Source organism: Phyllobacterium sp. 0TCS1.6A (assembly GCF_026420825.1).
Lineage (GTDB): Bacteria > Pseudomonadota > Alphaproteobacteria > Rhizobiales > Rhizobiaceae > Phyllobacterium.
Window position 1 is genome coordinate 512592 of the sequence record NZ_JAPMAB010000001.1, and the last position, 57671, is coordinate 570262.

The following is a 57671-nucleotide window of genomic DNA, read 5'->3' on the forward strand; positions in this document are numbered from 1 at the left end:
CATGCCCTTGCCCTTCTTTGTAGCGGCTGCGAGCAGAAGATCGCCCAGTTCGCGCAGCTCGGCTCCGAATTTCTTGTGAAGTATGGCCGATTTGGCGTGGCGGTAATGAAAGTGGTTATCGTCGACATTGCCGATGCTCTGGCCGTAGAGCCGGTCCATTTCGTCCAGTTTCGCATGATCCACGAGCACATTGGCAACAGCCGATATGAATTCATAACCGGCGGTTCCCTGAACCGGCCAGTGGGGTGTGTGTTCCTCGCCGGCCAGAAGAATCTTGTCGGTGACGATATAGGCTGAATCGCCGGCAAGACGCCGCAGCTCTTCCAGATAGTTGTCCGGATTGCCCAGGCCATCGATCTGGTTCACCCGAAAACCCGAAACGGCACTGTTCTCCAGAAGGTCGATGGCGACGCGATGGAAATCCGAAAATGCTGCCGGTTCACCCATGTCGATGCCGACGGATATGGCGGAATCATAGGAGTGGCGGTAGTTCAACGCCGCTGGAATGTCGGATTCGGCGATCAGTTTCCAATGTTGCTGAGCGAGCAGGTCGTCGCGGGCGGCGCGATCCTGCAGCATGCCGTTCAAATGGCCGGCAAGCCGGAGGCGGGATGCTATCGGGGCATCATGGTAGGCCTTGCCGAGACCAAGACGAAAGTCCTCGGCTGCTTCCGGCTTGGCAGCCGCTGCCAGATCGCGAAATGCACCCGCCAGCGCGTCGCTCAGATCGCCCAGCGCCGTTGCGTAGGAGCCCGGCGCCAATGGGGCGAAACCTTCGGGATAGGTCAATCCGATCGTATTCGTTGCGGAATCGAATTTGATCGTGATGTTGCCCGCCTCGATCTCCTCGATCAGCGGACGCTCAAGCGCCGGAATGGCAAGCGTCTTGCGCCAATCGATGTCGAAGTAGCTGGCGAAAGGGCTCTTCGGTCCCCATTCCAGGACGGAAAACCACCATTTATTGCTATGTTTTGCGGGCGTCTGGTTCGGATTGATGTCGATGATGAGCGGAATACCCGCTGCGCGAAGCGAATTGTCCAGCAAGGCGAATCCCGGTTCGCCGCCCGCCTGTTCGTCCAGCCGCGTCGGGTCGAAGGAGCGCCGGCCGCTGCCGGCATCGGCCGTATCGAATGCCGAAGAAATACTCAGGCTGTCTATGCCGAGGTCCGTGAGATAAGGAACTGCCTTCGCCACGTCACGGAACGTTATTCCGTTCCTCAGGAGCAATCGGTAGGCTGAGGTCGGCATATGCTGGGTAGGGGCCATGCTGTTACTTCGTCTCCATTGGCTTAGACGTTGGGATGGGCTTCGGCGGGCGCCAGCCTCCCGGACGATTGCGCCTGTTGCTCGGCATGGCCGAGCAAGGCGTTCAGATATTTCCGCTGCCACCACTGCGCATCATGGTCGGTCACCCGTCGCAAGAGTTTGCGGTGGCGCAGCTGGCGTTCTTCCAGGGGCATGGTCGCCGCCTTGTGGATGGCTTCCGCGACTTCCTGTATGTTGTAGGGATTGACCAGAATGGCTTCCCGCAGTTCCTCGGCAGCACCGGCGAACTTCGAAAGGATGAGAATTCCCGGGTCGCTGTCGTCCTGCGCCGCGACATATTCCTTGGCGACGAGGTTCATGCCGTCGCGCAGCGGCGTGATCAGGCCAATCAGGCTCGATTTGAACAATGGAGCGAGCTTCGTGCGGGGTATGCTGCGGTTGATATACTGGATCGGAGCCCAATTGAAATCGGCGAACTTGCCGTTCACCGCCCCGGCAAGCTGTTCGAGTTCGGCTCTGATATCGCCATAGGCCGATACGTCCTCGCGGGACGGCGAGGCTATCTGGAGATATTCCGCATGGCCCTGATATTCAGGGTATAGATCAAGAAACTTGCGGAATGCCTTGATTCGATGCGGTAATCCCTTGGAGTAATCAAGCCGGTCGGCCGAGATAAGCTGAAAGCGGCGCAGGACCTTGCGGCGCATTCGTTCCAGTTCCACAGCATCGTCCGGCTTGCTCGACGTCTGGGCGAATTGCTTGACGTCGATGCCGATAGGATAATGCCCGATATGCACCGTGCGCTCCCTTACGCGCACCAGCTCCGGCGAAATGATGTCGGCGTCCGAATGTTCTTCCAGGTAGCGATGGAAATTATGCACGTCATTCAGCGTCTGGAAGCCGACCAGATCGTATTGCAGCAGGCAGTATCGCAACCAGGGATGCCGCGGTACGGCCGAAAACACATCCACCGGCGGGAAGGGGATGTGCAGGAAGAAACCGATGCGGTTGTCGATCCCGAGCTTGCGCAGCTCGGCCGCCATCGGCATCAGATGATAGTCGTGGATCCAGATGACGTCGTCGTTCTCGAGCTGCGGGGCGAGTAGTTTGGCGAAACGTTCATTGACTGCGGAATATCGATCGACGAATTCCGTCCGGTAATCCATGAGGTCCAGCCGGTTATGGAATGCCGGCCACAGGACCTTGTTGGAGAAGCCCAGATAATATTGTTCATGCTCGGCATTGGTCAGCGGCGTGGTCAATATCGAGATGTTGCCATGCTCCGAGCGGCGCAGGTCTCCGACCGCGTCCTGGACGTTGCCGTCCCAGCCCATCCACAATCCGCCCTGAGAGCGGAGCGCATCGATTATTCCTACTGTTAATCCGCCTGGCTGATTTTTCTTCGCAAGATTTGCTGTCCGGTTTGAAACAACAACAAGCCGTCCCATATAATTGTCCCTTACGTCCTAGGAGTAAAATTGAACCCCTCGCAGCGCGTATGGTTCCATATTTTTGGCAGGAATCGGGGAAAAAATAAGAACTTGCCGAACAAAATGCCCTATCTGTGAGTTCTTCCCTCAGACAAACAGCAGCAGCGAAACGATTTGATGACCCTAGAAACTGTCCACCCGCTTCCCCTCGACCTCAGGGAATGGGCGCTCTTCATCGATATCGATGGGACACTCATAGACCTTGCCCCGACGCCCTCCGCCATCATCATCCCGAAGGAGCTGCCGCATCAGCTTGCCGTCGTCCAGCGCCGGGCCGGTGGTGCCATGGCGCTCGTCACGGGACGGGCCATCAGCGCCGTCGACGAGATGTTCCACCCGAACAGGCTGCCGGTCGCTGGAATGCACGGCGCTGAAATGCGCGACGGAGCAGGGACCGTCACATACAAGTCCGTGGAACCTGCGGATCTCGATCCCGCCCGCCTCGAACTCGATCTTCTTGCCAAGCGCTGGCCCGGCGTGATCCTGGAAGACAAGGGCCGGGCCCTTGCCATCCACTACAGGCAGGCGCCGGAGGCAGAGCCGACCATCCACAACGCACTCGGCGGTATCCTGAAGGGGCTCGGCGACAGCTGGAAGTGCCAGGAGGGCAAGATGGTGGTGGAGGTCCACCCGGCCGCGGCCAACAAGGGCGATGCGGTTTCGACTTTCATGCAGAGCCCGCCCTATCTTGGCCGCAAACCCTTCGTCATCGGCGACGATCTGACGGATGAAACCATGTTCCGCATCGCCAATGACGCCGGGGGGCGCTCGGTCGGCGTCGGCAACCCGCCTTTCGACAGCATTGCGCAATACCGCATCGGATCGGCGGATGAGGTGCGGGACTGGATCGGCCGCCTTGCCGCCTGAAGCCTAAGGCCGGGCCGTGACCCGCCAGACCTTGTTGCCGGCGTCGTCTGCGACCAGGAGAGCGCCGTCCCTTGCGATCGCAACGCCGACGGGACGGCCGAATGCCTTGCCGCTGCCTTCATCGACAAATCCGGTAAGCACATCCTTCGGCCTGCCTGATGGCAGGCCGTTCTCGAACGGCACATAGATGACCTTGTAACCGCTGCGCGGCTTGCGGTTCCATGAACCATGCTGGCCGACAAACGCGCCATTGGCATAGTCCGGGCCGAGCGCCATACCTTTGTTGAATGCCAGTCCGAGTGATGCGGTATGGGCGCCGAGTGCATAATCCGGCTTTATGGCCCTGGCCACGAGGTCCGGATTCTGCGGCTTGACGCGAACGTCGACAGTCTGCCCGTAATAGCTGTAGGGCCAACCGTAAAAGCCGCCATCCTTCACCGAAGTCATATAGTCCGGCACGAGGTCGCTGCCGATTTCATCGCGCTCGTTCACGGCGACCCACAGGGCTCCATTGTCCGGGTTCCACGACAGCCCGTTGGGATTGCGCAATCCCGACGCAAATACGCGTTGCGCGCCGGTCTCCAGGTCGATCTCGAGCACGTTCGCGCGGTTCTTTTCGGCGGCCATGCCGTTTTCGCCGACATTGCTGTTCGAACCGACGGTCGCGTAGAGCTTCTTTCCGTCGGGCGATGCGATAACGTCCTTCGTCCAGTGATGGTTGATCGGCCCTCCGGGCAGATCGGAAACATGTTGCGGCGAGGCGCTCGCTTCAAGATCGCCGTCGGCATAGGGCACGGCGACGATCGCATCGGTATTGGCGATGAACAGCCGCCCATTGGAGAGCGTCATACCAAAGGGCGAGTTCAATCCTTCGAGGAATGTGTGGCGTATTTCGGCGACGCCGTCATTGTCGGCATCGCGCAGCAATGTGATGCGGTCGGCGCTTCCGGAGCGGGCGCCGGCGCGGCGCATGAGGAGCTGCGCCACCCATTCGCGAATGCTGAACTTGCCGCTTTCCTCCTTGGCAGGCGCATCGGACTCGGCGACCAGAACGTCTCCGTTCGGCAGCACGTGCAGCCAGCGCGGATGCTGCAGGTCACCGGCAAGGGCATTGACATGCAATCCCGGTGCGGGTTCCGGGGTGGCGCCCTCGGCCCAGCCGGCGATGCGGGCGATGTTGACCGTTGGTATCGGCTTCGGGTTTGGAGCCGGCAGAACGGGATCGGGGCCATAACCATCCTCGACTGCCACCTTGGCGGATTCCTGCGAGTAGAAATAAACGCCGGCGGCGCCAAGAACGATCAATATGAGAAGGATCAGTATGCCTAGCGCCAACAGCTTCATTTGCTCATCCTTTTCATTATCCTGCGACGATCATTGCGGAATTTGCCTGCGATGAAAAGCGGCGAGGGGATTGATCATTGATTGAATGCTGCGCCAGCCATGTTTGTTCCCGGCGAGCGGACGAATGCCAGAGCCGTGCAACTTTCGTTATATTTGGCCGGATATAACACTGGCCAAAATGACAAGGATCGATATATTCGTGCGGATATCACGATTTTCAGGGAAGAGTGCCATGCGCATGATCGGATTGAAGAAGCTTGGCGGCGTCATGGCCGTGATCTGCCTGATGTTCTCGTCCGCTGCTGCACCCGTCCGGGCCGAGGAGGCGGTGACCGTTTTTGCGGCTGCCAGCCTGAAGAACGCCATGGACGACGTAGTGGCGGCCTGGATGAAGGAAAGCGGCAAGCAGGCCGTGGCTTCCTATGCGTCGAGCTCGGCCCTGGCCAAGCAGATCGAGGCGGGAGCACCCGCGGACATATTCATCTCCGCCGATCTGGAATGGATGGACTATCTCGCGAACAAGAACCTCATCAAGCCGGCGAGCAGGAGCAATCTTCTCGGCAATCGCCTCGTGCTTGTCGCCCCCGAGGGGCAGGCAGAGCCGATCGAGATGAAGCAAGGGCTCGATCTCGCGCGCTTGCTCGATGGCGGGCGTCTGGCAATGGGGGAAATCAATACCGTTCCGGCCGGTAAATACGGCAAGGAGGCGCTGCAATCTCTCGGGATCTGGCCTTCGGTGGCGAACAGCATCGCCGGCGCGGAGAATGTGCGCGCGGCGCTGCTTCTGGTGGCGCGCGGGGAAGCTCCCTACGGTATCGTCTATGAGACCGATGCAGCCGCCGACAGCAAGGTCGAGATCGTCGCTACTTTCCCGGAAGCAAGCCACAAGCCGATTGTCTATCCCGTCGCACTGCTGGCGGAAAGTGACGACCGCGAGGCGGAATCGCTGCTGGCCTTCATGAAATCGGAGCGCGCCGCACCGTTCTTCCGCAAGCACGGTTTCACCGTGCTTACCCCGGCCACGTAGTTGCGGCGAACGGAATCGGAGCCGATGTGAGCTGGTTTGCACTGACGGACAGCGAATGGGTAGCGTTGCTGCTGAGCCTGCGCATAGCCTCGGTCGCGACCCTGTGCAGCCTGCCGCTGGCCATCATCACCGCCATGGCGCTGGCGCGGGGCAGGTTTCCCGGCAAATCGCTTTTGAACGGCATCGTGCATCTGCCGCTGGTTCTTCCGCCCGTGGTCACCGGCTTCGTGCTTCTGGTTCTGTTCGGTCGGCGCGGCCCGATCGGCGCATTCCTTGCGGATCATTTCGGTCTCATATTCTCGTTCCGCTGGACGGGCGCGGCCCTGGCCTGTGGCGTCATGGGGTTCCCGCTGATGGTCAGGAGCATCCGCCTGTCAATCGAGGCCATCGACCGAGGGCTGGAAGACGCGGCCGCCACGCTCGGCGCCAATCCTGCCTGGGTGTTCGTCACCGTCACCTTACCCCTGATGCTGCCGGGGGTCATCGCCGGAGCCATACTCGGCTTCGCCAAGGCGGTTGGCGAGTTCGGCGCGACCATTACCTTCGTGTCCAACATTCCGGGCGAAACGCAGACGCTTTCCGCGGCGATCTATACGCTGACCCAGGTTCCGGGCGGCGATGCCGGCGCGTTTCGCCTGACGATCATCGCCGTAGTCGTTTCGATGGTCGCTCTGCTCGCATCCGAATTCGCCGCGCACAGCATCAACCGACGGATGCGCGCCGCATGACCCTTTCCTTCCAGGCAAAGCAGAGGCTGGGCGTCTTCGAACTCGATGCCGAGTTCACCGCCGGTCCGGGAGTAACCGCTCTCTTCGGCCGTTCGGGATCGGGCAAGACATCCATCATCCGCTTGCTGGCGGGGCTTTCCCGACCCGCCAAAGGCCATATCCTGTTCGATGGCGATGTCCTTCTCGACACTGAAAAGGGTGTTTTCGTGCCGAAGCATCGGCGAGGATTCGGCTATGTCTTCCAGGATGGCAGGCTGTTTCCGCATCTGACGGTCGAGAAGAATCTGCGATATGGGATGTGGTTCGCCGCCAGCCAGCGCAAGAGCACACAATTCAGCCAGATCGTGGACCTGCTCGGCATCGATGGCCTGCTGCAGCGGCGGCCTGCCAATCTCTCCGGAGGCGAAAAGCAGCGCGTTGCGATCGGGCGGGCGCTGCTCGCCGCGCCACGCCTCCTGCTGCTGGACGAACCGCTTTCCGCGCTCGACGACCCGCGAAAGGCGGAAATATTGCCCTATCTGCAAGCACTTCGTGACGAGATGCGCATTCCGATCATCTATGTCACGCATGCCATGGCCGAAATCGCGCGGCTGGCAGATCGCGTGATCGTCCTCAGGGATGGAAAAGTCGGCATGAGCGGCGATGTCGACATGCTGCTCAACCATCCGGAGACGGTGGTGGAGATGGACGAGGGACGGGATGCGGGCGCCTTCGTCGAAGGCATGATCGCCGATCATGACGATCGATATGGCCTCACGACGGTCATGCTCGGCTCCCAGCGGCTTTTCGTGGCCGGCACATTCCCGGCGGAGACGCGGATGGCGCGCTTCCACATCAGCGCCAGGGATGTCATGCTGGCGACGCGCCACCCGGAGGAAATCAGCGCGCTCAACATTCTGGAGGGGCGCGTGGAGGGTTTGCGGCCCACAGTGCCCGGCGTCGTGGATGTCCAGGTCAATTGTGGCGGCGTGCTGATCATATCGCGGCTGACACAGCTTTCCTGCGAGAATCTGGCGCTTTCGCCCGGCAAGGACGTATTCGCCATCATCAAATCCGTCAGTTTCGCCCCACTTTGATCCTGCCGCTTGCCAAAGCAGCCTCTGCCTAAATTCAGTGCAACTTGCCACTGTACTTTGCACCGCTGTTCACCGGATGGGACCGGCCGTTGACTTTCGCCAGGGTGAACGGTGAGCCGAGTAAGGGTTTTTGACCGGAGAATCCGGCTCGTCAGAAAATTATTTAGGGGCGATGCTCAAGTTGGCACGGAACCTGCACTGTTGTGGACGACCGTATCGTCCCCGTCGGAATTCGCTGTCCGACGCAGCATTACAGGAAGGTTGAAATGACAAAATACAAGCTCGAGTACATTTGGTTGGACGGATACACGCCCGTGCCGAACCTGCGTGGCAAGACGCAGATCAAGGAGTTCAGCAGCTTTCCGACGCTTGAGCAATTGCCGCTTTGGGGCTTTGACGGCAGCTCCACCATGCAGGCGGAAGGACGTAGCTCCGATTGCGTGCTGAAGCCGGTGGCGCTCTATCCGGATAGCGAGCGCAAGAATGGCGTGCTCGTCCTCTGCGAAGTGATGATGCCCGATGGTGTCACGCCGCATCCTTCGAATACCCGCGCTTCGATCCTTGACGACGAAAATGCCTGGTTCGGTTTCGAGCAGGAATATTTCTTCTACAAGAACGGCCGTCCGCTCGGCTTCCCCGAGACGGGTTACCCGGCGCCGCAGGGCCCGTATTACACCGGCGTCGGCTACAGCAATGTCGGTGATGTCGCGCGCCAGATCGTCGAGGAACACCTCGATATCTGCCTTGCGGCCGGCATCAATCATGAAGGCATCAATGCCGAAGTTGCCAAGGGACAGTGGGAATTCCAGGTGTTCGGCAAGGGCTCACGCCGCGCCGCCGATGAGATCTGGATGGCGCGCTATCTGCTGCAGCGCCTCACCGAGAAATACGGCATCGATGTCGAATATCATTGCAAGCCGCTCGGCGCCACCGATTGGAACGGTTCGGGCATGCACGCCAATTTCTCGACCGCCTATATGCGCGAAGTTGGCGGCAAGGACTATTTCGAGGCGCTCATGGCAGCCTTCGACGAGGCCCGCGCCGACCATATCGCCGTCTACGGCCCGGACAATCACATGCGCCTGACCGGCCAGCACGAGACGCAGTCGATCGACACGTTCAGCTATGGTGTTGCCGACCGTGGCGCTTCGATCCGCGTCCCGCACAGCTTCGTCAACAACGGCTACAGGGGCTACCTCGAAGATCGCCGTCCGAACTCGCAGGGTGATCCGTACCAGATCGCATCGCAGATCCTGCGGACGATCGCTACCGTACCGACCGAGACCGAGATATCGGCAGCCGCCTGATCGGCCCGGTGTGAAACTGAAAATGGCGGGGGCCTCGGCTCCCGCCATTTTCACGCCTGCCCATGGCGGGCGATCGAGAAAAACGGCTAGGCCGGGTCGGATCCCATCACTAGACCTTCGATATCGTGCTTCTGGGTCACGGGGACGAGTTCATCCACGACGCGGCACACGAGATGCTGCTTCACACTATCGGGCAAGCTGTCGAAATAGGCTTGCGTTACCATCATGTCGTGCAATTCGGCATGTCCGGCTCCCGGCGCATCGACGCCGAGCACCATCACTGGCCGGGAGATGGGGGAGGCGTGGGCGGTGCCGCGATGGACGGTGAGTGCCGAGCGGCAGGATATATCGCCGAGTTGGGGAAACTTGCGCACCGCGCGGCTCTGGAAGGTCGGCCAGATTTCCTTTGGCGGAAACATTTCGTGCTTCCATTCGCGGCCATCGTCATATTGCGTTCCGGGCGCTACTTCGAAGGGGCCCATATCCTCGGTGACATCGACACCGGTGAGATTGAAGGCCAGCGATGTGATCCGGCGATCTTCGTAGGTGTCCCTCGGTGACGGAAAATCCCTGTGCCACGGCTGGAACTTGGCGCCCTGGAACGGCACGTCGAACCCGATCTCGACGATCTGATAGTCTTTGCCCAGCGCATTCTCGCACATGGCGACGACCCAGGGATGGGTGACAAGATCGACAAATCCCGAAAATTCTTCCGGGTGGATTTCCACATACCAGCGGCGAGGACCACGACCGACGGCGCCGCCCTGTCTCTGGATCGATGTCCAGAAGGCGGTCATCATGTCCTCCCTCATGTTTTCAGCCCATTCCCTTGAAAACGCGGATTTTTTCCCGACGATGCCGTCGGTGCGAAGCGTCTCGATATCGCGCTGGATCTCTTCTGCCCCGACTGACTGATGCTGACTGTCCATAATCTCCTCCCAGATATCAACATGGCTTATTTATATTTATAAGTCGAAACAGCCGGCCTTGCCAAGCCTTGATAATCGTAAAGGCTCGAACGAGATGCGGCCGCAGACGTTCCACGTCGGCAGGCAATAACGAGCAATCGGAAGCAGAGAATGGGTTCGAAGGCTGCGCTTCGACGCGGCTATCGAAAAAATCAGGCGGGCAAAGGAGATTTCGCCCGCCTTGAGATGAAAATTGCTAGAATTTGTAGCTGATGCCCAGCTTCAGAGCATGCGTCTTCAAATCCACATTGTAGTCGGCGCCTGCGAAGTCGAAGTCCTGATCGCCGAAATCGGTATAGCGATATTCACCGCGCATGATCCAGTTGTCCGTGATGGCATATTCGATGCCCGCACCGACTGTCCAGCCGACATAAGTGTCGTCGTCGGAGAAACTGTCCACGCCATCGGTGATGCTGTGCTCATAATTGCCGAAGGCCACGCCACCGGTGATATAAGGCAGCACGCGGTCCATGGCATAGCCGAGACGTGCCCGCACCGAACCTTGCCATTGAAGTTCGCTGTCTCCCGAAATGATACCGACCTCGTCGTCGCCATTCATGTCGCTGTAGTCGATATCGGCCTCGATGCCGAGAACGACATTGTTGCTGAACTGGTAATTATACCCGGCATATACACCGCCCAGAAATCCATCCGGGTCGAAGGACATGCTGCCGAAGTCGGAATCGAGATCCGACTTGCCCCAGCCATAGCCGGCCGCGGCACCGATATAGGGTCCTGTCCAGGTGAATTGCGGTACCTCTTCGACGGCCGGCGCTGGCGGTTCCAGGACCACGTCAGCGGCGAGGGCGGGAGTCGATACCAGAAGGCATGCGGTCAGAAATAACCATCTTTGCTTGATCATGGACTGTCCTCCACTTCGAACGTTAGAGAAACGGACATACTACGCTCGTTTCAGACAAAAAGTGTCACTTATCGATCACAGAAGGCACTTAAATGGGCCATTTTGCGACAAAACTTGCCCGTCGGGCGGCTGAAAACCTTCATTGCCGCCGCTCTGGGGAGCCGCCGACCACCGATCGAACAGCGCTGCGCCCACAGCCTCGCTTGACAGTTCTTCATTAATCGATATATCTGGATATATGGAAAAATATGCGACTATCGAAGCTCTTGCTGCTCTCGCGCAACCGTCGCGCATGGACGCATTCAAGCTCATCGTGATGCACGAGCCGGAAGGCATCGCTGCAGGCGAGATCGCCCGCCAACTGGACATTCCTCAAAACACCATGTCGTCGCATCTGGCGATCCTGTCCCGGGCGGGCCTGATCGTATCGGAGCGGCAAAGCCGGTCCATCATATACAAAGCGAGCTTCGGCAATCTTCGCGCCGCCATCAATTATCTTCTCAAGGATTGCTGCCGGGGACACCCGGAGATCTGCGCCCCTCTCATCGCTGACATCGTTCCCTGCTGCGCGCCAGGGGAGAAGGTGGATGGATGACGCGCTCTGTTTCGCTCCAAGTCTGTTTCGCTCCAAGTCTGTTTCGCTCCAAGGAAGTACGATGTCGGTCTTTGAACGTTATCTAACCCTCTGGGTGGCGCTTTGCATCGTGGCGGGTATCGCCCTCGGGCACTTCTTTCCCGGACTCTTCCAGGCGATCGGGGCGGCCGAATATGCCCGGGTCAATCTGCCGATGGCGGGCCTGATCTGGCTGATGATCATCCCGATGCTGTTGCGGATCGACTTCGCCTCGCTTCGCAGCGTCGGAGCGCATTGGCGCGGCATCGGCGTCACGCTGTTCGTCAATTGGGCAATCAAGCCGTTTTCCATGGCTTTGCTGGGCTGGCTGTTCGTCGGCTGGCTGTTCCGGCCCTATCTGCCGGCTATCCAGATCGATTCCTATATTGCAGGGCTGATCATTCTTGCCGCCGCGCCTTGCACCGCAATGGTGTTTGTCTGGTCCAACCTTACCAAGGGCGAGCCGCATTTCACGCTGTCGCAGGTGGCGCTCAATGATGCGATCATGGTCGTCGCCTTTGCGCCTATCGTCGGGCTGCTGCTTGGTCTCTCGGCGATCACCGTTCCCTGGAACACGCTCATTCTCTCGGTTGTCCTCTATATCGTCGTCCCTGTCGTGATTGCCCAGTTCATCCGCCGGCAATTGCTGGAAAGTGGCGGCGAAGCTGGCCTTGAAAGGCTGCTGGCCATCCTCCAGCCATTGTCGCTGCTGGCATTGCTTGCGACCCTCGTCATGCTTTTCGGCTTCCAGGGAGAACAGATCATCGCCCAGCCACTGGTGATCGCGCTGCTGGCCGTGCCTATCCTTATCCAGGTCTATTTCAATTCCGGCCTGGCTTATATTCTCAACCGGATCAGCGGCGAAGAACATTGCGTTGCCGGACCGTCGGCCTTGATCGGAGCCAGCAACTTCTTCGAACTCGCCGTCGCAGCTGCCATCAGCCTGTTCGGCTTCAATTCGGGGGCCGCGCTCGCGACCGTCGTCGGCGTGCTCATCGAAGTGCCGGTGATGCTTTCGGTCGTTTGGATCGTCAACAGAAGCAAGGACTGGTATGAGCGAGGTGCAGCGGTCCAAAATCTTCAAAAAGCGGAAAGGACCGTCTGATGACAGTCACCATCTATCACAATCCATCCTGCGGCACGTCACGCAACGTGCTGGCCCTGATCCGCAATGCCGGAATCGAACCGACGATCATCGAATATCTGAAGACGCCGCCGGCAAGGCAGGAATTGAAGGATCTGATCAGCAAGGCCGGGTTGACGGTGCGCCAGGCGCTTCGGGAGAAGGGAACGCCATTCGCGGAGCTTGGGCTCAGCGACCCTTCACTGGACGACGAGCAATTGCTGGACGCCATCGAGGCCCACCCGATCCTGCTTAACCGCCCTTTCGTCGTTACGGAAAAGGGCGCAAGACTTGCGCGGCCATCCGAGACGGTGCTGGATATTCTGCCGGGCCCGCAGAAGGGGGCCTTCTCCAAGGAAGATGGCGAGATGGTCATCGACGATGAAGGAAAGCGCATTGTCTGATCTGCCCAATACTCTGTCTGGCGCCCTGGATATTCCCGACGTCGAAAAGCTGGTCGCTCGACCGTCGAACCATCGTCCGCGTATCCTCCTGCTTTACGGTTCGCTTCGGAAAGTCTCGTACAGCCGGCTGCTGACGCAGGAAGCTGCCCGGTTGCTGGAGCATTTCGGCGCGGAAACGCGTACCTACGATCCTGCGGGCCTGCCATTGCCCGACGATGCGCCTGTCGATCATCCAAAGGTGCAGGAACTGCGCGACCTGTCGCTATGGTCGGAGGGTCAGGTCTGGACCAGCCCCGAGCGGCACGGTGCAATGACCGGGGTTATGAAGTCGCAGATTGACTGGATACCGCTGGCGATGGGAGCGATAAGGCCAACGCAGGGGCGCACGCTGGCCGTCATGCAGGTCTCGGGAGGCTCGCAATCATTCAATGCGGTCAACCAGATGCGCGTGCTTGGGCGTTGGATGCGCATGATCACGATCCCCAACCAGTCCTCCGTCGCCAAGGCCTATCAGGAATTCGACGAGCACGGGCGCATGAAGCCCTCCGCCTATTATGATCGCGTCGTCGATGTGATGGAGGAACTGGTGAAGTTCACGCTGCTGACCCGCGACGTAACCTCCTATCTGACCGACCGCTACAGCGAACGGAAGGAGAATGCGGCAGCGCTGGAGCAGCGCACGAACCTGAAGGCGGCAATCTGAGTTCAGACATGCGATCCGGGGCGGCCTGGCTAGGCCGCGTCGGCATGCGTCAACTGCTCGAAGATCGGCATCATCAATGCGAAAAGCTCGGCCTGGGACGACAGATTGCACTTGCGATAGAGCTGTTTGCGAAAGACTTTCACCGTTTGCGGACTGATGTCCAGGTTCAGGCCGATCGACGGCGATGAATGTCCGCGCAGGATGAGAAGAGCCACCTCGGCCTGCCTGTGGCTGAGATTGACGGCAAAGCGCGTACGCATGGCATTGATCAGGCTTTCCGTCAGCGACAGCTCGGGTTTCGTGCGTACGGAGGCCTCCACCGAAGGGGTAAGGTGAGCTTTCAGCAGCGCCATGATCACCGGCTGGTGCTTTCGCAGGACGGCATCGGCCTTGCTGGAGAACATGTCTCCTGACGAGCCGTCCTTTCCCATGGAAATGGTCGCCGTCATGTTCCTGCCGATGGTCATGACGATGGAAATCTCGTCGGTGATACCTATGCGGCCATAATACCATTCGTAATAACGACTGCGCTTGAACTGATCGGGAGCGACATCCAACAGCCGGTAGATACCGGATTTTCCGCGTTCCAGATGGAAATGATAGATCGGGTCGAGGACGTAGGCCCCGGTGAGGTAATCGCTTTCGATATACTGGAAGACGTCGGGTCCATAGATGCGCCGGAACCTGACGGATGGCGTCTGGGTGCCATCGAAAATGATCACGACAATATTGTCGAAATCCATACATTGGCGCAGGTAGACTTCCAGTTTCTCGTAAAAGTCGGCTTTGCCGACGGAATCTATGGCTCTCGCCAGGCTGTCCAGCTCATTTGCCGCCATGGAATACCCCTTTGGGGGTATATACCCCTGCATGTGGAATTTGTGACTGTATAGCTAAGAATTAAGGGGTATCTGGTCGCAGATCAATGGTCTGGGATTCGCCGGATAATAGCGGACAACCGCTAAGGCAGAGTTGAGATGAAGAAGCGCGTCAATCATAACGCCATGCCGTTCATCGGTTACACGACGCCCTGGAGCACGGGATCGGGCAGACCCGTGGCCTTGCATCTGTCCTGTGCGGTGAAGCCGGATGCCATCGAAATCAGGCGGCTGGACGACGGTTCGCCGCAGCCTATGCCGTGGCGCATCACGCCGCTGGACGATGGTCCCGTCCACCGCGACTTCGAGCAAGGCTCCTACCTTGCGGTCAGAAGGGATGAGCTCGAGAAGATCGAACGGGTCACGGCCGTCGGCTTCGAGCTGTTGCTGACCAGCAACCCCGACCCGCGTACCGTTCTCGACCTTGGCAATACGGTGCTACGACTGGTGGACGACCGGTTCGAGCTGGAGCAGGGCGGCCAACGACATCCGCTCGATGCCGCCATTCCTCAGCGGCGCTGGTTCAACGTTGTCCTCCGCGACGATCGCGGTCTCCTGAGCATCGAGTTGAGTGGCGCGGACCCGCTTGCACCGTTTCACTTCAAGGAGACGGTCGCCGGGATGCGTTGGGACGCCGTGGTCGGCGATCTCCTGTTCGGCACAGACAGGCACTTCGACCGGCCGACCCTCAATGCGCGGTTTTCGTCGATCGCATTGGAAACCGTGTCGTCCAGCCATGCCTGGCAGTTTCCGACGCTTTTGCCCGATGGGCCGCTGCTCTCGAAGGGCAATGGAGCGGCTCTCGCGCTGGAACTGGTCAATCTGCCGACGTGCTGCGTGACCTCTGCGCGCTGGGACGGATCGGCATTGGACCCGCGCCTGGTGCCGGATCACTATGATGCCGTGCATTGCCATGATGATGACATGGCCTCGCTCGGATGGCCTGCATCCTATCGGGTGGACGTGCCGGAAACGGCCGACTGCGGGGTCTACGCCTTCGAGATCCGGGGCGCCGGGGCAAAGGAACAGATCGTGTTCTTCGTTTCTTCCGACGTCGCGCGCAATCCGCTGCTGTTCGTCGTTCCGACCGCGACCTATCTCGCCTATGCCGACGAAATTCTGCCGGAACATCTCTATGAATGGCAATGCGACGATCGCGGCCACCGGCTGGCCGTGGATAATAATTTCAGGTCGCTCTACGACTATCATGGCGACCTGAGCGGGGTTTCGATCTGTTCCTATCAGAAGCCCAAGGCCACGCTCCGGGCAGATTATCGCTATCCGCTCGGCGATTGCCCGCACAACCTCCCTGTCGATCTTCATTTTCTGCGGTTCTGCCACAATAACGGGATCGCTTTCGACCTGATTACCGATCACGAGCTTCATCTTCGCGGCGCGGCAGGCCTTCGCGGCTATTCGGCAATCGTGACCGGAAGCCACCCCGAATATCTCTCCATCGAGATGGAAAGCGCCTACAGGGAATTCGCGGCCAGCGGCGGCAATATCGCCTATATGGGCGGCAATGGCTTTGCGGGCGTCGTCGCGTTCAAGGACGATCTGATGGAACTGCGACGTTCGCCGCTCGAGGCCGGACGGACCTGGGATGGACCGATAGCCGAGCAGAATCTCGCCATCACCAATGAGCCCGGCGGACATCTGCGATCCCGCGGCAAGGGCGAGTTTTCGCTGGTCGGCGGCGCGATCTCCCTGATGGGGTTCGATGCAGCCCGGCCATTCACCAGAACGCCCGATAGCTATGATGCCAGGCACCAATGGCTGTTCGACGGCGTCACCGCCGCGACATTCGGCGAGGACGGCATCGTGCTCGGCGGTGCGGCGGGCTACGAAGTCGACGCCACCGACATGCGTCTTGGAACATCGCCCGATACCATCGTGGTTGCCAGAGCCGACGGCTTCCCGGACAGCTTCTTCCATGATCCGTCGCGCTGGTACGAAGGCGGCGATGGCCAACGCGACGGACGGCGCTGCGGCGAGATGACCGTCAGGTACCTGCCGGCCGGCGGGATCATTTTCTCCGCAAGTTCCGTAGCCTGGCTCGGAGCGCTGCCATCCGGCAACGAAATGAACGATGTTGGGGAAATGAACGATGTCGGGCGGATAACGCTGAATGTCCTGCGTCAAATGGCATTACAATCCGGCGAAGAAAACATAATAGATCAATCGGATCCAATCGACAGAGGAGAATAACATGATCAGGAAACTGGCATTGGCGCTGGCAGTGATGACTGCCACGCTGACCGCCGTACAGGCGGAAACGATCAAGCTCGGGCTGCAGCCCTGGCTCGGATATGGGCCGTTGTGGGTGGCGGAGGAGAAAGGCTTCTTCAAGAAGCACGAGATCGACGTGGCGCTGACCACGTTCAACTGGGATCAGGACATGACCGCGGCGCTTGCCAGCGGCAATCTGAACGTCATCGCCAGCGCCACCAACGGCATGATCACCAATTTCAACCAGAAGGTCGATCAGAAGGGTTTCCTGATCATGGACCTGTCGTTCGAGGCGGATGCCATCATAGCCGGCAAGGACATCGCCTCCATCAAGGATCTGAAGGGCAAGAAGGTCGCCTTCGAAGCCGGTGCGACCAGCGATCTGCTCATCAATTATGCACTGAAGCAGAACGGCATGACGATCGCCGATGTGGAGCACGTTCCGATGGGCGCTTCGGAAGCGGGGCTCGCCTTGATTGCCGGCCGCGTCGATGCTTCGGTCACCTATGAGCCCTATATCTCGACGGCCCTGGCCCAGGGCGGCGACAACAAGGTCATCTACACGGCCGCCGAAAAGCCGGGCCTGATCGGCGACATGCTGACGGCTTCGTCGGAGTGGATCAACGCCAACCCCAAGGATGTCCAGGGTCTGATCCGGGCCTGGGACGACGCGATCAACTTCATCCGCTCCAACCCGGAAGAGGGCAAGGCCATCATCGCCAAGGCCGTGGGCAGCCCGATGGCCGAGTTCGAGCCTGCATTCAAGGGCGTGCGGCTCTATAATGTCAAAGAGAATGTCGAGGCACTGAAAGGGGAATTCCAGGGTTCGCTCCAGACCGTCGGCGAAATCCTGCACGCGACCAATCCCGACAATATCAAGACTGTTCCTGCCCCGGCCGACCTCCTGTCGCTCGATTCATTGAACGCTGTAGCGGCAAAACAATAACGGCAAGTCCGGCGCTCGATGCGAGCGCCGGCCAGTCCTTCAGGCGAGGAAAGCACCATGACACAACAGGCGACAGGCAGCGGCAAGCCGGCAAGGAAGCGCAAGGGCCTGCTGAAGCTGCGGCAGGACATACCCGACAGCATCTTTTCCGCCGCCGGTTTCGTGATACCCGTGGTGCTGTTCCTGCTGTGGTGGGCGGTGACGGCCATGGGGCTGGTGCGCCCCTTGTTCCTGCCGAGCCCATGGAGCGTCATAGGCGAGGGCTGGCGCCAATTGATGGAAGGCATTCTCTTCGCCGATGCTTCGGTCAGCATCTACCGCATCCTGATCGGCTGGCTGGCGGCTACTGTCATTGCCGTGCCGGTCGGGATATTGATGGGCAATTACAAGCTCATCGAGGGATTGCTGGAGCCGTTGATTTCGACGGTGAGATACATGCCCGTTGTCGCGCTCATTCCGCTTTCGATCCTGTGGGCCGGCATCGGCGACGGGCAGAAGATACTCATTCTCTTTCTCGGAACGTTTTTCCAGCAGGCGCTGATGATCATGGACAATGTGAAGAACATTGATCTCAATCTGATCCGCGCAGGGCAGACGCTGGGCTTCAGCAACAATGAAATTCTGCGCCGCATCATCCTGCCCGCGGCGCTCCCGGGCATCTGGGATACGTTCCGCATCACGATCGGCTGGACCTGGACATATCTCGTCGTGGCTGAACTCGTCGCCGCGAATGCGGGCCTTGGACGCCGCATCATGGATGCCCAGCGCTACCTGTCGACCGATACGATCCTCTTCGGGACGCTTTTTATCGGGCTGCTCGGCCTTCTGACCGACTATCTGTTCAAGCGCGGCGGCAGGTCATTCTTCAAATGGAGCAGCCAGACCCGATGAGCAATTTATCCACTCAGGCGGCAGTCGCTGCGAAAGTATCGATCGTCGGCGTCGGCAAGACCTTCAATGTCTCGGGCCGCGATCTGGTCGCGATAGAAAAGATCGACCTCGACATCGGCAGGAATGAATTCGTGTCGATTGTCGGCACGTCCGGCTGCGGCAAGTCCACCTTGCTCAACATGGTTGGAGGACTGGACGAACCAACCTCCGGCGAAATCCTGATCGACGGCAAGCCGGTCAACGGACCGGGCAGGGATCGCGGCTTCGTGTTCCAGACCTACAGCCTGTTCGAATGGATGACCGTGGAAGGAAACATCCGTTTCGCCCTGGAAAAAAGCACCTTCTCCAAGGCCGAGAAGAGCGAACTGGTGGCGCATTTCGTCCACGCGGTCGGACTGTCGGGCTTTGAGAAGGCATTTCCGAAACAGCTGTCGGGCGGCATGCGCCAGCGCGTCGCCATCGCCCGTGCGCTCGTCTACAAGCCCTCGATCCTGCTGATGGACGAGCCCTTTGGCGCGCTGGATGCACAGACGCGGGGGATGATGCAGGAATTGCTGCTGCAGATATGGGACGATCACAAGGTGACGGTGCTTTTTGTCACCCATGATGTCGATGAGGCCATTTTCCTCGCCGACAGGGTGGTCGTTCTTGCCAGCCGGCCCGGGAGGATCAAGAAGGTGCTGCCGATAGAGCTGGAAAGGCCACGATCGTTCGAAGTGCTGACCGATCCGACCTTCGCCGCCTACAAGCGGAAAATCCTCGCCGACATTCGCGAAGAGACCCTGAAACTGATGGCCATGGACCATTCCTGACAGAAACATGCCGCCTGCCAATCGGCCAGATCGAGTTCGAAGAAGACACCACATGACCCACGCAATAGCGCTCCATGATCTTGCTGCCCTCACTGCGGAAGAGCGCAACGCGCTCCTGCTTCGCGCCGAGGACGACCTGTCCTATTTCCTCGAGCGGGTGCCGCCCATCATCGAGGCGGTGCGACGCGAAGGCGACGAGGCACTGGTGCGGTTTGCCCGCGAGTTCGATGGCGTGACGCTCGACCCCGGCAGGCTGGCCGTCGAGGAGAGCGAATTCGACGAGGCATTCAAGGCCCTCGATGCGGAGATGATCGAGACGCTCGAATATTCGGCCGACAACATACGGCGCTTCCATGCAGCGCAATTGCCCGGCGACATGTGGATGAAGGAGATCCGCCCCGGCGTGCTGGTCGGCGAGCGATATACGCCGATCGACAGCGCCGCGCTGTATTCGCCGAGGGGGAAGGGCTCGTTTCCCTCCGTAACGCTGATGACCGCCATCCCCGCCATTGTTGCCGGCGTGAAGCTTCCCATCATCCTGACGCCGCCCGGACCGGACGGCAAGGTCGATGCGGCGACGCTCGTCGCGGCGCGCATCGCGGGCGTCGAGAAAGTGTTCCGGGTGGGCGGGGCGCAGGCGGTGGCTGCGGCGGCATTCGGTACTGCCAGCATACCGAGGTGCCACAAGATCGAGGGTCCGGGAAGCCCGTGGTTCCTGGCCGGCAAACGGCTGCTGCAAGGCAAGATCGCCTCGCGCCTGCCTGCCGGGCCGAGTGAAATCATCATATTGGCCGACGAGACGACCGACCCCCGGATGGCTGCCTTGGACCTGCTGATCGAATCCGAGCACGGCCCCGACAGTTCCGCCTTTCTGGTGACGTGGGATCGTGATTTTGCCGAGAAGGTGCGACAGGCCATACCGGCCTATTGGGAGAAGATGAGCAGCAAGCGCGCCGGGTTCTCGGCGACCGTGCTGGGCGGGTCGAGCGGCGGCATCGTCATTGCTTCGTCGCGGCAGGAGGCCTACGACTTCGTCAATGATTATGCGCCGGAGCACCTGCAAATTCTGTCGAAGCAGCCGTTCGATCACCTGTCCGAAATCCGCAATGCCTCCGAAATCCTGCTCGGGGAATATGCGCCGGGATCGATTGCAAACTACATGATGGGGCCGAATTGCGTTCTGCCGACATCGGGTGCGGCGCATGTCCACTCGCCATTGGGCGTGCATGACTTCATGAAGAGTGCATCCATCGGCCACATGACGGCAAAGGGATATGCCGAGATGGCGCCGCATACCCACAGGTTCGCAACCTATGAAGGCTTCGACGCCCACGCAAATGCGGTGTCCGGGCTGCGAAATTTCAATCATCGCTGATACTTGGCTCCGCCGAAGCTGGTGCAGCTTCGATCAGATTCGTTGCCCCTGGGCCTGACAAGATCCCTGTCGGGCCCTTGGCATATCTGCGCCTGATATGGCCGGATTGCGTCGGCACGACAGCGCCCTGTCATCAATGTTTCAACAAACCAAGTTACTGAGAAACTGGCATTAGTTTTAAAGAACAGCGCCCGAACATTCATATGCTCTCTGAACGGGTGGCCTCCGGCCTCCCTGCAACTTTACGATGTTTATGACTACGAGGCGTCGATAATGGAATGTTTCTTGCTGCGCGGCCGTTTGCAACTGGCCGCGGTCTGCTCCGGTCTTGAAGCGGGTCTATTTGGAGCGGGTCTGTTGATGATCGGCCTGCTTCTGGGCTCGAGCGCCCGGGCAGAGCCGATCCGGGGCGCGGGCTCGACATTTGCAGCGCCGATCATAGCAAAATGGGCCGAGAACTACCGGGCGTCGCGCGTCGACGGTGGCGATTTCGCCTCGCCCGACTGGACGGTGGACTACGAACTCGTCGGCTCACTGGCGGGGGTGATGCGGCTTGATCAGCCGGAGCTCGATTTTGCCGCGACGGACGTTCCGATATCGCATGAAGAACTGGTGAAGCATGGGCGCCAGCAGTTTCCGATCGTGCTGGGCAGCGTGGCCGTAGCGGTCAATCTCGAGGGCATTGCAGCCGGCGGCCTGAAACTGTCCGGTCCGGTCCTGGCGGATATCTACCTCGGCAAGATACAGTCCTGGGCTGATCCGGCCATCAAGGAGATCAATCCCGACCTGCAGCTTCCAGACGTCAAGATCCTGCCGATGTATCGCAAGGACGGATCCGGCACGACCCATATGTTCACGCAATATCTGTCGTCCGCCAGCGCTGAATGGAAGGCCGGATATGGCGCCGACACGTTGATTGCCTGGCCGGTCGGCACGGGCGTCGAGGGGACGCAGGATCTTGTTCTTGCGGTGAAGGCGACGCGAGGTGCAATCGCCTATGCGGAATATGGCCAAGCCGAGCGGGCCAATCTGGCATTCGCCGCCATCCTGAACCGGGCGGGCAAGTTCGTCAGCCCTGGTCCGGAAGGCGTCAGGGCGGCGCAGGACGCTGTCGATTGGTCGAAGGCCCAGGATTTTGCCGTCTCTCTGACGGACCAGCCGGGCGAGGCGACATATCCGATCTGCGGGGCGACCTATGCGGTCGTGCCGATCGAGGGGCAATCGCCGGGGCGCTATCGCCGCGTCCACGATTATTTCCGCCTGGCATTCGACACTGGAGCCAGGGATGCCGAGGCGCTTCGGTATGTGCCGCTATCGGAGCCGCTGGTGAGTGAGATCAAGCAATATTGGCTGAGACAACCCGCGGCTGGACATTGAACGCAATGGCAGCCCGGAGCAGGCCCGCGCCCAGATGCGGGAAAATACGGATCGCGCCTCGGCGCTGTGGGGATAGGACAAAATGGATATAGATATTTTCAAGGATATTCTCGTGCCTGTCATTGGCGGGCTCGGAATATTCATGCTCGGCCTGGAGTTCATGTCGAACGGCATTCAGGCGCTCTCGGTCAACAAGATGCGCGCATTCCTGGCCAAGGCAGCCGGCACGCCGATCAAGGGTGTCGTTGCCGGGACGCTGATCACCGGCGTGATCCAATCTTCGACGGCGATGACTGTCATGGTCGTCGGCCTCGTCAATGCCGGCGTCGTCGGCCTCAGACCGGCCATCAGCGTCATCATGGGGGCCAATATCGGCACCACGCTCGGCAATGGCCTGATCGCCCTGCCGCTGGGACCGTTGGGGCTGATCTTTGCCGGCCTGTTCTCCCTGGTCTATTGCTTCTCCAAGAACGAAAAGCTGCGAAACATCGCGCTCGCCTGCATGGGCTTTGCGCTGATCTTCTACGGACTGAACCTGATGACCGGCGGTCTGCGCCCGCTGCGCAATATTCCCGAGGTCATGTCGGTTCTCTCGACGCTGCAGGCGGATTCATACTTCAACCTGATCAAATGCGTGCTTATCGCAGCCGGCGTCACCGCGATGATCCATTCCTCATCGGCGACGATCGGCATCGTGATGGGTCTCGGCGCTGCGGGCGTGCTCGACTGGACGACCGCCGTCGCGTTTTCGCTCGGCGCCGACCTTGGAACGACCATCACTTCGTGGATCGCGTCGCTGAACCTGTCCAGGAATGCAAAACGCGCCGCCTATGCGCATATGTCGTTCAATATCATCGGCGTCTGCATAACCGTGCCACTGTTCTTCATCTCGATCGACGTCCTGGCCTGGGCAATGCAGTGGTTCGGTGGTGACCCGGGCGTGCCCGTGGTGGTGGAAGGCAAGCAGACATTCCCGCTTGTTCCCGTTGCGGTCGGTCTCTATTCCACCTTCTTCAACGTCTTCAACACGGCACTGCTCTTCCCGTTTGTCGGCGTGTTCGAACATGTTCTGGCCCGGATCGGCCGTACCGATGCCGAGGATGCGGAAGATTATTCGACCCCGAAATTCCTCGACCGGAAACTTGCAGGCGATTTCGCCAAGGCAATCCCGGCTGTCCAGCAGGAGACTGCGCGTCACCTGCAAGCCGGGGCCATGTTCCTCGATATCGCCCGCTCGTCGAAATCGGCTCCGTCCGATCCAGGCGAGCACTATCTCGCTACGGACATCCTCAGCCGCGACATACGCGAATATACGGCTTCGCTCATGAAGGAAGACCTGCCTTACGAGCAGCTCGATCTGGTGGCGAGCCTGATCGAGGAGGCGGATTTCACGGCGGCCCTGACCGAGTCGCTGCATCAGGTAGCCCGGCGTGTGCGGCGCGAGGTATTCGGTTCGGAAGCGCGTGCAATCGTCGATGTTGCGCTCAACAAGCTCGACGCCTCGCTGCAGGAAATCCTGCCGGACTACGGCGTCGCCAATCCGCCGATGCCGGCAGGCCATGTCAGTATCCCCGACGTCGAGGAACTGCGCGCGCGAACCCTGGCGCTTGGTCCGAATGCCGGTGCTGCGGAGCGCGGCACCATACTCGCGCTGCTCGGCTCCATCGAGCGGGCGGAAATCCTCATCCATCGTATCGATGCGGAGCGGAAATCGGTCAATCGGCAGGGTATCCTGTCGCGGGCAGCGCGCAGAGCCGAAAAGGCGCAGCCGGTCAATGATCCCGAACTGAGCCCGATGCCGGCATGATTGCCGTCCAATAGAAAAGACGGCACGGCGTATCAACTCGCCGCAAAGAATGACCCGCAATGAATGAAAGCAGAAAGCGGCCTGGTTTTACAGGCCGCTTTTTTCATTGTCCGGCAACATTTGCCGATGTCGCAATCATTACCCATCCGCCCCGTCGGCGATGCGCAGACGATATGTCGAGATGGCGATGGAACAGATTGCAAGTTTTCCGTGAAATCAAAGCCTTCCGCGGCGTTATCAAATCGAGTAGGCAACACCCGGCAGGGCGCAAAAGAAACGGCCCGCTACGCTGGCGGGCCGTTTCTTTATTCAACTATGGGCGTTGTCCGCCAATCAGCTGCAGCCGCTGGTGGCGCCGCATGTATCGCACTTCAGGCAGGTGCCGTTGCGCACCATCGTGAAGTTCGAGCATTCCGAGCAGCTGTCGCCGGTATAACCCTGCATCATCGACTTGATGCGGCGGTCGGAAATCACCTTCTTGGCCGCTGCCTTCGCCTCTTCGGCGGCGGCTTCTGCATCTTCATTCTCGAAGAGTGCGGCCGAAGGGCTGAGTTCAGTCTCCGGACGCTCCTCATAATCGCGCTTGAAGGCAGAGGATTCCTGGCTGACGGCTGCCACGACAGGCTTGGTGGCCAAGGCGGTCGCGGACCTGTTCAGCGCCGTGACGTTTGAAGACACGGCCAGCTTCGAGGCGTTGGACGGAGCGGCCGCTCCCTTCGGGTCCGCCTTGGCCGGTGCAACGACCGTCAGGCTCGCACCGCGGGTCAGGCCCTTGGATACAGGCTCGGCCTTGCCTTCGAATATACCGCGTCCAAGCGAGGTATTGGAAAAATCCGACTGGTCCACATGGGCGAGATCATGGCGATCGAGATAGGAGACGGCCAGTTCGCGGAACACATAGTCCAGGATGGACGTGGCATTCTTGATCGCATCATTACCCTGAACCATGCCGGCCGGCTCGAATTTGGTGAAGGTGAAGGCCTCCACATATTCTTCCAGCGGCACGCCATATTGCAGGCCCAGCGAGATCGCGATGGCGAAATTGTTCATCATCGCCCGGAAGGCAGCGCCTTCCTTGTGCATGTCGATGAAGATCTCGCCAAGGCGGCCATCGTCGAATTCGCCGGTGCGCAGATAGACCTTGTGGCCACCGACCACGGCCTTTTGCGTATAGCCCTTGCGGCGGTTCGGCAGCTTCTCGCGATCATGGACATATTTCTCCACGATGCGCTCGACGATCTTCTCGGTGACCTGCACGGCGCGGGCTGCCGCAGGTGCATCGATCAGCGCCTCGACCGCATCATCCTCGTCCTCCTCGTCATCGGCGAGAAGGGAGGAGTTCAGCGGCTGCGACAGCTTGGAACCATCGCGATAAAGCGCGTTCGCCTTGAGTGCCAGCTTCCACGACAGCATGTAGGCCGACTTGCAATCGTCCACGGTCGCTTCGTTCGGCATGTTGATCGTCTTGGAGATCGCGCCGGAAATGAAGGGCTGGGCAGCTGCCATCATGCGGATATGGCTCTCCACCGAAAGATAGCGCTTGCCGATCTTGCCGCACGGATTGGCGCAATCGAACACCGGATAGTGCTCTTCCTTCAGGAAAGGCGCGCCTTCAAGCGTCATCGCGCCGCAGACATGGACGTTGGCAGCCTCGATCTCCTTGCGGGTGAAGCCCAGCGCCGGCAGCATCTCGAACGAGAAATCGTTGAGCTGCTCATCGGTGAAGCCGAGGACATCCTTGGCAAAAGCTTCGCCGACCGTCCATTTGTTGAATGCAAACTTGATATCGAAGGCGGATTTCAGCGCCGTATTCAGGTTGGCGATGATTTCATCCGTGAAGCCCTTGGCCTTCAGCGAGCCGGGATTGATCGCCGGCGCCTGATTGAGATTGCCATGGCCGACGGCATAGGCTTCGATCTCGGCGATCTGGCTTTCGGAATAGCCGAGCGTGCGCAGCGCTTCGGGTACTGCGCGATTGATGATCTTGAAGTAGCCGCCGCCGGCGAGCTTCTTGAACTTCACCAGGGCGAAATCCGGTTCGATGCCGGTCGTATCGCAATCCATGACGAGGCCAATGGTCCCGGTGGGGGCGATGACCGTCGCCTGGGCATTGCGGTAGCCATGCTTCTCGCCGAGCTCAAGCGCCTTGTCCCAGGCGGAGCGCGCATGGGTAATGAGCGCCTGTTCCGGGCAATGATCGGCGACAATGCCAACCGGATTGACGGCCAGACCCTCATAGCCCTGGCTTTCGCCATAGGCGGCACGGCGATGATTGCGGATGACGCGCAGCATATTGGCAGCGTTCGGCGCGTAGTTCGGGAATGCCCCGAGTTCCTTGGCCATTTCCGCCGATGTGGCATAGGAAATGCCCGTCATGATGGAGGTGAGCGCACCGCAGATGGCACGGCCTTCATCGCTGTCATAGGGAATGCCGGAAGTCATGAGCAGGCCGCCAATATTGGCATAGCCGAGGCCCAGCGTGCGGTATTCATAGGAGAGGCGGGCAATTTCCTTCGAGGGGAACTGCGCCATCATCACCGATATTTCCAGAACGATGGTCCAGAGCCGCGCGGTGTGCTCATAGCCGGCAATATCGAATTTGCCATCCTTGCCGCGATAGGTGAGGAGGTTGATCGACGCCAGATTGCAGGCCGTGTCGTCCAGGAACATATATTCCGAGCACGGATTGGAGGCGCGGATCGGACCAGCCGCCGGGCAAGTGTGCCAATCGTTCATCGTCGTGTTGAAATGCAGGCCCGGATCCGCCGAAGCCCAGGCGGCGTAACCGATCTTTTCCCAAAGATCGCGTGCCTTGAGGCTCTTCATCACACGCCCGTCCTTGCGGGCCGTCAGGTTCCATGAACCATCATTCTCCACGGCGCGCAGGAACTCGTCCTTGAGCGAAACCGAATTGTTGGAGTTCTGGCCGGCTACCGTCAGATAGGCTTCCGAGTCCCAGTCGGTATCATAGGTCTTGAAGTCGATATCCGTGTAACCCTGCCGCGCGAACTGAATGACGCGCTGGATGTAGTTTTCAGGAACCTGGTTCTTCTTCGCGGCCTTGATCTCGCGCTTCAATGCGGGGTTCTTGAGCGGATCGTAGCAATCGCCATTGTCCGCCTCGCAATTGACGCAGGCCTTCATGATGGCTGCAAGGTGCTGCTTGACGATCTTCGAGCCGGTGACGAGAGCCGCCACCTTCTGCTCTTCCTTGACCTTCCAGTCGATATATTCCTCGATATCGGGGTGATCGACATCGACGACGACCATCTTGGCCGCGCGGCGGGTGGTGCCGCCGGACTTGATTGCGCCGGCAGCACGGTCGCCGATCTTGAGGAAGGACATGAGGCCGGAGGAGCGGCCGCCGCCCGAAAGCTTTTCGCCTTCGCCGCGCAGATGCGAGAAGTTGGAGCCGGTGCCCGATCCGTATTTGAACAGACGCGCTTCGCGCACCCACAGGTCCATGATGCCGCCTTCATTGACCAGATCGTCGGCGACGGACTGGATGAAGCAGGCATGCGGCTGCGGGTGTTCATAGGCGGATTTGGATTTCGTCAGCTTGCCGGTATCCGGATCGACGTAATAGTGACCCTGGCCCGGACCATCGATGCCATAGGCCCAATGCAAGCCGGTGTTGAACCATTGCGGCGAATTCGGCGCCACGCGCTGCGTCGCCAGCATATAGGCAAGCTCGTCGCGGAAGGCGAGGGCGTCGGCCTCGCTGTCGAAATACTTGCCCTTCCAGCCCCAATAGGTCCAGGTGCCGGCAAGGCGATCGAACACCTGGCGCGCATCCATTTCGGAACCGTAGCGCTGATCGGCCGGCAGCTCCGCCAGAGCCTCTTCATCGGCGACCGAACGCCAGAGCCAGGAAGGAACGGCGTTCTCCTCGACCTTCTTCAGGCGCGCAGGCACGCCTGCCTTGCGGAAATATTTCTGGGCAAGGATATCTGCCGCAACCTGGCTGAACTGAGCCGGGACGTCGATATTTTCCAGGCGGAACACAACGGATCCATCCGGATTCTTGATCTCGCTGGTCGCTACGCGAAATTCGATTTCCGCATAGGCCGACTGGTTCTCTTTCGTGAAGCGCCGTTCGATCCGCATTTCTTCGTCCTCGTCTCTATATATAGTGTCCAATCGGCGCCGTGTGAAGACTTGGCGCCTCAGACACAATTCCTCTGATCCCGCCTTCGAATCCGAAAGCCGGCTGCTTCGCCCTGGTTTTCCCAACCGCCTGTTATCTCGGCGTGGTCTCTTCCGGGCGGTTCATATTCCCGATGCGTCGTCTTTGATTCCTGCCTTGAAGGCATTCAACACTATCTGGTGGTTATGATGGCTGCAAACACTAAATATAGTGTTAACAGCTAAATTTGTCCACCTCGATCCTGCTTTGGGAAACCTCCATTTTCGCACATGTATCGCTGCTCGCGGACCCGTGTGGAAACCGCGTTAAAACGTTGTTCTAACTGGAAAATGAAGACCGGCTACAAACTCCGGCCACGCCACCAACGCAACGGATTACATAAAAAATGACTCGGGTCACAGCGTCAAGAATTAGTTTCTGACGAATTTATGACGCAACATCTTGTGTGTCACATATGTGGATAACGGGGAGAACGAAATTATTTTCGGACAATGTTGCGACGGGATGCGTCGGCGTCGCTACGAAAGACCGATGGACGCCGCCGGCGCATCCAAGGACAATGAAAAATATCAGCCCGCCACGACCGCATTCGGATCGAAGCTGCGCAAGAGTTCTTTCAGGCCCGGCTCCTCGACGCGCTGCGCGGCTTCCTCGCGGCTGAACCAGTCGAGGCGACGTTCGCCGCGCTCCGGCCATTTCTTTTCCTGGCGCTCGAAAAGGAGAGGGAAGACATCGACGGTGAAGTCGCCATTCTCGCCCTCGCACACATCGTGCTTCTCATAGGTGTAGGTGCCGACGGGCACAGGGTAGGTCTCGCCGCGAACGCCGGCTTCCTCATAGGCTTCCGCTTCGGCCGATTGAACGAACGTCTTGCCCACCTGCGGCCAGCCTTTGGGCAGCACCCAGCGCCCGGTGCCGCGGCTCGTGATCAGCAACACCTCCGGTACCTGTTTCTTCAACCTGTAGACGAGGGCGGCAACCTGGCGGACCCTTCCATTCGGGGTCTCGATCCGCTTGGCGGTTACGAGCTCGTCTTGATACATAATATTCAAGGCTTCACTCATTTCGTTGTCTTGCTGCGTGATTTTGGACCGATTCGCGCGATTAGCAATTGTTGATGACCCAAACGGGCGTCACTAACCGGCAGTTGTGGCCATTCTTTGAACAGCAGTGCAAAAATACCACAACGACGGACCCTGGACATGGTTCCTGATAAATTTTCAAGATTCCAAAATGACTAGCACGCCAGTGTGACACCCGAATGAAGGATCATCCGGACGACTTGTTCCGATATCATGGCCAATGCGTGCCGGCGGTCGCAAATGCGACCGAATATGGTCCGCTTGAGAAGTTGGACGCGGCTTGGGCGGTGAGGGATCTCGGCTGGCTGACCGGCAATGTCCCGGTCGTCAGCCCTTGTGGCCCTTGGTGATCGGTTCCTGATAGACCAGTCCCATGTCCCAGGGAAAATAGATCCAGGTGTCCTGCGAGACTTCGGTGACGAAAGTATCGATCAGCGGACGCCCCTTCGGCTTGGCGTAGACGGTGGCAAAATGTGCGCGGGGCATCATGGCGCGCACGACCGCCGCCGTTTTGCCCGTATCGGTCAGGTCGTCGATGACGAGGACGCCGTCACCTTCGTTCTCGAGCAGGCGGGCATCGACATCCTTCAATACCTTGAGTTCGCCCTGCTCGTCATAATCATGATAGGAGGCGATGCAGACCGTCTCGATCATGCGGATGCCCAGTTCCCGGCAGATGATGGCCGCCGGCACAAGTCCGCCGCGGGTGATGGCCACCATGGCCCGCCACTCGCGCTGCATGCCGGCCACGCGCCACGCCAGAGCGCGCGCATCGCGGTGAAACTGGTCCCAGGAGACCGGAAAGGCTTTGTCAGGCAGTGACATGGCGCGAACTCCATCGATTGATCGCCGAGCGACTTGCGCTCACATCGGCCCGCAATAACGGGAAAACGGCGTGGAAGGCAAGCGGCTTGCGCCGATCCTGCGCTGCCATGCCAGTCGCCTGTGGATTATGCGCCATCGCCACCGGGCGAAACCGGGCCTAGCGCGACATCAACGTCAGACATGGCATGTCCGTCATGATCGACGTGGTGACGCCGCCAAACACCCATTCCTTCAAGCGCGACTGGCTGAATGCACCCATGACGAAGAGCGAGGCGTCATTCTCTTCGATCCGCTTCCTGAGGATCTTGTCCGTGGCCTCGCCATTGGATTCGATGGTGCTCGGCTTCACGTTCACCCCGTGGCGGCGCAGCGCATCGGAAAGCGGTGTCCCGGGGATTTCCATGTTGGGATCCGTGGTCTTCTTCGGATCGATCCATACGATCTCGACGCTCTCGGCATCGACGATCAAAGGCAGCGAATCGAAAGCCGCGCGGGAAGCCTCCCGCTTGCCGTTGAAGGCGACGACGACACGCTCGATCTTTTCGGGCAGGGAAGATTTGTAGGGTACGAACAGCACCGGGCGGCCGCTCTCCATAACCAGCGGGTCGGTCACGTCATTGACGGTATCGGGATCGTTGGGGTCCGGTTGGCCGGCGACGATGATGTCGGCGCGCAGCGCGCTCTGGGTCACGCCGGCAGAGGGGCTGCTGCTCTCGGCGCGAACGATGCGGAACTCGTGCGAGCCGCCGCTCGTCGCCATTTCGGCGTTGAACAGCGCCATGATGGCTTCGGCATTCTCCTTGTGCCGCTGCTCGTGGGCTTCAAACAGCGTGGTATCGGCAAAGCCCGTGGGGTCGGCATAGACGACGGGTGAGGGTATCGTATAGAGCCCGATAATGTGCGACTGGCCGCTGGAAGGCGCAATCAGCCGCGCAGCACCCATTACGCGGCGTGCCTCGCGTTCGCTCCGGATGAATGCGATGATCGTGCGAAATGCCATTTTGGCCTCCATGCGTTGCGTCACTCGAAATCAGACATTTGCATTATACGCCTGATGGGGCAGACCTGTTAGCGTTGTTCTGGTGCAATGATGCAATCATAGATTGCACGGCCGTTTCCGCCGCGACAAGCACATCGAGATCGCGCGCACGGACGACCAGTTCGGTCCAGAAGGTTCCGTCCTGGTATTTCGGATAGGAGCCGATGATCGCCTGCGGATATTGCTTCTGGATCTCGGTCAGCGGCTCGGCGATCGTGCCTTCGCCGAAGGGGCAATCTATGGTGCGGGACAAAAGCTGCTTGCCAACCTTCAGCGTCGGGACGACATTGTCGAGCATCGCCTGGAAGATGGAAGGCACCCCGGCCATGACATGGACATTGCCGATGCGGAAACCAGGCGCGGTGGAAACGGGATTGTCGATATGTTCGGCGCCGCGCGGCATGCGCGCCATGCGCTTGCGTGCCTCGGTGAATTCGATGCCGCGCGCGGCATAGCTTGCGCCAAGCAGTTCCAGCGCCTTGGAATCATGTTCGCAGGGTACGCCGAAGGCCTTGGCGATGGCATCGGCGGTGATGTCGTCATGGGTAGGGCCGATGCCGCCCGACGTGAACACATAATCATAGCGCTGGCGCAGCGCGTTCAGGGCCTCGACGATGCGATCCTCGTCGTCGGGGACGATCCTCACTTCTTCGAGATCGATGCCGACGGCGGTCAGGATATCTGCGAGATGGCCGATATTCTTGTCCTTGGTCCGGCCTGAAAGCAGTTCATCGCCGATCGCGAGCATTGCCGCGGTGATCACGTCATTCGTCATTCAAGTTCTCCTTGCGGGGAACATGAACCTAAATGCCGGCTCGGGCGCGGGCAAGTGCATGTCCATCGTAATCGGGCGACATGGCTGTGGATGAACGAGCCATGCAGGAGCCGGGCGCGATGCCGGCTCCTGCAGAGCTTGGTGCGGACGGCGGGACTTGAACCCGCACGGCCTGGGGCCGACAGATTTTAAGTCTGTTGTGTCTACCGGTTTCACCACGTCCGCGCGACTATGCTTTTCCTTGGTTCCGGCGCATCCGTCAACGACGTTTTTCACACTTTCGCGCTGAAACCGCCGGTTGCGGATCGCAATGCTCCGGCAATGGATATCGTCGCTTATTGGGTAGATTCGGTCCGCGAACTAGACTAGAACACAACCCGCAACACCAATAAGATGAAATGACGCCCATTCCTGAACAAACAGCGCGCAACAATTTCTGGCTCGAAAACTGGCCAATATTGTTCATTCTGCTCTATTTTGCCTTTCAGATTTTCTATCTGACGAGCATTTCCAATGGCGCAGGCCTGGATGATGCGGAGCAACTCGCCTATATCGGCGCGCTTCAGGCCGGATATGGCGGGTCGCAGGCGCCGCTCTATACCTGGATCAACAGCATGGCGGCCGGCATTTTTGGCATCAGCCTTGCGACGCTCTATCTCGTCAAGTTCAGCATGCTCGCCAGCCTGTTTCTCAGTGTCTATTTCGGCGCGCGGCTGCTCGGCCTGCCGAAGGCGGTGGCGGCGGCCGGCATGCTCGGCGTGTTCATGCTGCCGCAGATCGCCTGGGAGTCGCAGCGTACGCTGACCCATTCGGTGGCGGGAACGACCGGTTGCGCCTGGGCCTTCCTCGCCTTTGCCTGGCACATGAAATCGCGCTCGTGGCTCTCCGCCGCCCTGCTGGGGCTCGGGCTGGCGGCCGGGCTTCTCGGCAAGTTCAACGCCGCCTTCTTCATGGTCGCCATCGTGATCGCCGGCCTGTCCATACCGGCCTACCGGGCCGTGCTCCTGTCGCGGCGCAGCCTGGTGACGCTGGTGGTATTCCTCGTCGCCATCGGCCCGACTGCCTTGTGGAGCCTGGAGCATACGGAGAATGCCCTGGCACGGGCGGACAAGTTCCAGATCAATGATGGCGGCAATTTCATCCTGAGCCGGCTGCACGGCGCCTGGGAGCTCGTGCTCAACGGCATTCTCTTCGCCGGCGTCGCGCTGGCGATATTCGGTATCGAGGCGCTGCGCGGCCGCAACAACAAGGTCGTGCCCGACCGGCCGATGCATGATGGCGAGGAACTGGTCAAGCGCATATTGATCCTTGCGCTGTCGATCGTGCTTGTCGGCGTGCTGATCAGCGGCGCGGCGCAGGTCAAGGACCGCTGGCTGCAGCCGGTGCTGTTCCTTTCGCCGCTGTTCTTCGCGATCGTCATCCACCGCAATATTGCCGGCCTTGCGGCGCTCAAGCGCTACTGCTTCGTCGGCGTGGCCTGTGCCTTGCTCGTCGTTCCCGTGCTGGCGGTCAACCTGCTTTATGCGCGGGACGGCAACAAGCCGTCGATCGGCCAGCTCGACTATGCCGGGCTGTTCGCGCAGACGCGCCAGTCCGGGGACTATCGCAGCGTCATGTCGGATGGTCCGCAATTGCCCGGCAATCTGCGCCTTTCGGATACGAAGCTGCAGCCGATCCATTTCGAGATGCCCAACGCGTTGGAGCAGATCCAGTTTCCGATGCTGGTCGTGTGGTTCGGCCATGATCCGAACCCGCGGGTCGTCGCGTTGCTGGAGAGCGCCGGGCTGAAGCCGCCGGCGGCTACCGAAATGAAGCACGTCACGCTGCCCTACAAATATTACCCTTCGAGCAGCGAAGAAGTGAGCTACTTCATCCTTTCCAGGCCTTAGGCCTCCTCGACGAAGACCTCGTCGCGCTTCTTGCGGATGCTCGGCAGCAGCACGATGATGAGCACTGCGACGGCGATAAGCAGCAGCGTCAGGCTGATCGGCCGGGTGACGAAGGTCGAAGGATCGCCGCGCGACATGATCATTGCCCGGCGCAGATGCTCCTCCAGCAATGGGCCAAGCACGAAGCCGAGCAGCAGCGGCGCCGGCTCGCAGCGCAGTTTCGAAAGGCCGTAGCCGATCAGGCCGAAGAACGCGACGGCATAGAGGTCGAAGACGTTGGAATTGACGCTGTAGACGCCGATCGAGCAGAAGGCGATGATCGCCGGGAACAGCATGTAATAGGGGATCGTCAGGAGTTTTACCCAGAGCCCGATCAATGGCAGGTTGAGCAGGATCAGCATGAGATTGCCGATCCACATCGAGGCGATGATGCCCCAGAACAATGCCGGCTGTTCGGTCGCGACATTCGGGCCGGGCACGATGCCCTGGATGATCATCGCGCCGATCATCAGCGCCATGACCGGATTGGCCGGGATGCCCAGCGTCAGCATCGGGATGAACGACGTCTGCGCGCCGGCATTATTGGCCGATTCAGGCCCGGCGACACCGGCAATGGCGCCCTTGCCGAATTCGGACGGCCGGTCCGACATGCGCTTTTCCACCGTGTAGGAGGCAAAGGAGGCGAGAATGGCGCCGCCGCCGGGCAGGATGCCGAGCGCGGAACCGATAGCCGTACCGCGCAGGATCGGCGCGACCATGCCTTTCCAGTCTTCCCGCGTCGGCCACAGATTGGTGATCTTCTTGATGACGACGTCGCGGTCGGTCTCGTTTTCGAGATTGCGCAGGATCTCGGCGATGCCGAAGACGCCGACGGCGACGGCGACGAAATTCAGCCCGTCGGACAGTTCGAGTATGCCGAGATTGAAGCGCGGCGTGCCGGTATAGATGTCCGTGCCGACAAGCCCCAGCAGCAGGCCGAGAACGACCATCGCCAGCGCCTTGACCACCGATCCATGGGCGAGGGCGATGGACGAGACCAGGCCGACGATCATGAGCGAGAAATATTCCGCCGAGCCGAATTGCAGCGCGATGGAGGTGAGGGGCGGGGCGAAGACGGCGACCAGCACCGTCGATACGGTACCGGCAAAGAACGAGCCTATCGCCGCTATGGCGAGCGCTGCGCCGGCGCGTCCCTTGCGCGCCATCTGGTAGCCGTCGATCGCGGTCACGGCCGAGGAGGATTCGCCCGGCATGTTGATCAGGATCGCGGTGGTGGAACCGCCATATTGCGCGCCGTAATAGATGCCGGCGAGCATGATCAGGGACGAGACCGGCTCGAGCTGAAAGGTGATCGGCAGCAGCATGGCGATCGTCGCCGTCGCGCCGATGCCGGGCAGGACGCCGATCAGCGTGCCGAGGATGACGCCGATGAAGCAGAAGAACAGGTTCCAGGGATGGCCGGCGGTGGCGAAGCCGAGGACGAGGTTGTTGATGAGATCCATGGCCCGCTCCTATTGGCCGAGCCAGGGGCCGAAACGCCGGAACGGCAGGCCGAGCGCATAGCTGAAGACGATGACGGAGAACAACGTCAAGCCGCCGACGAGAAGCAGCGCCGTGCCCGGGCGCATGCGCTGGCTGGCGAATGCCGCCACCATTGCCGTCAGGAACAGCGAGGGAACGAAGCCGAGGCCGCGTATGGTGAGGCCGAAAATGATCGGTGCCGGCAGGATGAACAGGATGCCGCGCCAGGCGATCGGGCCCATCGGCTCATGTTCGACCTGCGTCGATTGAACGATGACGATCACGCCGAGCAGCACGAGAATGCCGGAAAGGACGAGCGGGAAATAGCCGGGTCCCATGCGGAACGCCGTGCCTATCTCCAGTCCGAATGCCTGCGCGCCGAACACCAGCCCGACGAGAATGAAAACGATCCCGCACACAAGGTCGCGCGCGCTGAAACTCAAGGATTTCATTCGTCCCCCAATTGCCGTTTCCCGGCTTTCTTATGACATCAGGGGGCCGGAGCCTGAGGGGCTCCAGCCCCGAACTCCCGCTAGTCGGCGTATTGGCCGGCCGCTTCGATGATCGGCTTCCACCGCGTCACTTCGCTCTCGAGCTTGGACTTGAGGCCGTCCGGCGTTGCTTCGGCATCGGTAACGGGCACGGTGCCCAATTCGGCGAAACGGGCGACGACATTCGGGTCCTTCAGCGCCTTCTGCAACGAGGCGGAGAGCTTCTGGGTGACGTCCGAAGGCGTGCCCTTCGGCGCATAGACGCCGTGCCAGATGCCGACTTCCATGCCCGGCAGGCCGCCTTCGGCTACGGTTGGCAGGTCCGGCAGCGCGTCCAGCCGCTTGGCCGAGGTGACCGCATAGGCCTTGATCGTGCCGCCCTTGATCTGCTTGGTCGTATTGGTGGTCTGGTCGCACATGAGGTCGACCTGCCCGCCGAGGAGGTCCGTCATCGCCGGGCCCGTCCCCTTGTAGGGCACGGTGACGAGCGGGACCTTGATCTCGTTCATGAACAGCATGCCGCACAGATGCGACGCCGCGCCGATACCGGCATTGGCAAGGCTGATCTTGTCGCCATTGGCCTTCACATATTCGACCAGGCCCTTGAGATCGGTCGGCTCGAAATCCTTCTTGGCGACGATCGTCATCGGAACGTCGGTGACAAGGCCGACATATTCGAACGCATTGAGCGTATCATAGGGTAGCTTGCGATAGAGCGTGGCACTGGTCGCCATGCCGATATGATGCAAGAGCAGGGTATAGCCGTCAGGCTCGGCCTTGGCCACCTGCGAGGCACCGAGGGTGCCGCCGGCGCCGCCGACATTCTCGACGATGATCTGCTGTCCGAGATCCTTGGACATCGCTTCCGCCACGAGGCGCGTCACCGTATCGGTCGGACCGCCAGCCGAGAATGGCACGACCATGGTGATGCTGCGCTCGGGATAGGCCTGCGCGAAAGCGCTGCCGGCGAATAGTGCAAGGGCGGCCGTTGCCGCGAGTGTCATACCAAATTTGTGCATCCGAACTCCTCCCAGTGATGCAGTCCCATTCTTTTTGCGCCTTTTTACGTCCGGCAAGGCCGTTCCTCCTTGACCCGCCAGAATCCAGTCCGCGCACAATAGTCTATCGGAAGCGAGCAACCGGGGTATGTCAAGCGTTTCATGGGCTTCGGCTAATAATTTCGACAAAACAATCGGCAAGTGCATTGCGCGAAGTTTTTTGGTGTAGCATGTGATTTGAAACCGAAATTCAGCGAGGTGAAACTGTGGCGAAACGATCGAACGCGGCCAATCGGCCAGCCGACTGGACCCACTCCGCCCCTCTGCTCGTCGATGTGGCCATGGGGCGGCAGCCGGCCGATCTCGTGGTGCGCAATGGCAGGCTCGTCAGCGTCTATTCCGGCGAGATCATCGCCGGCGTGGACATCGCGGTCGTCGCCGGGCGCTTTGCCTTCGTCGGGGCGGGCGCGCAGCATTGCATCGGGCCGACGACCAAGGTGATCGATGCGGCCGGGCGCTATCTGGTGCCGGGTCTCTGCGATGCGCATATGCATGTCGAAAGCGGCATGGTCACCGTCACCGAGTTCACGCGGGCGGTCGTTCCGCATGGCACGACTTCCATGTTCATCGATCCGCATGAAATCGCCAATGTCCTCGGCATCGAGGGCGTAAGGCTGATGCACGACGAAGCGCTGGCCATGCCCATCAATGTGCATGTGCAGATGCCGAGTTGCGTTCCGTCCGCGCCCGGCCTCGAAAATGCGGGGGCGGCGATCAGCCCGCAGGACATAGAAGAAGCCATGACCTGGCCCAACATCGTCGGCCTCGGCGAAGTCATGAATTTCCCCGGCGTCGCCGCCAATGACGCCACCATGCGCGGCGGCATCGATGCGACGGTGCGGGCAGGCAAGACGGTCGGCGGGCATTATGCGGCGCCGGAGCTCGGAAGGGCGTTCCATGGCTACGTGGCAGGCGGTCCCGAGGACGACCACGAGGGCACGCGCATGGAAGACGCGATCGCCCGCGTGCGCCAGGGCATGCGGGCCATGCTGCGGCTCGGATCGGCATGGTATGACGTTGCCAGCCAGATCAAGGCGGTCACCGAACAGGGGCTCGATCCGCGCAATTTCATTCTCTGCACCGATGACAGCCATTCCGGCACGCTGGTCAATGAGGGCCACATGGACAGGGTGGTGCGGCACGCCATCGCCCAGGGCCTCAAGCCCGTCACGGCCATCCAGATGGCAACGCTCAACACGGCGCAGCATTTCCGGCTGGAGCGCGAGATCGGTTCGATAACGCCGGGGCGTCTCGCCGATTTCCTCATCGTCTCCGACCTTGCCAATCTCACCATCGACCGGGTCTATGCAAGGGGCGTCCTGGTGGCGGAGCGCGGCAAGCTGCTCATCGACATACCCGCCTATGATTATCCTTCCTATGCACGGAACACGATCAAGCTCGGCAAGACCCTGCGCGCCAGGGATTTCGACATCGCGGCGCCGAAACCCGGCAAGACCGCAACGGCGCGCGTCATCGGCGTCATCGAAAACCAGGCTCCGACGCGGGCGCTCGAAGCCGAACTCGCAATTTCCGACGGCGTGGTGCAGATGGACCGCCGCAACGACATTTGCCAGATCGCCCTCGTCGAGAGGCATCGCGGCACGGGAAAGGTCGTCAACGGCTTCGTTTCGGGCTTCGGCTATACGCTCGACTGCGCCATCGCCTCGACTGTCGCCCACGACAGCCATCACATGATCGTCGTCGGCACCAACAAGGAGGACATGGCCAAGGCCGCCAATCGTCTCGGCGAAGTCGGTGGCGGCGTCGTCATCTACTCGAAGGGACGGGAACTGGCGCTGGTTGAAATGCCGATCGCCGGCCTGATGTCGGATGAAAGAGCCGAAGTGGTTGCCGCCAAGGCGGACAAGCTCGTCGCTGCCATGCGCGCCATGGGCTGCAGCCTGAACAATGCCTACATGCAGCATTCGCTGCTGGCGCTCGTGGTCATTCCGGAATTGCGTATTTCCGATTTGGGGATTATCGACGTCAGAACTTTCAAGAAGGTTGAACTGTTTCTATGACTGCCTTTACCGATCATGTGCAGCGCGCCGCCGACAAGATGCGCACGCTGTTTCCCGAGACACCCCTGCAACTCAATCATTATCTGTCGCAGAAATATGGTGCGCATATATGGTTGAAGCGCGAGGATCTTTCGCCGGTCCGCTCCTACAAGATACGCGGCGCGTTCAATTTCATATCGCAATATCTCGCCGCCCATAGGGATGGCGACGCCTCGTTCGTCTGCGCCTCCGCCGGCAACCATGCCCAGGGCTTTGCCTTTATCTGCCGGCACTTCAACAGGAAGGGCGTGGTTTTCATGCCCGTCACCACGCCGCAGCAGAAAATCGACAAGACGCGCAGTTTTGGCGGCGAATTCATCGAAATCAGGCTGGTCGGCGATATTTTCGACCAATGCTACGCCGCTGCGCGCGATTATTCCGAGCAGACCGGCGCAATCATGGTGCCGCCCTTCGACCATGCGGACATCATCACCGGCCAGGCCACCGTCGCCTACGAGATCTCGCGCGAGCTGCCGGAGAAGAGCCGCCCGGATCTGATGATCCTGCCCGTCGGCGGCGGCGGGCTCTCCGGCGGCGTTACCCGCTACCTCGCGGATATCGGCTGGAAGACGCAGTTCCGCTTCGTCGAACCGGCGGGCGCCCCCAGCCTGAAGCGCAGCCTCGAAGCCGGCAAGCGCGTGCGCCTCGATGCGGTGGACAATTTCGTCGATGGCGCGGCGGTCGGTGAGATCGGCAAGGAAAACTTCAAGCTTCTCAAGCACTTCCGGCCGGAAGATGTGACATTGATTCCGGAAAATCGATTGAGTTCGACCATTCTCGAAATGCTCAACATCGAGGGCATCGTCGTCGAACCCGCCGGGGCGCTCGCCATCGACGCCTTGAAGGATTTCAAGAAGAGCGATCTTCGCGGCAAGCATGTGGTTCTGGTCATATCCGGCAGCAATTTCGATTTCGAGCGCTTGCCGGAACTGAAGGAGCGGTCGCAGCGCTACGAGGGGCTGAAGAAATATTTCATCTTCCGCTTTCCGCAGCGGCCCGGCGCATTGCGCTCCTTCCTCGACCTGCTCGGCCCGGAAGACGATGTCGCGCGGTTCGAATATCTGAAGAAGTCCGCCCGCAATTTCGGTTCCGTCCTCATCGGCATCGAAACCAGGCACAGGAGCAATTTCGACGCGCTGTTCAAGCGCTTCGACGAAGCGGGCTGGGCCTATCAGGACATCACGGAAAACGATGCGATTGCAGGATTGATCATATAGGCCGAAATTGATGAGCCGGGCGCAGAAGACATGGATCGTGCTATTCCGCGGCGTCGGCGGCGATACGCTCCTGCCGGTCAAGCCGTTGCGCGAGGCACTGACGGCAGCGGGGTTCGACAATGTCCGCACCTTTATCAATACGGGCAATGTCGTCCTGACGTCCGGCGATCGGCCGGAAAAGATCATCGCGCGCATCGCGCCGGTGGTGCTCCGGGAATTTCAGTTCGCCAAGGCCATCCTTGTCGCGGATCTCGCCGAATGGCAGCGATTGATCGACGAAAATCCGTTTCCCGCCGACGTGCCGCAATATCTGCATGCGTTTCTGTTGGAGCGCGAGCCGGCGGCGGAAGCCGTGGAGGCCCTGCGGGCAAAGGTGAGGGGAACCGAACAATTCAGCATCAAGGGCCGCGTGCTCTATTATTACACGCCGGACGGTTTCTCGAATTCCAGGCTGCACACCAAGATCGAGCACACGCTCGGCCTGTCGGTGACGGCCCGCAACTGGAACAGCGTCCTCAAGCTGCACGCACTTGCTTCTGGTCTGCAATCGCCTCGCGCAGGGTCGTGAAAATATTCGGGTCCGCGCATTGCGCAACATTGAAGCGCATGAACGACTGGGCCGTCTGCGAGGCGCTGAACACGTTGCCCGGAGCGAAGACCACATCGCGGGCAAGGCCGAAACGGGCAATTTCGGCGGCATCCACGCCGTCTGGCAGCCGGCACCACAGGAAAATGCCGCCGCGCGGCTCGATCCAGGGTTCGATCCCCATGGTATGAAGGCGCGCACGCGTCTCGTTCATGGCGCGGGCGAGGCGGGCGCGCAATTGCTCCATGTGCTTGCGATAGGTGCCGTCCTTGAGCATCAGCAAGACGAGCTCGGAAGCCAGCGTCCCGCCGCCGAAGGATGTGGCGATGCGCAGGTCGACAAGCGGTTCGATCCAGTCGCGGCGCGCCGCGATGAAGCCGCAGCGGAACGACGCCGACAGCGATTTCGAGAAACTGCCGATGTGGATCACCCGCTCCAGCCCGTCGAAGGCGGCAAGGCGGGGCGCGGGCTCCTGTTCGAAATCGGCGAAGATATCGTCTTCGATGATGGTCAGACCGTGCTGCTCGGCCAATTTCAGCAGCCGATGCGCGACGACCGGCGACAGCGTCGCCCCGGTCGGATTGTGAATGGCTGAATTGGTGATGTAGAGGCGCGGCCTGTGCTCCGCCAGCGCCTGGCTGAACTTGTCGAGGTCAGGCCCGGCAGGGGTATAGGGCACGCCGACGATGGTTGCGCGGTGCGCCTTCAGCAGGGCGCGGAAGTTGAAATAGCAGGGATCGTCGACAATCACCGCGTCGCCGGGTTCGATCAGCAGCCGGCAGAGCAGGTCGATCGCCTGCGTGCCGGATTCCGTCAGCAATATCTGGCCGGGCATGGCCTCGACGCCGCGCTCGGCCAGCCGCCGCACCAGAAGCTGGCGCAGCGGCTGCAAGCCCTGCGGCGTCGAATAGTCGGTGAGGCTGGCGCTCTGCGCCTTGGCCAGCGAGCGCATGGCGCGGCGGATGGCCTGTTCTGGCATCAGCCCGGATGGCAGCCAGCCGCAGCCCGGCATGGAGGCGCCGCCATCGGCTTCGAGCGAACTGCGCGAAACCCACAGCGGATCGATCGCGCGATCGAGCTTCGGCTCCATCTCGGTCAATGTGAGCGGCTGCAGGCGGCCCGAGACATAGAAGCCGGAACCGGGGCGGGGCTGGATGCTGCCCTCGGCGGCAAGGCGGTCATAGGCCTCGACCACCGTCGATTTCGACACGGCCATGCTGGCGGCAAGGCTGCGGATGGAGGGCAGCCGCGAGCCCGGCGTCAGCGTGCGCGCCGTGATGCGGCGGAGGATTTCGCGCATCACCTTTTCGACGAGCGTTGCACTTTCGTCCATGGCCGGGGAGGTGGTGTCATCCATCTGTACTGGCTCTTGCTCCATGACAGTTTGGTTGAATTGTACTGTATCGTCTCTGGCGAATCCAGCCCTTGCCGCGCTAACGGAAGGGAAAACGGATGGAAAGACATGACATCGCAAGACATCACATCGAAAGACATGGCATCGGACAAGGTCACCAGCGGCTGGATCAATGGCTTCATCGGCGTGCTCGTCTTCAGCGGTTCGCTGCCGGCGACACGCGTTGCGGTGGCGGATTTCGATCCGATCTTCCTGACGGCGGCACGCGCCTCGATCGCCGCGCTGTGCGGCCTGGCGCTGCTGCTGGTGTTTCGCGAGAAGCGGCCGACGCGGCAGGATCTCGGCTCGCTGCTGGTCACGGCGCTCGGTGTCGTCGTCGGCTTCCCGCTGCTGACGGCGCTGGCGCTGCAGCATATAGACGCGGCGCACTCGATCGTGTTCATCGGCCTGCTGCCGCTGGCGACGGCGATATTCGGCGTGCTGCGCGGCGGGGAGCGCATGCGGCCGATGTTCTGGCTGTTCTCCTGCCTCGGCAGCCTGCTCGTCGCCGGTTTCGCCCTGACGCAGAATTCCGGCGCCTCGATGACGGGCGACCTGCTGATGTTCGCGGCGGTTCTCGTTTGCGGCCTCGGTTATGCGGATGGCGCGCGGCTGTCGCGCCGGCTCGGCGGCTGGCAGGTCATTTCCTGGGCGCTCGCGCTGTCGCTGCCGCTGATGCTGCCTTTGTCGCTGGCGCTGCTGCCATCGGACTGGGCCGGCATCGGCGCTCCGGCCTGGTTCGGCCTGTTCTACGTCTCGATGTTCTCGATGCTCATCGGCTTCATCTTCTGGTATCGCGGCCTGGTGCAGGGAGGCATAGCCGCGGTCGGCCAATTGCAGCTGTTGCAGCCGTTTTTCGGGCTGCTCCTCGCGGCGACCCTGTTGCGTGAGCCGGTGGGCTGGCAGATGGTGCTCGTCACCCTCGCGGTCATCCTCTGCGTCGCCGGGGCCAAGCGGTTCGCCAGGGCCTAGCGTTTTTTGGGCCTAGCGTTTTTCGGGGCCTAAACGGCGGCGCAGGGTGCGCCGCACAATAAATCATTTGCATTTTCGCGCGGATGAGCCCATATGCGGTCCAGGCGCTTGAACCGGCACAGGCTGGTTTTCCTTTTATGGACTTCGTGGCGTCTTAGTCTCAATCGCGCGATGCGATGGGCACGGCTGCGCAAGTCGCATGGAATTTTCATTCCCGCGTCTCGTCGTTTATCAAATATTACGCACACAGGTTGCGCCCTGTCTGACACATTGACGGTCATGCACAATCATGCCCGCTGAAAGAAGAATTGAATTGGAAACTACAGAAAAAACCGGCTTTGCCGCCATGGGTCTCAACCCCGTCCTCCTGAAGGCGCTTGAAGCAGCCGGGATGGACCAGCCGAAGCCGATCCAGGAACAGGCGATACCGGCGCAGCTGGCCGGCAAGGACGTTCTCGGCATCGCCCAGACCGGCTCCGGCAAGACCGCGGCCTTCAGCCTGCCGATCCTGCAGAAGATCATCACCATCGGCGACAAGCGCAAGGGCAAGACCTGCCGCGCGCTCGTCCTCGCGCCGACGCGCGAGCTTGCCGTGCAGATCGAAGAGACCGTGCGCAAGCTGTCGAAGGGCGCCCATATCTCCACCGCTCTCGTCCTTGGCGGCGTTTCGCGCGGCGCGCAGATCAACAGGATGCAGGGCGGCGTCGATGTTCTCATCGCCACGCCCGGCCGCCTGACCGACCTCGTGCGCGACAATCGCGTCGATCTGTCGGAAACGCGCTGGCTGGTGCTCGACGAGGCCGATCGCATGCTCGACATGGGCTTCATCAATGATGTGAAGCGCATCGCCAAGGGCACGCATCGCGACAGGCAGACGGCGCTGTTCTCCGCCACCATGCCGAAGGAAATCACCGCGCTGGCCGAAAGCCTGCTGCGCGATCCGATCCGCGTCGAGGTTGCCCCGCAGGGCACCACCGCCGCCGAGATCAAGCAGGTCGTCCACATGGTGCCGACCCGGCAGAAGAAGCAGATGCTTTCGGCGCTCTTGAAGGATGAGAGCCTCTCCTCCGTCATCGTCTTCACCCGCACCAAGCACGGCGCCGATGCCGTGACCCGCGTCCTCGACAAGGATGGCTACAGCGTTGCCGCGATCCATGGCAACAAGTCGCAGAATGCGCGCCAGCGGGCGCTGAACGGCTTCAAGGACGGTTCGGTCCGCATTCTCGTCGCCACCGATATCGCCGCGCGCGGCATCGATGTCGTCGGCATCAGCCATGTGATCAATCTCGACCTGCCGGACGAGCCGGAAAGCTATGTGCACCGCATCGGCCGCACCGGCCGCAACGGCGCTTCGGGCAATGCGATCACGCTTTACGATCCGGCCGAGGAAGGCTCCAAGTTCAAGGCGGTCGAGCGCGTGACGCGCCTGCGCCTCCCGGTCGTCGATTCGCCGGTCGATCTTGCGAGCCTGCCGGCGCGCGCCGCCAATAATGACCAGCGCCCGGCCCGGCGCGATGCCCCGAAGCCCGCATCGGCCAAGAAGCCGCATCGCGGCCAGGGCAATGGTAGCGGCAAGCCGCGCCAGGAAAGCGGCGAGAAGATCTGGAGCAATGATGGTGCTCCGGCGCAGAAGCGGCCTTTCCGCCGCAACCGCAAGTCGTTCGGCAACAAGGCGGCCTGATCCCCCGCCATTTTATCCAGCGCATTCTATCCAACGCCATTCTATCCAACGCCGTCCCCGGACCATCCGGGGGCGGCGTTTTCCATGATCCGGCGGTTATTTCTTTGCTTGAACGGATCGTCACGGGCACATAGGTTCAAGTCTCGCATTTGAAGGATTTGCCCATGTTTGATTCTGTGATCGATGCCATCGGAAACACGCCGCTCATTCGCCTGAGGAAAGCTTCCGAACTCACGGGCTGCGAAATCCATGGCAAGGCCGAGTTTCTCAATCCCGGCCAGTCCGTCAAGGATCGCGCCGCGCTCTACATCATTCGCGATGCGGAACGGCGCGGCCTGTTGAAGCCCGGCGGCGTCATCGTCGAGGGCACGGCCGGCAATACCGGCATCGGGCTCAGCATGGTCGCCAAGGCGCTCGGCTACCGCACCGTCATCGTCATCCCCGAGACGCAGAGCCAGGAGAAGAAGGACGCGCTGCGCCTGCTCGGCGCCGAGCTCGTCGAGGTGCCCGCCGTGCCCTACAAGAATCCCGACAATTACGTGAAGGTCTCCGGCCGCCTCGCCGAACAGATGGCGAAATCCGAGCCGAACGGCGCGATCTGGGCCAACCAGTTCGACAATGTCGCCAACCGGCAGGCGCATGTGGAAACCACGGCGCCGGAAATCTGGCGCGACACCGGCGGCAGGATCGATGGCTTCGTTTCCGCCGTCGGCTCCGGCGGCACGCTCGCCGGCGTTGCCGAGGGGCTGCGCGCCCAGCGGCCGGATATCAAGATCGCGCTGGCCGATCCCTTCGGCGCGGCGCTGTTCTCCTATTATACGACCGGCGAATTCCAGTCCGAGGGCGGCTCGATCACCGAGGGCATCGGCCAGGGCCGGGTGACGGCCAATCTCGAAGGCTTCAAGCCGGACTATTCCTACCGGATCCCCGATGCCGAAGCGCTGGAGATCGTCTTCGATCTCGTGCAGGAGGAGGGGCTGTGCCTCGGCGGGTCGACGGGCATCAATATTGCCGGCGCCATCCGCCTTGCGCGCGATCTCGGCCCCGGCCACAGCATCGTGACGATCCTTTGCGATTATGGCAATCGCTACCAGTCGAAGATGTTCAATCCGGAATTCCTGCGCTCCAAGGAGCTTCCCGTTCCAGCCTGGATGGAAGCGACGAGCGAGATTTCCGTCCCGTTCGAGAACAGATGATGGCTTTCGATTCAGGCATATTGTTCCGCGACGATTCCTACCTGCAGGAGACGCCGGCGCGCGTCATTGCCGTCAATGAGCGCGGCGGCATCATCACCGACCGCACGAACTTCTACGCCACGTCCGGCGGGCAGCCCGGCGATAGCGGGCTGATGCTCCGCGGCGACGGTTCCGAAATCCGCATCGCGACGACGGTGACCGGCGAGACGAAGGAGGAGATCATCCACATCGCCGATGCCGGCCAGCCGCTGCCTGCCGTCGGCGAGGATCTCGTGCTGCGTATCGACTGGGAGCGCCGCTACAGGCTCATGCGCATGCACTCGGCCTGCCATCTTCTCAGCGTCGTCTGCCCGTTCCCGATCACCGGCGCCGCGGTCGGCGAGGATGACAGCCGGGTCGATTTCGACCTGCCGGATGCGGGTTTCACCAAGGAAAGCGTCACCGAACGGCTGATGGAACTGGTGCGCGCCGACCAGCCGATCTTCACCCGCTGGATAACGGACGAGGAACTGGCGGCCAATCCCGGGCTGATAAAATCCAAGAATGTGCGCCCGCCTGTCGGGACGGGCCGGATCCGGCTTGTCTGCATCGGCGAAAACGGCATCATCGACTCGCAGCCCTGCGGCGGCACCCATGTCGCCTCGACGGGCGAGGTCGGCGAAATCCATATCGGCAAGATCGAAAAGAAGGGCAAGGAAAACCGGCGGTTCCGCATCCGCTTCGGCGCCTTGCCGGAAGGAGCATAGAGTGAGCGAGAAAAGTCCCTTCGTGGTTTCGGCCGACTGGCTGCAGGAGCGGCTGCAACAGCCCGGCCTGACGGTCCTCGACGCATCCTGGTATTTCCCCTTCCAGAACCGCGACGCCAAGGCCGAATATGACGCCGCCCATATTCCCGGCGCGATATTCTTCGACCATGAGAAAACGTCCGATCCGGCTTCCTCCCTGCCGCATACGCTGCCGAAGCCGGAGGCCTTTGCCGCCGCCGCCAGCAGCATGGGCATTGCCAATGACGATACGATCGTCATCTATGACGGGCCGGGCATGTACACCTCGCCGCGCGTCTGGTGGATGTTCCGCATCATGGGCGCGCGCAATGTCCATGTGCTCGATGGCGGCTTCGACAATTGGAAAAAGGCGGGCAGGCCGGTGACGGCCGAGGCGACGCGCATCGCGCCGACGGCTTTCGTGGCGGATTTCGACGCCGCGCGCGTCGCCAGCTTCGAGCAGATGCTGCAGATCGTGCAGACCGGCAGCCGGCAGGTCGCCGATGCCCGTTCGGCCGGGCGGTTCAAGGGCGTCGATCCGGAGCCGCGCCAGGGGCTTCGCTCGGGGCACATGCCGGGCGCGCGCAACGTTCCGTCTTCGACGCTGGCCGATAATGGCTATCTGAAGGATCTCGACGGGTTGCGCCGGGTTCTGGGCGAGGCGGGGGTCGATCTCGACCGGCCGATCGCCACCACATGCGGCTCCGGCATCACTGCCGCGGTCATCACGCTGGCGCTGGAATCGCTCGGCCACGGCGACAATGTGCTCTATGACGGTTCCTGGACGGAATGGGGCGGCAGCAAGGAGACGCCCGTGGCGACGGGCGACGCCTGACATGGCCAGGCGCATCCTGAAAACGCGGGTGACGCATCTGGAAATGACCGAGCGGCTGGTGCACGCGGTGCCGATGCCCGTCAGCTACAAGCTCGCTTTGATGCGCGCGTCGAAGATTTCGCTGCCCTTCTACCGTTTTCTCTATGAGCAGGTCGGCAAATCGCACCATTGGGCCATGCGCCGCGATGTCGACGACGCGACGCTGGCGGCGATGATCCACCGCGACAATGTCGAGATCCACGTGCTCTATGTCGATGGCTCGCCGGGCGGCTTCTTCGAAATCGTCACCGACGAGGAGACGCGGATCGCCGAGATCCTCTATTTCGGCCTCGTCCCGGAATTTCAGGGGCTGGGCCTCGCGCGGTTTTTCCTCAACGAGGCCATATTGACCGCCTGGATGGGCGACCCGGAAAAGATCAGGATCGAAACCAATACGCTCGACAGCCCGCGCGCGCTGCAGCTCTACCAGCGCATGGGCTTCCGGCCGGTGAGCTTCGCCGATGCGGAGATCGAAGCCTGGGACTGAGGGGGGGTATTGCGGGGTGGGATTTGCTGCGTGGTCATCCTGCGGGCTTGCGCACCACAGCTCCCGCCCTTGTCGCAGCCCACAATTTCTCCCTCATGCCGAGCCTGTGGAAGGCCCCCACGTCAGTGCTGCATTATGGAGCAAGCGCCACAAGCTCCTACATTTTGAATGTATGCCAGAGCTACAGCTTCGTCGGGAAAAATCATTCCCTGACTGACAAGTTTATCAAAGAGATCTTTGGGAGACAGTGCGGGCTTTGAGAAGATAGCCATAAAAACAAAACACCCACCTTTTGCACGCCTGACTTAACAGGACCTCATCCGAAAATGAGACGTGTGGCGGGTTTGTTACAGGCAAGCTAGTGCCGTGTGGTGCCGATGTCAAGCCCAGCCAATGGTCTCGGATTGTCTTTCAAGTTGCCCAGCAGGACGCTCGACAATCTTCCCCTATCACGCATTTTAATTGACTGGTAGATGGGTGGAACGAGAACTCCCATCCTGCCACCAAAATCCCTTCCCCTGATGCTGAGCCCCTCATGCTGAGCTTGTCGAAGCACGCGGGACATCATTGCCATCTCTCGTTTACCGGCCCTGAACAGGGGCAAACTGGCCCGCGCGGTGGGATAGATTTTCGGCCTCAAAAAATATTTCGCCCTGCAAGCTGCTGATTTCGCTCATTCTTCGCCCCGGCTACCAAAAAAACTTATCCCCCCTGTTTGAAGCCGGGGTATTCTGTTTCGGTCCTTTCCAGTGGGGGAGCAGCTTCCGGTGCTGTTTCGATAGCTGGGAAAGGATGGCGTTGCCGGACGGTCGGAAGTGACAAACCCGACTATCCAGCAAACTGCAGAAGGAAACGGGGGTGGCGCTTCGTTTTCCGGGTTGTTGCGTCTGACAAACGCAATGACAGCAGGCAAAGACGTCGCGGGCGGTCTTCGGACCTCGACCCTGATACAATACTGACGCGCTGAAGACCGCCCGTCTCCCCCCATTTCAATGACCAGACGCGATTTTCGCGGGCGTGGTGCGGATTTTCCGTATCCAGCCTCTCCAACAAGAGATTGCACAAACGTTGCTGCGTGGTTCGTGGTTCGGCAGGCTTGTCTGTTGAATGCCTACCATGGGCGGCCCAACATGAGGGGCCGGGCATGAGGCTAGCGTAGGCTCGGCATGGGGGAGGCAAGGGGCGGGGCGCTCGGCCCCGCCCGTGCGCGTCAGGCAGCCAGGATCGTCTTCGGCTCGACCATTTCGAGGCCGAGCGCCTCGGCGACGGGGCGGTTGGTGATCCGGCCCCGGTGGACGTTGAGCCCGTTGCGCAGATGCGGATTGTCGACCAGCGCCTTCACGCCGCGATCGGCAAGCTGCAGGCCATATTGCAGGGTCGCATTGTTCAGGGCGTGGGCGGACGACACCGGAACGGCGCCCGGCATGTTGGCGACGCAATAATGGATGACGCCGTCGACCTCATAGGTCGGCTCCGAATGCGTGGTCGCATGCGAGGTCTCGAAGCAGCCGCCCTGGTCGATCGCCACATCGACGATGACCGCGCCCTTTTTCATGCCCGAAAGCATCTCGCGGGTGACGAGCTTCGGCGCGGCGGCGCCGGGGATCAGCACGGCGCCGACGACGACATCGGCCGAGAACACTTCCTCGTCCAGCGCCTCGATCGTCGAATAGCGCGTATGGATGCGGCCGCGGAAAATATCGTCGAGCTGGCGCAGGCGCGGGATCGAACGGTCGAGGATGGTCACGTCGGCGCCGAGGCCGGTCGCCATCATCGCCGCATTGATGCCGACGACGCCGCCGCCGATGATCGTCACCTTGCCCGGCAGCACGCCCGGAACGCCGCCGAGCAGCACGCCGCGGCCGCCATTGGCCTTCTGCAATGCGGTGGCGCCAGCCTGGATCGCCAGCCGGCCAGCCACTTCGGACATCGGCGCCAGCAGCGGCAGACCGCCGCGATCGTCGGTCACGGTTTCATAGGCGATCGCGGTGACGCCCGATGCCAGCAGGCCCCTGGTCTGTTCGGGATCCGGCGCAAGATGCAGATAAGTATAGAGAATCTGGCCTTCGCGCAGCTGCGTCCATTCGGATGGCTGCGGCTCCTTGACCTTGACGATCATGTCCGATTGCTGAAAAACTTCTTCGGCGGTCTTTACCACCTTCGCGCCCGCGGCCTGATAAGCTCCATCGTCGGCGCCAATTCCTGCTCCAGCTCCGGACTGGACGATGACCTCGTGGCCATGTGCAACATATTCGCGTACGGCGCCCGGAGTGAGGCCGACGCGATATTCATGGTTTTTGATTTCTTTAGGGCAGCCAACGCGCATAACGCCTCCTCATCTGGTTCTGCTGTTTCGGTTGATGTGCAATAACATCACAGAATAAACCGCATGTCCTTGCCAAATCCCCTCGACCAGCGGCTTGTTTCCGCGTATCCTTGCGTGAAAACGACGATAATAAGGGGAAGCTTTCAATAATGCCGCTCGACAGGATCGATATCGCCATTCTCGACAATCTGCAGAAGGATGGGCGCATGTCGAATGCGACCCTTGCCGACAGGGTCGGGCTGTCGCAATCGGCCTGTTCGCGCCGGCTGGACATTCTGGAAAAGTCGGGGGTGATCCGCGGCTATCACGCGCGGCTTTCGAACAAGCTGCTCGGCCATCCGGTGACGGTGATCGTCAACATTTCGCTGTCCGGGCAGGCGGACAAGCAATTGCGCGAATTCGAGACGGCGGTGCGCCGCTGTCCCAATGTGCTGGTCTGCTACCTCATGTCGGGGGAATATGATTACCTGCTGCGCGTCGCCGCCAAGGATCTCGAGGACTATGAGCGCATCCATAAATTCTGGCTCTCGGCCATGCCGCATGTCACCAAGATCAACTCGTCCTTTGCCCTGCGCGAGGTGGCGGACCGCACCGGCCTCGGCGTCGAGACCGGCCTGATCGAGATCGCCGGCGGTTGAGGCGTTAATTGAACGATCGTTCAATTAAATATGGCCGGTTTTTGCACCAAAATGGTCGAATCCTGCACATGAAGGCCGCGATCCGGTGGATGCTCATGCCCGTACAGCCGAATTCAGCCGGCAAATCCGGGCGTTTGGCGCGCGTTTCGACGGCTATGCCTTATGGAAGACTTATGCCTTGTAGAAGACCTACGCCTTATAGAAGACCTGGCGCACGTCGATATATTCGGAGCGGAAACCGGCCTCGCAATAGAACAGGTAGAACTCCCAGAGCTTCTTGAAGCGGCCGTCGAAACCGAGATGCCGGAGCCTGTCCCAGGAGTTCCAGAACCGGTCGCGCCATTCGGCGAGGGTGCGGGCGTAGTCCTGTGCGAAGACGTTTTCGCGGTAGAGGTCGAGGCCGAACTCCTTGCCGAGGCTCTTGAGTTTCGACGGCGTCGGCAGCATGCCGCCGGGGAAGACATAGCGCTGGATGAAGTCCGGCCGCTTGCGGTAGCGATCGAAGGATTCGTCATTGATCGTAATGATTTGCATGCCGGCGCTGCCACCGGGCTTGAGGCAGTCCCTGACCTTGCCGAAGAAGACCGGCCAGTATTTCTCGCCCACCGCCTCGAACATCTCGATGGAGGCGATGTGATCGTAGCGGCCGGTCTCGTCGCGGTAGTCCTGGAACTTGATATCAACCTTGCCGGCAAGGCCCGCCTTGGCGATGCGCTCGGTGGCATAGGCATATTGCTCGCGGCTGATCGTCAGGCCGGTCACCCGGGCGCCGATCTCGCGCGCCGCAAACTCGGCAAATCCGCCCCAGCCGCAGCCGATCTCCAGTACGGACGAACCCGGCGTGATGCCGATATTGCGGGCCAGGGCGCGATATTTCGCGGTCTGGGCGCTTTCGAGATCATTGGCGCCCTCGCTGTAGAGCGCGGAGGAATAGGTCATGGTCGGATCGAGCCATTCGCGGTAGAATGAATTGCCGAGATCGTAATGCGCGGAAATATTGCGGCGCGAGCGGCTGGGCGTGTTCTCGTTCATCCAGTGGCGCACCCGCTGCAGCGAATTGGCCAGCCAGTTCATGCCGCCGGCGAGCTTTTCGCCGATCTGCTCGTTGACGACGAAGAGTTCGAGAAAGGTGGTAACGTCCGGACTGTCCCAATCGCCATCCATGTAGGATTCGGCGACGCCGATCGTGCCGCCGGAAAAGGCGCGGCGCGGCAGGTTCCAATTGTGCAGGATCAACGCCGCTTCCGGCCCGCTCTCCTTGCCGACGACCTTGAAGGTCTGGCGGTCCGGCGTGGTGATCGTCAGGCTGCCGCGCGGCAGGTGGGCGGCGGCGCGAAGGGCGGTACGAACCTTGAAGGGCAGGCCCTTCAGGACGGCGCCGACATTGTCGGGCGTCAGCCATTTCAACTGGCCGGCAGCATCGGCTACCGCTCGATCATTCTCTTCCATGGCTCTCCACCCTTGAGCTTGACGCACCATATTTGCCGCCGCGGATCAAATGTTCAAGGGTTTTCATGGCAGGGCGGGACCAGCGTCGGGAAAGCGGCATGCCCGATGGCCCGGAGCCGTTCAGGCTGCCGGGTGAACGGTAAACCGCCTCGCGAAACCGGTAAATGGGCATGGGGCGCAGGTTTTATGCTACCAGCGGAGGTGGAATTCCGCATGTTTGGAGGCGCGCAGCGCACCGGAGGATCAGAAATGCACCTTTACAGTGCCAGTTTCGATGGTTCAGGGTCTTGAGGTATCCGCACAACCATGTTTGCGTCGTCATTGATGAAAGAAATCGCGATGCTTCTTCTGCCCAGTTCCCAAGGTAATCCAGTTCATGCGCGTAGTTATTGCAGCCATCGCTCTATTCATGATCGTCCTGGCAGGAGGCGCGAAGGGTGTCTGCACCAGCAATTTCGTCAAGCTCCAGCAGCTTGACGGATAATGATGCAGGGGACGGCGAGGGTTAAGGATCAGCATGGAGGATGGAGCTTTGGTGCTTCGGTCCTCCTGCACGTTGCCGCATGTCTGGGTGTTCTGCTGCTGCCGGATCGGCCACAATTCAAGCCTCCGCAGGAGGAAAGCATTGACGTGGAAATCGTATCGCTTTCGGCTCCGGTCGAAGAAAAGCACGACCTGCCACAGCAGGTTTCGCCGCCCGTAACGGATGAGGCAGCGCAGGAAAACAGGCCGGAAGATCGCGCAGACACGTCGACAATTCCGCAGGCAGCACAGCCCCGCGATGAAATGCCGGCGATGGTGAAGCCGTCGCGCATGTTGTCGGAGAAGGTTCTTGACGATCCCCGCAGCCGGGACGCGAGAAAGGAACTGGCGGCACTCGCACCCACCGATCAGGTCGAGCAGCTTTGCGGCCTCGAAGCCATGGCGCAGGTCGGGGCATGGAGCAAGCAGTTCCTGCCTGATCGGGTAGTCGCCTATGCCATGGCGGACCCGAAGATGGTCGGGAACGCCTTTTCGGCTGACGGCGCCGCGCTACACAGCAAACGGGATTGGTTCAGGCTTCAATACAAATGCGAACTGACCCCGGATCATAAAAAGGTCGCCGCGTTTGAGTTCCTGGTGGGCGATCCGATCCCCCGGAAAGACTGGGCTGACCACAGCCTTCCCGACGAGGTCGGATCGCTCGACTGACTGGCTTCGCCAGCACGGGTAAGCATCTCGGCAAAAAGGCCAATCGGAACAGGAACTTGACGCTGAAAAAGCAAAAGGCCGGGAGCTACCCGACCTTCCTAAGTCTACCTCTACATCAGTGCCAGTACATCCGTGGTCAAGAATGGAAGTAAACTATTCGCTTTGATCCATCACTACACTGACATTGCGACAGGATAATGACAACATCGAAAATATTGAGCGCGTACGCAGTACCTTATCGCGCTTGCCGATCAAGGTGAAGGATCAAGGTAAAGACCGGGTTAACGCTACCGGACGGGGCGCATATTTTATCAGGCTTCCGCATGATCGATCATGCGGCCGATGATGGGGCCGAGCGCTGCCGGCAGGTCCTCGGCGATCAGGCCATGGCCGAGATGCCGCGCCGCCGCCGCATGTATATGGACCGCGGCGCAGGCCGCCTCGAAGCCGGGCATCGCCTGGCCCATCAAGCCGGCGATGAGGCCGGCCAGCACATCGCCGGACCCGGCCGTTGCCAGCAGCGGCGTGCCATTGCTGTTGATGGCGGCGCGGCCATCGGGCGCGGCGATGACTGTGTCCGCGCCCTTGTAGACGATGGTCGCGCCCGCAATCTCCGCCGCCTTGCGCGCCCGCTCCAGCTTCGAGGGCGTGTTGCCGGCGTTGATGCCGGGATAAAGCCGCGCGAACTCTCCCTCATGCGGCGTCAGTACGAGATCGCCGCCATGGCGGCGCAGGGCTTGCGGCTCGCCCTTGAACGCGGTGATCGCATCGGCGTCGAAGACGAGGGCAGGCGTTTCGAGTTCGAGCAGCGCCCGGCCGAAGGCGCGTGTCTTTTCGCCGACGCCGAAGCCCGGACCGAGGACGCAGGCGGAAACCTTGCGCCCTTCGACGAAGGATTGGAGACCGGTGGCATCATTGCATTCATGCAGCATGATCGATGTCAGATGGGCGGCATTGCTCGCCATGGCGTCGGTGGGCGAAAGCACCGTCACGGCTCCGGCGCCGCTGCGGGCCGCCGCCATGGCGGCAAGGCGTGCCGCACCCGTGCTCCAGGCGCCGCCCGACAACACGCCGACATGGCCGCGCCGGTATTTGTGCGTCTCGGCCTGCGGTCGCGGCAGCTGCGCCACCCATAGCGGCGGCGCATTCTCGAAGCAGTTCGGCCCTATGGCGGCAAGGGTTTCGGCGCCGATGCCGATATCGGCGATGATGAGCTGGCCGCAGAGCTCCCGGCCCGGATAGAGCAGATGGCCGGGCTTCTTCCTGAAGAAGCTGATGGTGGCATGGGCGGCGAAGACCGCTCCCAGCGGCTGGCCCGTCAGCCCATCGAGACCGGACGGCACGTCGACGGCGATCCGGGTGCAGGCGGCCTCGTTGGCGCGCGCTATTGCCTCCGCCGCTGCGCCCGACAGCGGCCGGTTCAATCCGGCGCCGAACAGGGCATCGACGATCAGCCCCGTGCGGGGCGGCTGGAACGCCTGCAGCGGGCGGGGATCGAGCGGGAAATCCGCCAGACAATCCGCCCTGGCGCGCGCCGCATCGGTGCCGCTGCTGGGCTCTGCCAGCGCCCAGAGATGCACCGGCACGCCCCGCCGTGCGAGGAGGCGCGCCACGACATAGCCATCGCCGCCATTATTGCCGGGGCCGCAGAGGATATGGACTTCCGCCGCGCCGCCATGATGGGCGAGGATATGCCGGGCAATGGCATCTCCCGCATTCAGCATGAGCCGGTAGCCGCTGAATCCGCCGCCTTCGATGGTCAGCCTGTCGGCCTCGGCCATCTCCCGCGGCGTCAATATTTCATGGCCCATGCGGCGATCCACTCCCATTTCCGGTTGCCACGATGCATCCAATGCGCCGCTCATGCGTTACCCACCATCATCCCACCATGGAGGTTAATCATGACAGCTGCGGGCATCAAGGAACATATGGAAGTCATCGGGGCCGATGGCGTCCATATCGGAACGGTTGATCGTGTCGAGGGCGGAAGGATCAAGCTGACCAGGAAGGATAGCGGCGAGGGCTCCCATGAGGGGCATCACCACTTCATTTCCAGCTCGCTGGTAGCCGAGATCGAAGGCAACAAGGTGCGGCTGTCGGCGAATTCCGATGTCGCTGTCATGTTCGAGGAGGAATGACTGCCGCGATTGCGGCGGGAGAATTTGCGATGACCCATAAAGCACAGATACCGGACCCGGGACCCGATACGAACAGGCCGGTAGACCCCGGCCCGACGCCACGGCCGGAGGAACTGCCGCCCGATCCGGACCCCCGGCCGGGCGATATCCCGGTGGAAGAACCGCCGCCGGAGCAACTGCCGGACGAAATGCCGGTGCCCAATCCGGATGAGGTTCGCGAACCGCCAAAGCATGTTTGATCGGCAAGAAGTGAGACTGTGCAATGACGATTACGATGGCTGGTGCCGACCGCATAGACGGCGGCGACGATGATTGCCTGACATTCCTGCGCATCAGGATGGACGCCGCCGAAGAGCACGGAGCGAATGTCGCCGCGATCGTGACGGAAGCGATGCGGGCAGGCTGGAGCAGGGCGAGCGTCAGGCAGGCACTGGACGTGCTGGAGAGCGCCGGGCCGCCCGCATGATCCGCGTTCTACAGGCCTTTTGACAGGCCCCTGCCGACATCATGGGCGGCCGGCTCGGCCCTGCCATAGGCGTCGGTATCCGGCGTGCGGGCCGTGTTGTAGCCGCTGCTCATGCAGCCGGCGACGAGCGCCGTGAGGCCGAGAACCAGCACCAATGATTTCAATCCCTGCATCGCATCCTCCGAATGGCTTCTGCCATGCAGATAGGTGCTCGCGGCGCAAATGAAAATAGCGGCATCGCATTCTTCGCCGGGAGCGGCCGCGAATGGAACCTTCCGGGTTGTTTCCTGTTCCATTTCAAAAGCGAAGAGGAAACGAATGATGGACAAGAGAACGACAGACGGACCCGTGGAAAGCGCGACGGACGCAAAACAGGGCAAGCGCGGCACGCCGGTGCTGATGGTGCTCGTGGTCGGCCTCATCCTCGCGATGATCGCCTGGGGCGCGGCCGAGATCTTCGGCGAAAGCACGGATGATGGCGCCAGGATCGATACGTCCGAACAGTCGAGCGGCGACACCAACCAGCCGAACGTTCCGTCGTCATCGCCATCGACGCAATAGGACAAGGATATTCGGCCGACAAGGAACGTCTTGCGTAGAGGGATATTGCCTGTCGACATTCGGCCGGCGGGTCTTTAGTGCCTAGAAACCACACTATGATCTGAAAGTGTCGTTCATGTCGAAGATTTCACCGGAGCCGAGAGTAAAACTGTCCAGACTGCGCGATATCGGCTGGAAATGCTGGGATCCATTTGGCCTGCTGGGACCGGATGCCGGCAAATGGAACGACGAAGCGAACCTTTCCTTTGCCGATGAATATGACGAGCATTTGATCTCGGCGGCGTCGCAATTGCGCAGGGGCATCGCGCGGGATCAGGTCATCGACTATCTCGTCGAGATCGAGACTCAATATATGGCTCTGGCAGAACATCCTTCCACGCGCCAGCGCGCAGCGGCCGTTGTCGATTCCATCCTCGCGGACCCCGAAATCTGGACCTGGCCCGACGAGAAAGGTCGATTTGCGATTGAATGACCGGTGGTGCAGCTATTCCGGCTGGTTGTGCTTGCGGCTTGCCAGCACGAGCGACCCGATGCCAAGCGCGACGCCTATGAGCGTGCCGACGCCGATGAACAAAAGCAGCATTGTCAACTGATCCATTTCAATCTCTCCCTTTGCTCGGCGCCGCAATCTCGAAGAACCGGGTTGCGAGCTCGTTCAGACCTTCCTGCATCGTGCCCCGGTGCTCCATGCGGTCCATGCGGTCCATGGAACTCGGGCGTCCGGCCAAGGCATGATACATGGATTCCTGCCG

Annotated in this window: 52 protein-coding genes and 1 tRNA gene (1 of these 53 only partly in view); 33 read left to right on the forward strand and 20 right to left on the reverse strand. The window is 60.9% G+C overall.

All coding sequences use genetic code 11. The features are described from left to right. Window positions 1-1266, reverse strand: partial view of a malto-oligosyltrehalose synthase gene (treY, locus tag OSJ75_RS02415; protein ID WP_267226705.1) — the beginning only. It extends 1341 nt beyond the left edge of the window; the window shows 1266 of its 2607 coding nt (coding positions 1-1266); the start codon lies at window positions 1264-1266; its stop codon lies off the left edge, out of view. Between the two features lie 23 nt (window positions 1267-1289). Beyond that, entirely contained in the window at window positions 1290-2714 is a 1425-nt protein-coding gene (locus OSJ75_RS02420; protein ID WP_267226707.1) for an alpha,alpha-trehalose-phosphate synthase (UDP-forming), read from the reverse strand. A 159-nt stretch (window positions 2715-2873) separates the two neighbouring features. Between OSJ75_RS02420 and otsB the strand changes: the two genes are divergently transcribed. After that, on the forward strand, window positions 2874-3623 hold the full coding sequence (otsB, locus tag OSJ75_RS02425) for a trehalose-phosphatase (RefSeq protein WP_267226709.1): 750 nt from the start codon (window positions 2874-2876) through the stop codon (window positions 3621-3623). Window positions 3624-3626: 3 nt separating this feature from the next. On the opposite strand, the gene OSJ75_RS02430 is transcribed toward otsB, so the two are convergent. Beyond that, a complete protein-coding gene (locus OSJ75_RS02430; RefSeq protein WP_267226711.1) occupies window positions 3627-4967 on the reverse strand; it encodes a PQQ-dependent sugar dehydrogenase in 1341 nt (446 codons plus the stop codon). A gap of 232 nt (window positions 4968-5199) precedes the next feature. Between OSJ75_RS02430 and modA the strand changes: the two genes are divergently transcribed. The 4 genes from modA (at window position 5200) to OSJ75_RS02450 (ending at window position 9105) form a co-directional block, all read left to right on the forward strand. Next, complete coding sequence (gene modA / locus OSJ75_RS02435; RefSeq protein ID WP_416362503.1) at window positions 5200-5994, forward strand: molybdate ABC transporter substrate-binding protein; 795 nt, start codon at window positions 5200-5202, stop codon at window positions 5992-5994. 26 nt (window positions 5995-6020) lie between these two features. Then, the gene (gene modB / locus OSJ75_RS02440; RefSeq protein WP_250013704.1) at window positions 6021-6722 is read left to right on the forward strand and encodes a molybdate ABC transporter permease subunit; all 702 of its coding nucleotides are present in this window, start codon (window positions 6021-6023) and stop codon (window positions 6720-6722) included. Beyond that, window positions 6719-7798, forward strand: coding sequence for a molybdenum ABC transporter ATP-binding protein (gene modC, locus OSJ75_RS02445; protein WP_267226714.1), 1080 nt, complete (start codon window positions 6719-6721; stop codon window positions 7796-7798). The genes modB and modC overlap by 4 nt, the downstream gene beginning before the upstream one ends. A gap of 266 nt (window positions 7799-8064) precedes the next feature. After that, entirely contained in the window at window positions 8065-9105 is a 1041-nt protein-coding gene (locus OSJ75_RS02450) for a glutamine synthetase beta-grasp domain-containing protein (RefSeq protein WP_250013707.1), read from the forward strand. Between the two features lie 86 nt (window positions 9106-9191). On the opposite strand, the gene OSJ75_RS02455 is transcribed toward OSJ75_RS02450, so the two are convergent. Together OSJ75_RS02455 and OSJ75_RS02460 are read right to left on the reverse strand one after the other, a co-directional pair. Next, window positions 9192-10034: a phytanoyl-CoA dioxygenase family protein gene (locus OSJ75_RS02455; protein ID WP_267226717.1), complete on the reverse strand. Its 843-nt coding sequence runs from the start codon at window positions 10032-10034 to the stop codon at window positions 9192-9194. 235 nt (window positions 10035-10269) lie between these two features. Next, the gene (locus tag OSJ75_RS02460; protein WP_267226719.1) at window positions 10270-10935 is read right to left on the reverse strand and encodes an outer membrane protein; all 666 of its coding nucleotides are present in this window, start codon (window positions 10933-10935) and stop codon (window positions 10270-10272) included. Window positions 10936-11173: 238 nt separating this feature from the next. Between OSJ75_RS02460 and OSJ75_RS02465 the strand changes: the two genes are divergently transcribed. The 4 genes from OSJ75_RS02465 (at window position 11174) to arsH (ending at window position 13778) form a co-directional block, all read left to right on the forward strand. Next, a complete protein-coding gene (locus OSJ75_RS02465; protein ID WP_267227033.1) occupies window positions 11174-11530 on the forward strand; it encodes an ArsR/SmtB family transcription factor in 357 nt (118 codons plus the stop codon). A 61-nt stretch (window positions 11531-11591) separates the two neighbouring features. Next, window positions 11592-12653 (forward strand): ACR3 family arsenite efflux transporter, encoded by a 1062-nt coding sequence (gene arsB, locus OSJ75_RS02470; protein ID WP_267226721.1) that lies wholly within the window; start codon window positions 11592-11594, stop codon window positions 12651-12653. Further along, entirely contained in the window at window positions 12653-13075 is a 423-nt protein-coding gene (gene arsC / locus OSJ75_RS02475) for an arsenate reductase (glutaredoxin) (RefSeq protein ID WP_267226723.1), read from the forward strand. Before arsB ends, arsC begins: the two co-directional genes overlap by 1 nt. Then, window positions 13053-13778 (forward strand): arsenical resistance protein ArsH, encoded by a 726-nt coding sequence (gene arsH / locus OSJ75_RS02480; protein ID WP_267226725.1) that lies wholly within the window; start codon window positions 13053-13055, stop codon window positions 13776-13778. Before arsC ends, arsH begins: the two co-directional genes overlap by 23 nt. 29 nt (window positions 13779-13807) lie before the next feature. Here arsH and OSJ75_RS02485 read toward each other — a convergent pair whose 3' ends face one another. After that, complete coding sequence (locus OSJ75_RS02485; protein ID WP_250013725.1) at window positions 13808-14617, reverse strand: helix-turn-helix transcriptional regulator; 810 nt, start codon at window positions 14615-14617, stop codon at window positions 13808-13810. Between the two features lie 138 nt (window positions 14618-14755). Between OSJ75_RS02485 and OSJ75_RS02490 the strand changes: the two genes are divergently transcribed. From OSJ75_RS02490 to OSJ75_RS02520, 7 genes are all read left to right on the forward strand, one after another. Continuing rightward, entirely contained in the window at window positions 14756-16864 is a 2109-nt protein-coding gene (locus OSJ75_RS02490; protein ID WP_267226728.1) for a N,N-dimethylformamidase beta subunit family domain-containing protein, read from the forward strand. Between the two features lies 1 nt (window position 16865). Continuing rightward, window positions 16866-17831 carry an ABC transporter substrate-binding protein gene (locus OSJ75_RS02495; RefSeq protein ID WP_267226730.1) on the forward strand — a complete coding sequence of 322 codons (966 nt, stop codon included), beginning with the start codon at window positions 16866-16868 and terminating at the stop codon, window positions 17829-17831. Window positions 17832-17888: 57 nt separating this feature from the next. Continuing rightward, window positions 17889-18722: an ABC transporter permease gene (locus OSJ75_RS02500; protein WP_267226732.1), complete on the forward strand. Its 834-nt coding sequence runs from the start codon at window positions 17889-17891 to the stop codon at window positions 18720-18722. Continuing rightward, window positions 18719-19534 (forward strand): ABC transporter ATP-binding protein, encoded by an 816-nt coding sequence (locus tag OSJ75_RS02505; protein WP_267226735.1) that lies wholly within the window; start codon window positions 18719-18721, stop codon window positions 19532-19534. Before OSJ75_RS02500 ends, OSJ75_RS02505 begins: the two co-directional genes overlap by 4 nt. 52 nt (window positions 19535-19586) lie before the next feature. Then, a complete protein-coding gene (gene hisD, locus OSJ75_RS02510) occupies window positions 19587-20909 on the forward strand; it encodes a histidinol dehydrogenase (RefSeq protein ID WP_267226737.1) in 1323 nt (440 codons plus the stop codon). 285 nt (window positions 20910-21194) lie between these two features. Then, entirely contained in the window at window positions 21195-22286 is a 1092-nt protein-coding gene (gene pstS / locus OSJ75_RS02515; protein ID WP_267226739.1) for a phosphate ABC transporter substrate-binding protein PstS, read from the forward strand. 82 nt (window positions 22287-22368) lie between these two features. Further along, on the forward strand, window positions 22369-24093 hold the full coding sequence (locus OSJ75_RS02520) for a Na/Pi cotransporter family protein (protein ID WP_267226742.1): 1725 nt from the start codon (window positions 22369-22371) through the stop codon (window positions 24091-24093). Between the two features lie 333 nt (window positions 24094-24426). Here the strand turns inward: OSJ75_RS02520 and OSJ75_RS02525 are convergent, their stop codons facing one another. From OSJ75_RS02525 to OSJ75_RS02550, 6 genes are all read right to left on the reverse strand, one after another. Beyond that, window positions 24427-28200, reverse strand: coding sequence for a vitamin B12-dependent ribonucleotide reductase (locus OSJ75_RS02525; protein WP_267226744.1), 3774 nt, complete (start codon window positions 28198-28200; stop codon window positions 24427-24429). Window positions 28201-28809: 609 nt separating this feature from the next. Beyond that, the gene (locus OSJ75_RS02530) at window positions 28810-29304 is read right to left on the reverse strand and encodes an NUDIX hydrolase (RefSeq protein ID WP_250013744.1); all 495 of its coding nucleotides are present in this window, start codon (window positions 29302-29304) and stop codon (window positions 28810-28812) included. A 345-nt stretch (window positions 29305-29649) separates the two neighbouring features. After that, window positions 29650-30147 carry a xanthine phosphoribosyltransferase gene (gene gpt, locus OSJ75_RS02535; RefSeq protein ID WP_250013746.1) on the reverse strand — a complete coding sequence of 166 codons (498 nt, stop codon included), beginning with the start codon at window positions 30145-30147 and terminating at the stop codon, window positions 29650-29652. Window positions 30148-30304: 157 nt separating this feature from the next. Next, a complete protein-coding gene (locus OSJ75_RS02540; protein WP_250013747.1) occupies window positions 30305-31147 on the reverse strand; it encodes a universal stress protein in 843 nt (280 codons plus the stop codon). A 43-nt stretch (window positions 31148-31190) separates the two neighbouring features. After that, entirely contained in the window at window positions 31191-31961 is a 771-nt protein-coding gene (locus tag OSJ75_RS02545; RefSeq protein WP_267226748.1) for a competence/damage-inducible protein A, read from the reverse strand. A gap of 139 nt (window positions 31962-32100) precedes the next feature. Next, window positions 32101-32186, reverse strand: a tRNA-Leu gene (locus OSJ75_RS02550). Between the two features lie 173 nt (window positions 32187-32359). Between OSJ75_RS02550 and OSJ75_RS02555 the strand changes: the two genes are divergently transcribed. Then, window positions 32360-33850 (forward strand): glycosyltransferase family 39 protein, encoded by a 1491-nt coding sequence (locus OSJ75_RS02555; protein ID WP_267226750.1) that lies wholly within the window; start codon window positions 32360-32362, stop codon window positions 33848-33850. Here OSJ75_RS02555 and OSJ75_RS02560 read toward each other — a convergent pair. From OSJ75_RS02560 to OSJ75_RS02570, 3 genes are all read right to left on the reverse strand, one after another. Then, the gene (locus tag OSJ75_RS02560) at window positions 33847-35352 is read right to left on the reverse strand and encodes a tripartite tricarboxylate transporter permease (RefSeq protein WP_250013754.1); all 1506 of its coding nucleotides are present in this window, start codon (window positions 35350-35352) and stop codon (window positions 33847-33849) included. The genes OSJ75_RS02555 and OSJ75_RS02560 overlap by 4 nt on opposite strands. Window positions 35353-35361: 9 nt before the next feature. Continuing rightward, window positions 35362-35823, reverse strand: coding sequence for a tripartite tricarboxylate transporter TctB family protein (locus tag OSJ75_RS02565; protein ID WP_250013770.1), 462 nt, complete (start codon window positions 35821-35823; stop codon window positions 35362-35364). Window positions 35824-35903: 80 nt separating this feature from the next. Beyond that, window positions 35904-36881, reverse strand: coding sequence for a tripartite tricarboxylate transporter substrate binding protein BugD (locus OSJ75_RS02570; RefSeq protein ID WP_250013773.1), 978 nt, complete (start codon window positions 36879-36881; stop codon window positions 35904-35906). A gap of 320 nt (window positions 36882-37201) precedes the next feature. On the opposite strand from OSJ75_RS02570, the gene ade reads away from it, so the two are divergent. The 3 genes from ade to OSJ75_RS02585 are packed head-to-tail and all read left to right on the forward strand — an operon-like array spanning window position 37202 to window position 40765. Beyond that, window positions 37202-38941, forward strand: a complete 1740-nt coding sequence (ade, locus tag OSJ75_RS02575) for an adenine deaminase (RefSeq protein ID WP_256473179.1) — start codon at window positions 37202-37204, stop codon at window positions 38939-38941. Next, window positions 38938-40197 carry a threonine ammonia-lyase IlvA gene (gene ilvA, locus OSJ75_RS02580; RefSeq protein ID WP_267226755.1) on the forward strand — a complete coding sequence of 420 codons (1260 nt, stop codon included), beginning with the start codon at window positions 38938-38940 and terminating at the stop codon, window positions 40195-40197. The genes ade and ilvA overlap by 4 nt, the downstream gene beginning before the upstream one ends. Before the next feature lie 10 nt (window positions 40198-40207). Then, window positions 40208-40765, forward strand: coding sequence for a DUF1697 domain-containing protein (locus OSJ75_RS02585; protein ID WP_267226757.1), 558 nt, complete (start codon window positions 40208-40210; stop codon window positions 40763-40765). Here OSJ75_RS02585 and OSJ75_RS02590 read toward each other — a convergent pair. Further along, on the reverse strand, window positions 40713-42140 hold the full coding sequence (locus OSJ75_RS02590) for a PLP-dependent aminotransferase family protein (protein ID WP_267226760.1): 1428 nt from the start codon (window positions 42138-42140) through the stop codon (window positions 40713-40715). The genes OSJ75_RS02585 and OSJ75_RS02590 overlap by 53 nt on opposite strands. A 105-nt stretch (window positions 42141-42245) precedes the next feature. Between OSJ75_RS02590 and OSJ75_RS02595 the strand changes: the two genes are divergently transcribed. From OSJ75_RS02595 to OSJ75_RS02620, 6 genes are all read left to right on the forward strand, one after another. Then, window positions 42246-43148 carry a DMT family transporter gene (locus OSJ75_RS02595; RefSeq protein WP_267226762.1) on the forward strand — a complete coding sequence of 301 codons (903 nt, stop codon included), beginning with the start codon at window positions 42246-42248 and terminating at the stop codon, window positions 43146-43148. 289 nt (window positions 43149-43437) lie between these two features. Next, window positions 43438-44829, forward strand: a complete 1392-nt coding sequence (locus tag OSJ75_RS02600) for a DEAD/DEAH box helicase (protein ID WP_250013790.1) — start codon at window positions 43438-43440, stop codon at window positions 44827-44829. A gap of 164 nt (window positions 44830-44993) precedes the next feature. Then, a complete protein-coding gene (locus OSJ75_RS02605) occupies window positions 44994-46025 on the forward strand; it encodes a cysteine synthase A (protein WP_250013793.1) in 1032 nt (343 codons plus the stop codon). Beyond that, on the forward strand, window positions 46025-46771 hold the full coding sequence (locus OSJ75_RS02610; protein WP_267226764.1) for an alanyl-tRNA editing protein: 747 nt from the start codon (window positions 46025-46027) through the stop codon (window positions 46769-46771). The genes OSJ75_RS02605 and OSJ75_RS02610 overlap by 1 nt, the downstream gene beginning before the upstream one ends. Window position 46772: 1 nt before the next feature. Continuing rightward, window positions 46773-47624 (forward strand): 3-mercaptopyruvate sulfurtransferase, encoded by an 852-nt coding sequence (gene sseA, locus OSJ75_RS02615; RefSeq protein WP_267226766.1) that lies wholly within the window; start codon window positions 46773-46775, stop codon window positions 47622-47624. Window position 47625: 1 nt separating this feature from the next. Then, window positions 47626-48150 carry a GNAT family N-acetyltransferase gene (locus tag OSJ75_RS02620; RefSeq protein ID WP_267226769.1) on the forward strand — a complete coding sequence of 175 codons (525 nt, stop codon included), beginning with the start codon at window positions 47626-47628 and terminating at the stop codon, window positions 48148-48150. Window positions 48151-49360: 1210 nt separating this feature from the next. Here OSJ75_RS02620 and ald read toward each other — a convergent pair. Continuing rightward, complete coding sequence (gene ald / locus OSJ75_RS02625) at window positions 49361-50476, reverse strand: alanine dehydrogenase (protein WP_250013810.1); 1116 nt, start codon at window positions 50474-50476, stop codon at window positions 49361-49363. A gap of 149 nt (window positions 50477-50625) precedes the next feature. Here ald and OSJ75_RS02630 point away from each other — a divergent pair, with 149 nt between their 5' ends. Then, window positions 50626-51114, forward strand: a complete 489-nt coding sequence (locus OSJ75_RS02630; protein ID WP_250013813.1) for an Lrp/AsnC family transcriptional regulator — start codon at window positions 50626-50628, stop codon at window positions 51112-51114. A 189-nt stretch (window positions 51115-51303) separates the two neighbouring features. Here the strand turns inward: OSJ75_RS02630 and OSJ75_RS02635 are convergent, their stop codons facing one another. Then, window positions 51304-52563, reverse strand: coding sequence for an SAM-dependent methyltransferase (locus OSJ75_RS02635; protein WP_267226772.1), 1260 nt, complete (start codon window positions 52561-52563; stop codon window positions 51304-51306). Window positions 52564-53193: 630 nt separating this feature from the next. Between OSJ75_RS02635 and OSJ75_RS02640 the strand changes: the two genes are divergently transcribed. Further along, entirely contained in the window at window positions 53194-53754 is a 561-nt protein-coding gene (locus OSJ75_RS02640) for a DUF930 domain-containing protein (protein WP_267226774.1), read from the forward strand. Window positions 53755-54065: 311 nt separating this feature from the next. On the opposite strand, the gene OSJ75_RS02645 is transcribed toward OSJ75_RS02640, so the two are convergent. Further along, the gene (locus tag OSJ75_RS02645; protein ID WP_323748408.1) at window positions 54066-55619 is read right to left on the reverse strand and encodes an NAD(P)H-hydrate dehydratase; all 1554 of its coding nucleotides are present in this window, start codon (window positions 55617-55619) and stop codon (window positions 54066-54068) included. Between the two features lie 36 nt (window positions 55620-55655). Here OSJ75_RS02645 and OSJ75_RS02650 point away from each other — a divergent pair, with 36 nt between their 5' ends. Genes OSJ75_RS02650 through OSJ75_RS02660 form a run of 3 tightly spaced genes read left to right on the forward strand, consistent with a single transcriptional unit; the run spans window position 55656 to window position 56358 of the window. Next, entirely contained in the window at window positions 55656-55892 is a 237-nt protein-coding gene (locus tag OSJ75_RS02650; RefSeq protein ID WP_250013822.1) for a DUF2171 domain-containing protein, read from the forward strand. Between the two features lie 29 nt (window positions 55893-55921). Beyond that, on the forward strand, window positions 55922-56131 hold the full coding sequence (locus OSJ75_RS02655) for a hypothetical protein (RefSeq protein ID WP_250013825.1): 210 nt from the start codon (window positions 55922-55924) through the stop codon (window positions 56129-56131). 23 nt (window positions 56132-56154) lie between these two features. Continuing rightward, window positions 56155-56358: a hypothetical protein gene (locus OSJ75_RS02660; protein ID WP_250013828.1), complete on the forward strand. Its 204-nt coding sequence runs from the start codon at window positions 56155-56157 to the stop codon at window positions 56356-56358. 8 nt (window positions 56359-56366) lie between these two features. Here the strand turns inward: OSJ75_RS02660 and OSJ75_RS02665 are convergent, their stop codons facing one another. Then, window positions 56367-56531, reverse strand: coding sequence for a hypothetical protein (locus tag OSJ75_RS02665; protein ID WP_267226778.1), 165 nt, complete (start codon window positions 56529-56531; stop codon window positions 56367-56369). Between the two features lie 145 nt (window positions 56532-56676). On the opposite strand from OSJ75_RS02665, the gene OSJ75_RS02670 reads away from it, so the two are divergent. Together OSJ75_RS02670 and OSJ75_RS02675 are read left to right on the forward strand one after the other, a co-directional pair. After that, window positions 56677-56919: a hypothetical protein gene (locus tag OSJ75_RS02670; RefSeq protein WP_267226780.1), complete on the forward strand. Its 243-nt coding sequence runs from the start codon at window positions 56677-56679 to the stop codon at window positions 56917-56919. Window positions 56920-57034: 115 nt separating this feature from the next. Continuing rightward, window positions 57035-57391 (forward strand): hypothetical protein, encoded by a 357-nt coding sequence (locus tag OSJ75_RS02675; protein WP_267226783.1) that lies wholly within the window; start codon window positions 57035-57037, stop codon window positions 57389-57391. Window positions 57392-57671 lie beyond the last annotated feature (280 nt).

Coding starts and splice junctions, on each gene's coding strand:
- modA (WP_416362503.1), top strand. CDS start 5,200: ATGCGCATGATCGGATTGAAGAAGCTTGGCGGCGTCATGGCCGTGATC.
- OSJ75_RS02620 (WP_267226769.1), top strand. CDS start 47,626: ATGGCCAGGCGCATCCTGAAAACGCGGGTGACGCATCTGGAAATGACC.
- OSJ75_RS02590 (WP_267226760.1), bottom strand. CDS start 42,140: ATGGATGACACCACCTCCCCGGCCATGGACGAAAGTGCAACGCTCGTC.
- OSJ75_RS02545 (WP_267226748.1), bottom strand. CDS start 31,961: ATGACGAATGACGTGATCACCGCGGCAATGCTCGCGATCGGCGATGAA.
- ilvA (WP_267226755.1), top strand. CDS start 38,938: ATGACTGCCTTTACCGATCATGTGCAGCGCGCCGCCGACAAGATGCGC.
- gpt (WP_250013746.1), bottom strand. CDS start 30,147: ATGTCACTGCCTGACAAAGCCTTTCCGGTCTCCTGGGACCAGTTTCAC.
- OSJ75_RS02500 (WP_267226732.1), top strand. CDS start 17,889: ATGACACAACAGGCGACAGGCAGCGGCAAGCCGGCAAGGAAGCGCAAG.
- OSJ75_RS02465 (WP_267227033.1), top strand. CDS start 11,174: ATGGAAAAATATGCGACTATCGAAGCTCTTGCTGCTCTCGCGCAACCG.
- OSJ75_RS02460 (WP_267226719.1), bottom strand. CDS start 10,935: ATGATCAAGCAAAGATGGTTATTTCTGACCGCATGCCTTCTGGTATCG.
- OSJ75_RS02675 (WP_267226783.1), top strand. CDS start 57,035: ATGTCGAAGATTTCACCGGAGCCGAGAGTAAAACTGTCCAGACTGCGC.
- OSJ75_RS02600 (WP_250013790.1), top strand. CDS start 43,438: ATGCCCGCTGAAAGAAGAATTGAATTGGAAACTACAGAAAAAACCGGC.
- arsB (WP_267226721.1), top strand. CDS start 11,592: ATGTCGGTCTTTGAACGTTATCTAACCCTCTGGGTGGCGCTTTGCATC.
- otsB (WP_267226709.1), top strand. CDS start 2,874: ATGACCCTAGAAACTGTCCACCCGCTTCCCCTCGACCTCAGGGAATGG.
- OSJ75_RS02430 (WP_267226711.1), bottom strand. CDS start 4,967: ATGAAGCTGTTGGCGCTAGGCATACTGATCCTTCTCATATTGATCGTT.
- OSJ75_RS02555 (WP_267226750.1), top strand. CDS start 32,360: ATGACGCCCATTCCTGAACAAACAGCGCGCAACAATTTCTGGCTCGAA.
- OSJ75_RS02525 (WP_267226744.1), bottom strand. CDS start 28,200: ATGCGGATCGAACGGCGCTTCACGAAAGAGAACCAGTCGGCCTATGCG.
- OSJ75_RS02665 (WP_267226778.1), bottom strand. CDS start 56,531: ATGCAGGGATTGAAATCATTGGTGCTGGTTCTCGGCCTCACGGCGCTC.
- OSJ75_RS02585 (WP_267226757.1), top strand. CDS start 40,208: ATGAGCCGGGCGCAGAAGACATGGATCGTGCTATTCCGCGGCGTCGGC.
- OSJ75_RS02570 (WP_250013773.1), bottom strand. CDS start 36,881: ATGCACAAATTTGGTATGACACTCGCGGCAACGGCCGCCCTTGCACTA.
- arsH (WP_267226725.1), top strand. CDS start 13,053: ATGAAGGAAAGCGCATTGTCTGATCTGCCCAATACTCTGTCTGGCGCC.
- OSJ75_RS02605 (WP_250013793.1), top strand. CDS start 44,994: ATGTTTGATTCTGTGATCGATGCCATCGGAAACACGCCGCTCATTCGC.
- OSJ75_RS02670 (WP_267226780.1), top strand. CDS start 56,677: ATGATGGACAAGAGAACGACAGACGGACCCGTGGAAAGCGCGACGGAC.
- OSJ75_RS02635 (WP_267226772.1), bottom strand. CDS start 52,563: ATGGAAGAGAATGATCGAGCGGTAGCCGATGCTGCCGGCCAGTTGAAA.
- OSJ75_RS02455 (WP_267226717.1), bottom strand. CDS start 10,034: ATGGACAGTCAGCATCAGTCAGTCGGGGCAGAAGAGATCCAGCGCGAT.
- OSJ75_RS02610 (WP_267226764.1), top strand. CDS start 46,025: ATGGCTTTCGATTCAGGCATATTGTTCCGCGACGATTCCTACCTGCAG.
- OSJ75_RS02645 (WP_323748408.1), bottom strand. CDS start 55,619: ATGAGCGGCGCATTGGATGCATCGTGGCAACCGGAAATGGGAGTGGAT.
- OSJ75_RS02660 (WP_250013828.1), top strand. CDS start 56,155: ATGACGATTACGATGGCTGGTGCCGACCGCATAGACGGCGGCGACGAT.
- OSJ75_RS02595 (WP_267226762.1), top strand. CDS start 42,246: ATGACATCGCAAGACATCACATCGAAAGACATGGCATCGGACAAGGTC.
- OSJ75_RS02505 (WP_267226735.1), top strand. CDS start 18,719: ATGAGCAATTTATCCACTCAGGCGGCAGTCGCTGCGAAAGTATCGATC.
- hisD (WP_267226737.1), top strand. CDS start 19,587: ATGACCCACGCAATAGCGCTCCATGATCTTGCTGCCCTCACTGCGGAA.
- modC (WP_267226714.1), top strand. CDS start 6,719: ATGACCCTTTCCTTCCAGGCAAAGCAGAGGCTGGGCGTCTTCGAACTC.
- OSJ75_RS02485 (WP_250013725.1), bottom strand. CDS start 14,617: ATGGCGGCAAATGAGCTGGACAGCCTGGCGAGAGCCATAGATTCCGTC.
- ade (WP_256473179.1), top strand. CDS start 37,202: ATGGGGCGGCAGCCGGCCGATCTCGTGGTGCGCAATGGCAGGCTCGTC.
- arsC (WP_267226723.1), top strand. CDS start 12,653: ATGACAGTCACCATCTATCACAATCCATCCTGCGGCACGTCACGCAAC.
- OSJ75_RS02630 (WP_250013813.1), top strand. CDS start 50,626: ATGCCGCTCGACAGGATCGATATCGCCATTCTCGACAATCTGCAGAAG.
- OSJ75_RS02560 (WP_250013754.1), bottom strand. CDS start 35,352: ATGGATCTCATCAACAACCTCGTCCTCGGCTTCGCCACCGCCGGCCAT.
- OSJ75_RS02420 (WP_267226707.1), bottom strand. CDS start 2,714: ATGGGACGGCTTGTTGTTGTTTCAAACCGGACAGCAAATCTTGCGAAG.
- OSJ75_RS02520 (WP_267226742.1), top strand. CDS start 22,369: ATGGATATAGATATTTTCAAGGATATTCTCGTGCCTGTCATTGGCGGG.
- OSJ75_RS02495 (WP_267226730.1), top strand. CDS start 16,866: ATGATCAGGAAACTGGCATTGGCGCTGGCAGTGATGACTGCCACGCTG.
- OSJ75_RS02650 (WP_250013822.1), top strand. CDS start 55,656: ATGACAGCTGCGGGCATCAAGGAACATATGGAAGTCATCGGGGCCGAT.
- OSJ75_RS02565 (WP_250013770.1), bottom strand. CDS start 35,823: ATGAAATCCTTGAGTTTCAGCGCGCGCGACCTTGTGTGCGGGATCGTT.
- OSJ75_RS02450 (WP_250013707.1), top strand. CDS start 8,065: ATGACAAAATACAAGCTCGAGTACATTTGGTTGGACGGATACACGCCC.
- OSJ75_RS02490 (WP_267226728.1), top strand. CDS start 14,756: ATGAAGAAGCGCGTCAATCATAACGCCATGCCGTTCATCGGTTACACG.
- OSJ75_RS02530 (WP_250013744.1), bottom strand. CDS start 29,304: ATGAGTGAAGCCTTGAATATTATGTATCAAGACGAGCTCGTAACCGCC.
- ald (WP_250013810.1), bottom strand. CDS start 50,476: ATGCGCGTTGGCTGCCCTAAAGAAATCAAAAACCATGAATATCGCGTC.
- OSJ75_RS02655 (WP_250013825.1), top strand. CDS start 55,922: ATGACCCATAAAGCACAGATACCGGACCCGGGACCCGATACGAACAGG.
- OSJ75_RS02540 (WP_250013747.1), bottom strand. CDS start 31,147: ATGGCATTTCGCACGATCATCGCATTCATCCGGAGCGAACGCGAGGCA.